35 protein-coding genes and 3 pseudogenes are annotated in these 55,002 nt (G+C 57.1%); 29 read left to right on the plus strand and 9 right to left on the minus strand.

The features are described 5' to 3' along the window. Window positions 1-420 (plus strand): polysaccharide biosynthesis protein (locus GSQ93_RS38425; protein ID WP_254074171.1); only part of this gene is annotated, 420 nt, incomplete at its 5' end. Between the two features lie 80 nt (window positions 421-500). Beyond that, complete coding sequence (locus GSQ93_RS32195; protein WP_158939987.1) at window positions 501-698, plus strand: hypothetical protein; 198 nt, start codon at window positions 501-503, stop codon at window positions 696-698. A gap of 702 nt (window positions 699-1,400) precedes the next feature. Here the strand turns inward: GSQ93_RS32195 and GSQ93_RS32200 are convergent. Continuing rightward, a complete protein-coding gene (locus GSQ93_RS32200) occupies window positions 1,401-1,868 on the minus strand; it encodes a hypothetical protein (protein ID WP_158939988.1) in 468 nt (155 codons plus the stop codon). A gap of 1,877 nt (window positions 1,869-3,745) precedes the next feature. On the opposite strand from GSQ93_RS32200, the gene GSQ93_RS32205 reads away from it, so the two are divergent. Then, complete coding sequence (locus GSQ93_RS32205) at window positions 3,746-3,958, plus strand: hypothetical protein (protein ID WP_158939989.1); 213 nt, start codon at window positions 3,746-3,748, stop codon at window positions 3,956-3,958. 325 nt (window positions 3,959-4,283) lie between these two features. Here the strand turns inward: GSQ93_RS32205 and GSQ93_RS32210 are convergent, their stop codons facing one another. Further along, window positions 4,284-4,538 carry a hypothetical protein gene (locus GSQ93_RS32210; RefSeq protein ID WP_158939990.1) on the minus strand — a complete coding sequence of 85 codons (255 nt, stop codon included), beginning with the start codon at window positions 4,536-4,538 and terminating at the stop codon, window positions 4,284-4,286. A gap of 879 nt (window positions 4,539-5,417) precedes the next feature. Between GSQ93_RS32210 and GSQ93_RS32215 the strand changes: the two genes are divergently transcribed. The 4 genes from GSQ93_RS32215 (at window position 5,418) to GSQ93_RS32230 (ending at window position 12,197) form a co-directional block, all read left to right on the plus strand. Continuing rightward, entirely contained in the window at window positions 5,418-5,672 is a 255-nt protein-coding gene (locus GSQ93_RS32215) for a hypothetical protein (protein ID WP_158939991.1), read from the plus strand. Window positions 5,673-8,204: 2,532 nt separating this feature from the next. Continuing rightward, window positions 8,205-9,158, plus strand: coding sequence for a Fis family transcriptional regulator (locus tag GSQ93_RS32220; protein ID WP_216857711.1), 954 nt, complete (start codon window positions 8,205-8,207; stop codon window positions 9,156-9,158). Window positions 9,159-10,145: 987 nt separating this feature from the next. Then, complete coding sequence (locus GSQ93_RS32225; protein WP_158940016.1) at window positions 10,146-11,339, plus strand: integrase domain-containing protein; 1,194 nt, start codon at window positions 10,146-10,148, stop codon at window positions 11,337-11,339. Between the two features lie 174 nt (window positions 11,340-11,513). Next, a complete protein-coding gene (locus tag GSQ93_RS32230) occupies window positions 11,514-12,197 on the plus strand; it encodes a hypothetical protein (protein WP_158939993.1) in 684 nt (227 codons plus the stop codon). Window positions 12,198-12,391: 194 nt separating this feature from the next. On the opposite strand, the gene GSQ93_RS32235 is transcribed toward GSQ93_RS32230, so the two are convergent. The 3 genes from GSQ93_RS32235 to GSQ93_RS32245 all read right to left on the minus strand — a co-directional run bounded on the left by GSQ93_RS32235 (window position 12,392) and on the right by GSQ93_RS32245 (window position 15,266). Further along, window positions 12,392-12,784 carry a hypothetical protein gene (locus GSQ93_RS32235; RefSeq protein ID WP_158939994.1) on the minus strand — a complete coding sequence of 131 codons (393 nt, stop codon included), beginning with the start codon at window positions 12,782-12,784 and terminating at the stop codon, window positions 12,392-12,394. Between the two features lie 142 nt (window positions 12,785-12,926). Continuing rightward, a complete protein-coding gene (locus GSQ93_RS32240) occupies window positions 12,927-13,109 on the minus strand; it encodes a hypothetical protein (protein ID WP_158939995.1) in 183 nt (60 codons plus the stop codon). A gap of 2,013 nt (window positions 13,110-15,122) precedes the next feature. Next, window positions 15,123-15,266, minus strand: a complete 144-nt coding sequence (locus tag GSQ93_RS32245; RefSeq protein WP_158939996.1) for a hypothetical protein — start codon at window positions 15,264-15,266, stop codon at window positions 15,123-15,125. Window positions 15,267-15,616: 350 nt separating this feature from the next. Here GSQ93_RS32245 and GSQ93_RS32250 point away from each other — a divergent pair, with 350 nt between their 5' ends. From GSQ93_RS32250 to GSQ93_RS32265, 5 genes and pseudogenes are all read left to right on the plus strand, one after another. Next, a complete protein-coding gene (locus tag GSQ93_RS32250; protein ID WP_301952104.1) occupies window positions 15,617-16,618 on the plus strand; it encodes an acyltransferase in 1,002 nt (333 codons plus the stop codon). Next, a complete protein-coding gene (locus GSQ93_RS32255) occupies window positions 16,608-17,660 on the plus strand; it encodes an SGNH hydrolase domain-containing protein (RefSeq protein ID WP_158939998.1) in 1,053 nt (350 codons plus the stop codon). The genes GSQ93_RS32250 and GSQ93_RS32255 overlap by 11 nt, the downstream gene beginning before the upstream one ends. 2,661 nt (window positions 17,661-20,321) lie before the next feature. Beyond that, the gene (locus GSQ93_RS32260; protein WP_158939999.1) at window positions 20,322-20,801 is read left to right on the plus strand and encodes a hypothetical protein; all 480 of its coding nucleotides are present in this window, start codon (window positions 20,322-20,324) and stop codon (window positions 20,799-20,801) included. 1,981 nt (window positions 20,802-22,782) lie between these two features. Beyond that, window positions 22,783-23,191, plus strand: a pseudogene (locus GSQ93_RS38430) (IS21 family transposase); the annotation flags it as partial. Further along, window positions 23,154-23,792: pseudogene (locus GSQ93_RS32265) on the plus strand (polysaccharide biosynthesis protein); the annotation flags it as partial. The pseudogenes GSQ93_RS38430 and GSQ93_RS32265, both read left to right, overlap by 38 nt. A 141-nt stretch (window positions 23,793-23,933) precedes the next feature. Here GSQ93_RS32265 and GSQ93_RS32270 read toward each other — a convergent pair. The 3 genes from GSQ93_RS32270 to GSQ93_RS32280 form a co-directional block, all read right to left on the minus strand. Beyond that, on the minus strand, window positions 23,934-24,713 hold the full coding sequence (locus tag GSQ93_RS32270) for a hypothetical protein (protein WP_158940000.1): 780 nt from the start codon (window positions 24,711-24,713) through the stop codon (window positions 23,934-23,936). Window positions 24,714-25,670: 957 nt separating this feature from the next. Continuing rightward, window positions 25,671-26,888 carry an acyltransferase gene (locus tag GSQ93_RS32275; protein ID WP_254074172.1) on the minus strand — a complete coding sequence of 406 codons (1,218 nt, stop codon included), beginning with the start codon at window positions 26,886-26,888 and terminating at the stop codon, window positions 25,671-25,673. A gap of 168 nt (window positions 26,889-27,056) precedes the next feature. Then, window positions 27,057-27,980 carry a phytanoyl-CoA dioxygenase family protein gene (locus tag GSQ93_RS32280; RefSeq protein ID WP_254074173.1) on the minus strand — a complete coding sequence of 308 codons (924 nt, stop codon included), beginning with the start codon at window positions 27,978-27,980 and terminating at the stop codon, window positions 27,057-27,059. A gap of 558 nt (window positions 27,981-28,538) precedes the next feature. Between GSQ93_RS32280 and GSQ93_RS32285 the strand changes: the two genes are divergently transcribed. The 7 genes from GSQ93_RS32285 (at window position 28,539) to GSQ93_RS32315 (ending at window position 39,432) form a co-directional block, all read left to right on the plus strand. Continuing rightward, complete coding sequence (locus GSQ93_RS32285) at window positions 28,539-29,630, plus strand: glycosyltransferase family 2 protein (RefSeq protein ID WP_254074174.1); 1,092 nt, start codon at window positions 28,539-28,541, stop codon at window positions 29,628-29,630. 25 nt (window positions 29,631-29,655) lie between these two features. Beyond that, window positions 29,656-31,197: a N,N-dimethylformamidase beta subunit family domain-containing protein gene (locus tag GSQ93_RS32290; RefSeq protein WP_158940001.1), complete on the plus strand. Its 1,542-nt coding sequence runs from the start codon at window positions 29,656-29,658 to the stop codon at window positions 31,195-31,197. Window positions 31,198-31,734: 537 nt separating this feature from the next. Next, window positions 31,735-33,060, plus strand: a complete 1,326-nt coding sequence (locus GSQ93_RS32295; protein WP_254074175.1) for a hypothetical protein — start codon at window positions 31,735-31,737, stop codon at window positions 33,058-33,060. 44 nt (window positions 33,061-33,104) lie between these two features. Then, a complete protein-coding gene (locus GSQ93_RS32300; RefSeq protein WP_254074182.1) occupies window positions 33,105-34,370 on the plus strand; it encodes a cellulase family glycosylhydrolase in 1,266 nt (421 codons plus the stop codon). A gap of 108 nt (window positions 34,371-34,478) precedes the next feature. After that, window positions 34,479-36,740 carry a polysaccharide biosynthesis tyrosine autokinase gene (locus GSQ93_RS32305; protein WP_158940003.1) on the plus strand — a complete coding sequence of 754 codons (2,262 nt, stop codon included), beginning with the start codon at window positions 34,479-34,481 and terminating at the stop codon, window positions 36,738-36,740. 401 nt (window positions 36,741-37,141) lie between these two features. Next, on the plus strand, window positions 37,142-38,086 hold the full coding sequence (locus GSQ93_RS32310) for a glycosyltransferase family 9 protein (protein WP_254074176.1): 945 nt from the start codon (window positions 37,142-37,144) through the stop codon (window positions 38,084-38,086). 359 nt (window positions 38,087-38,445) lie between these two features. Continuing rightward, complete coding sequence (locus tag GSQ93_RS32315; protein WP_254074177.1) at window positions 38,446-39,432, plus strand: transposase; 987 nt, start codon at window positions 38,446-38,448, stop codon at window positions 39,430-39,432. A 109-nt stretch (window positions 39,433-39,541) separates the two neighbouring features. Here GSQ93_RS32315 and GSQ93_RS32320 read toward each other — a convergent pair whose 3' ends face one another. Next, the gene (locus tag GSQ93_RS32320; protein ID WP_158940005.1) at window positions 39,542-41,047 is read right to left on the minus strand and encodes a mannose-1-phosphate guanylyltransferase/mannose-6-phosphate isomerase; all 1,506 of its coding nucleotides are present in this window, start codon (window positions 41,045-41,047) and stop codon (window positions 39,542-39,544) included. Window positions 41,048-41,561: 514 nt separating this feature from the next. On the opposite strand from GSQ93_RS32320, the gene GSQ93_RS32325 reads away from it, so the two are divergent. The 10 genes and pseudogenes from GSQ93_RS32325 (at window position 41,562) to GSQ93_RS32370 (ending at window position 54,711) form a co-directional block, all read left to right on the plus strand. Further along, window positions 41,562-42,932 carry an undecaprenyl-phosphate glucose phosphotransferase gene (locus GSQ93_RS32325; RefSeq protein WP_158940006.1) on the plus strand — a complete coding sequence of 457 codons (1,371 nt, stop codon included), beginning with the start codon at window positions 41,562-41,564 and terminating at the stop codon, window positions 42,930-42,932. A 39-nt stretch (window positions 42,933-42,971) separates the two neighbouring features. Continuing rightward, the gene (locus tag GSQ93_RS32330; protein WP_158940007.1) at window positions 42,972-44,363 is read left to right on the plus strand and encodes a UDP-glucose/GDP-mannose dehydrogenase family protein; all 1,392 of its coding nucleotides are present in this window, start codon (window positions 42,972-42,974) and stop codon (window positions 44,361-44,363) included. A 131-nt stretch (window positions 44,364-44,494) separates the two neighbouring features. Then, complete coding sequence (locus tag GSQ93_RS32335; protein ID WP_158940008.1) at window positions 44,495-44,950, plus strand: low molecular weight protein-tyrosine-phosphatase; 456 nt, start codon at window positions 44,495-44,497, stop codon at window positions 44,948-44,950. Next, window positions 44,944-46,119, plus strand: coding sequence for a polysaccharide biosynthesis/export family protein (locus GSQ93_RS32340; protein WP_158940009.1), 1,176 nt, complete (start codon window positions 44,944-44,946; stop codon window positions 46,117-46,119). The genes GSQ93_RS32335 and GSQ93_RS32340 overlap by 7 nt, the downstream gene beginning before the upstream one ends. Window positions 46,120-46,165: 46 nt before the next feature. Then, complete coding sequence (locus tag GSQ93_RS32345; protein ID WP_158940010.1) at window positions 46,166-48,388, plus strand: polysaccharide biosynthesis tyrosine autokinase; 2,223 nt, start codon at window positions 46,166-46,168, stop codon at window positions 48,386-48,388. An 18-nt stretch (window positions 48,389-48,406) separates the two neighbouring features. Further along, window positions 48,407-49,423 carry a glycosyltransferase family 2 protein gene (locus tag GSQ93_RS32350; RefSeq protein ID WP_158940011.1) on the plus strand — a complete coding sequence of 339 codons (1,017 nt, stop codon included), beginning with the start codon at window positions 48,407-48,409 and terminating at the stop codon, window positions 49,421-49,423. Between the two features lie 56 nt (window positions 49,424-49,479). Next, window positions 49,480-50,634: a glycosyltransferase family 4 protein gene (locus tag GSQ93_RS32355; RefSeq protein WP_158940020.1), complete on the plus strand. Its 1,155-nt coding sequence runs from the start codon at window positions 49,480-49,482 to the stop codon at window positions 50,632-50,634. 3 nt (window positions 50,635-50,637) lie between these two features. Next, the gene (locus GSQ93_RS32360) at window positions 50,638-52,176 is read left to right on the plus strand and encodes a glucose-6-phosphate isomerase (protein ID WP_254074178.1); all 1,539 of its coding nucleotides are present in this window, start codon (window positions 50,638-50,640) and stop codon (window positions 52,174-52,176) included. Beyond that, window positions 52,173-53,294 (plus strand): annotated as a pseudogene (locus GSQ93_RS32365) (glycosyltransferase family 4 protein); the annotation flags it as partial. The gene GSQ93_RS32360 and the pseudogene GSQ93_RS32365, both read left to right, overlap by 4 nt. A 250-nt stretch (window positions 53,295-53,544) precedes the next feature. Continuing rightward, on the plus strand, window positions 53,545-54,711 hold the full coding sequence (locus GSQ93_RS32370; protein WP_158940013.1) for a glycosyltransferase family 4 protein: 1,167 nt from the start codon (window positions 53,545-53,547) through the stop codon (window positions 54,709-54,711). Window positions 54,712-55,002: the final 291 nt, after the last annotated feature.

Below are 55,002 nucleotides of genomic sequence, written 5' to 3' on the forward strand. Positions count from 1 at the left end.
CCCGAAGCCGCGCAACTGGTGCTGCAGGCGTCGAGCATGGGGCGTGGTGGCGAGATCTTTATCCTGGATATGGGTGAGCCGGTACGGATCGTGGATCTGGCGCGGGATCTGATCCGGTTGTACGGGTTCACGGAGGAGCAGATCCGGATCGTGTTCACGGGCCTGCGACCGGGCGAAAAGCTGTACGAAGAATTGCTTGCCGACGACGAGACGACCACCCGCACGCCGCATCCGAAACTGCGGATCGCGCAGGCGCGAGAGGTGCCGAATCACTTCCTCGATGAATTGCTGCCGTGGCTGATGCAGCATCGTGTGCTGGCAGATGAAGAAGTGCGGCGTGACCTGCGCCGCTGGGTGCCGGAGTATCAGACGACCATGCCGCCGGTTTTGACGAGCGTTCAATCGATTCGAAACGGTTGAGTTCGCCCCTGAATTGTCTGATGCCGTAACGGACGCATGCGGTAGCAAAGCGAAGAGCAAGCCAGTGTGACGAGAGTGCTATGGGTCAACGTGACGTCCATCTCTTCCTCAAAGCCCCGGGCTTTCTTCACGGACTTCGAACTCAGTGGGTGGAACTACTCATAACCGATACGGCGATCATTGCGGCTGCCTCGCGTCGGGTATCGGTATCGACGATTCCGGTCGTTGGCGAAGCGAAGATTCTTTACTGCCAGACCGAACCGAGTCGCATTTCGTGACGTTCGGCCTTTTCCTCCGTTCCTCTCGGCCTTTGCGATTTTCGCCCTGGTTGCTTTGCCGGTTTGACGTTAAGCCGCGATGGCATGCCATCGCCCCTTTCAATCGTCTCTCACCCATAAGTAACTGATTTTAAATGTTATTGCAGATGATTGTAAATTTATGTTTATGCCGTAAAGGACGTAAATTTTCGTTTTTTTCGTAAATGATAAGCGCTGAAAAATTCTTCACGATCACGGACCTGGAAATCGCGATCAACTATTGGCGATCGATGGGCCTCAGGCCGACCTGTCATGCCTCTTTTTGGGCGATCTCATCAATCTTAGATGCAGCGTTAATTTCATTGCCATTCCACGACTCGCCTGTCTGCGAAACATCCGACCGGGCTGGTGCGGAGGGGGTAGCTTCGCGTATGAGAGCGGGAACTTCGCTTAGCCGGTAGTGGTAATTTTCGTGCTACCGCTATAAGCGACTCAACAAAACGCTGGGAGCTCGTGCGGTTAGCGCATAACAAAAAAGCCGCACCCGTTAAGGTGCGGCCTTGGCGCTTAATGTCGTCAAACACTACGACTTCGGCGAACTATCGTTCGAGCATCACTTCCCATGTCGTTCTCGTTCCGACCTTCGGCCATTGTGAGATGTCCATCCAAAGAAGATCGCAAGAACGACAGCAAGCACGATCGTAAAAATTGAGGCTCCCATGATCAGTCCTCCTTGATGCAATAAAAGCCGACTGCCCATAAAAGCAGTGCTGATATAGTCAGACTGCCTGTCTGCGCGATTGCATGCCCATTCCAGGTCGTCGTGGAAAGCGCGCTGAGCGCGGCACCTATGAACGATGCAGCACTTAGCAGGTGAAGAAGATGGCCATTCTGCTCCCGCTGATCTTTTGATGGGAAGGCCAGCGACCGCAAGCCGCTTCGACGCGTTGCTGTACTCACATCAGGAACCTTGACACGGAATGTCCCGGTTGTGTCGACTGCTACCGCTAACATGCAGCCTTGATATTCGAGACTGAAACTTGACGACGTTTCGCTCTTATCCATTTCCTTCATCACATCTCTTAAGCGGGGTGGAAGCAAAACTTCGCCCGTTTGTACATCTAGCGACACGCGGTCGATGACATTCGTGCCACAGGGGTATTGAATTTTCGCTTTGGCAAGCTTCATCATTTGTCTCCCTGATTTTCATTGTGATCACGAGCGATACGCTCAGGCGTGCGTGGTTCGCGCCCGATGCTACGGTGTATGTCGCAGACCGCTCGATAAAACATTGCCGCGTGACGCACGCGAGCGCCGCCACGAACCGCATATAAGGACTTGATGATTTTCACGATTTGACCTCAAAGAATACGAGGTGGTCCCTTGCGGGAACCACCCGCAAGGAAAGCGTCGTCATGTGGGAACGACGCCATGTATCGGTAGGAGATCGGACAGATCGACCCACCGGGAAATACGCATTGGTGATTGCTGTCACTCGCCGATTTACGACAGATGAAGTTTGGGTGCGCGCTTGGCATGAAACAGCGATGCAAGGCCGCGAAACGGCACATCATCCAGCACAAAAACGCGTCAAATACGCTGGAACGCAAGCGAGCGTGAACATGTTTTGCGACTGCGTAGGAAGCTAAAGGGTAAGACACGTACCGGGAAGCGTCTTGCACAAAAGGACGGGCAAGGCAGGAAGCCACCAGCGAGCTGGTCTGCTTGGATCGATGCGCAATAGCGCGGGAATGGAGACAGTCTATGCCGTGGCGGCGTCGCGCAAGAAGCGAAAAGCTTGCAATTTATATAGCGCTTTTCGCGTGCTGCGTTCAAACGATGGCGGCCAGTTGGATTGATCTACAGTCTTTCCGACTCCTACCAGGTGCTGACGTTTTCTTATTTGACAGCCTCGGTATTCCCCGGCATCTATGATATCAACTGCTATGACGGGATCAGGCTGCGGCCCTATTGCCGGGGGAGGCTCGTCCCAAGCGTCCGTTGTGCGGAGTCACGCAGCAAGTGCCTGATGAGCATGAAACCCAGCGTGTCGTAATAATAATTGGCTTGATCTTATGTTGAGCTCGGCGATTGTTGTCGGCGGTGCAAAACCGGTACCAAATGGCGGCGAGAATGCGCTTTTATGGGGGCGGCTTAGGTCGCCCCCAACACCAGCATATTGTCCCTTCGCGACGTCAAGGAGCCGTGTGCTGGTTTCGAAGATGATTTTGCTAGGATCTTCCTACGCGTACATGCCGGGAGCCGTCGTGAGCGCCGCTGGCGCTGGTTTTTAAAGAGACGCACGGCAACCCCTGTTGAACGGGTAGCTTGAAACAGCCCGCATCTAGTTTTCTCGCTCGAAAGACTGAGAGATTTAAGCGTCTTTGGGAAGCCATGCACAGAATATGTTAGGAGGGGTCAGATTTCGGACAATGGGCTTTATCGTGATATTGCTCACTCCTCAGAAAGCCCACGAATAATGCGAGCTTTCCGTCCCAATGAATCTCCCTTATGTGGCGATGCCTAGTTTCCCCGCGCTTTCCTCGCCTCGAGTGATGAGGGGAATCGGAGCATTTGCGTCCATCACTCATCAGCCCCGGAAATAGGGTAAAACTCTTTGTAATCAAGTGACTACCGGTTTCAATCCACGAAAACGGACGTTATCATGATATGTTCCAATTTGGTGCATAAGATCAAGCTTCACCGCCTCCGTCCCCCGCAACGATCGATGTCTTCATCATTCATAGTGCAAAAGTCGCCGGTTGGCCAAGCTGCCTTGGGCGATTGCCAGGGCGTCATTTGGCGCCTGGATTCTTGAAGCACGCGATTTTCCGCCTGCATCAGTATTCATCGAACCTGCACCACTACTGGAACAGCCGCCATGAGCCGACCAGAATCCCTTCCTGTTTCTCGGCTGCCGAAGCAGACGCTTCACCATAGTGGTCCCCGAAACTGCAATGCGGCAGGGCTGGCTTCCGGAGGTCAGGTGCGGCTAGGTCTTGCCGGAGGCTAACACGCCTGTCGCCATGTACTGTGAGCGCCCTGGCGTCGGATCCGACGATCACGGCTTGAGCGCCGATTTTTGGGTGCGGCGAGAGGGGCGGCCCCAATGGCTGGCGCTCGGCGAGCAAAGCGAGCCGATGCCTGCCGAGGATGCTTCTGCCAATACGTCAAATTTCATCCAAATCACCAGCACGGCCGACCTCGAGGAGTACCGCGTCTGGATCCCAGAACTGGATGTCATTGCTGCCTTATCTGAACGCCGGCAAGCGGTTGATTGATGCCGCACTGGCGAACGCCGTCATCGGTTTTTTTCGAAAGCGAAGCTTCGTTCGTTCGATTTAGGCAGCAATTCGCCCAATCCGATCCTGTCTTGATCCGCATCGCAGCGATTGCGGGCTCGCACTCTAGCTACCTCCTAGGCCGGCGCGAAACGAGCCGCCCAAAACAGAGCCGTCATTGACCGATTAACGTGTCGGCCGGTGCCGTATATCTGAGCGGAAGATTAAACAGTCATGCAAACAACGACTTCGGAAAGCTCTCGATAAGTTTTCCACAGAACTGTCCACCCAATCGGTGGCTAAGTGGGAGTGGTGCAATCTTTCCTTAGTTGGAAATCAGGAACAAGGCGATCGCTTGGCGCATGGGCACACGGCCACGATATTCATCCCAACGACGATTCATTTCAATAAAAATCGCAAAGATTGGTGATCGATACTTCGTCATGCTTGACTTTGTTTTGGAACTGAGAAGGTGGGTTATCACATCTGATCCTTCTTCGACATGTTCCACTCCTTTTGTCTTTGCCGTGTTTTTCGCCCCATTGCCGCCTCTCATAAGCGCCCGGCTAACCCCGCGCATGGGTTAGCCGCCTGTCTCACGAATATCGCGCCCAGCATTGCGTTCGCCTCGGGTCGCAACGACTCGACGAGCCTGACCGGCCTCGCATACGCCAACATCGGTTCTACCGGTCGTTGCAAATGAAGAATCCGACGCAATTAGGAGCGGTGGCAAGGAGGGCGAAAGCGCGTCCGTCCCGTCTTGCAGACGAAGAGCTAGATCATCTCGAAAAAGTCGTGCGGCTTATGATGCACGCAGACCGATACACGCCGATACACGGACTGGATATAGCTTATTGGCGCAGACGGTTTGCTCTGATTGAAAGTTCGTTCGAGTTGCTTCCGGTTCAAAGGTCTCGAATGAGGGCGCTGCTTGCTTCGCTTGGTTGACTCCGCCCGCGTACACCCAGTACACCCATAACTCGTTACCTTCCGCGCCGCGCGAAATGCGCGCTGCAAAGGCCGGATATGATGACGCTTTTGCTGTACGCGTTTCTCTCGGGTCGAGCAGAACGGGATCGATCGTACTCGAAAAATTGGCGGCGTTGATGCCGCCCATGGTTAGTCAACGCACGCCATTGATTAGGTGTCGAACCGCTCGGTGAGCGATATTTTGACGGTCGCCGTACCTACGAAGATCTAGCAGGATTTTGAAAGTTAAAATTTAGGCATACTTGACTTTGAATTAAACCTGCGATGATGGGTTGTGGCTTGGCTGACCGATGACGGAGCAGCGAAGCAAGCCCTCAAAAGGAAAGCGCATGAACCTCTTCAACGCAGCAGCACATCTAGACTGGATTCGCACCGTGAGCTTTTGGCTCTTAATCGGCATCGCGACTACGGCATGGGAATCCGCAATGCCCTTCGGCTGTGCCCTGGCGGCGAGATACGGGAGGAAGCCATGAACACAGCACGTCTGCTCAGCACAGGCTTCATGCAATTGCACCCGAAGGTTCGCCGCTTTATCATCGGCCTGGTCTTTTATCTGCTGTGGTACGTCGACATGAGGTACTTCGCCCATTCAGCGCTTGGCCCATGGATCTCCGGCGTCACGCTGATGGTCTTTTTCTGGGCGTGGGGATTTTGGACCTTGGTCTACATCTTCATGCTGGGACTGCTTTCCTTCGTGCGCTTCTATCTGATCTTCCTGCGATGAAACACGCTGGGATTTCTGGAAGAAAAAAGCCGGCAAGTCGGTTTTTCAACAGGGCAATTTGGAGGGCGGTGGGACGTGGTGTGAGTGCGCTTGATGAACGAAGGAACGCAGCGGGCAAGGTTACCACCGTGCGAACACCCTGTGCGGGACGCACTTTCTGATCACAGGCGGAGGCAATGCAGGAGGCTTAGCGAGCCCTACGGGATAGATAAGACAGTCGCTAAAAATGATTGTGAAGGTGCGGGAAAGAATGGATTAGTCGTCATTTCCCATATCGTCGAGGGCACCATCGACATTGACGTTGGCGGGCACGGTGGGGGACGATACCACGCGATCAGCCGCAGAACGGCGTGCAAGCGGATGGCACGTGGAGTACGAATAAACTGGACGAAACGGGGGTGTCTGTCTTGCCTCTAAGCTTACCGATGGCTTACCGTCGGGTTGAGTCCAGTGACCTTCGAAAATGGCATGCCATCGCGTAAAAGCGGTAAAGCTCACTAAAAACGTATAGCTTAGCGGCGCCATAACCGCTCAAAGATGTGCTAGGTATTCGCTAGAGTATTCGCTATATTGCGGCTTTTCATCTTATCTCTCTATTGCATGGCGTCGGCTGGCGAGTGTTTCAAAGCGACGGCGACCAAAGAAAGCAGTATGGACGGATACGGCAGCGAGATTGTGCTCGTATCTGCTCTTGCAGAAGGCCTTCAAGACCCGGTGCCAACACGCGTTCCCAGTATTCAGGTCTGCTATTGAAACGCTCTAGTGCATGAAGCCGTGAAGCGTTGAACCCGGCTGGACGCCGCAGCGAGCTGCAACGCGCGCGGGCATTTCCTTGATTTGGCCAAGCGTCGGACAACCCGCTTATGCGAAGGCCGTGAGTGGATTGACTATTTGACTATACGATGGCATCGATCAGAGAGCGACACTTGCACCGGTTCAGCCGTACCAGAATAGAATGCTCAGTCGTCGGGAACTAAGCTTACATGATGCTCGACCCGTTGGGTGGGCGACTGACCACGCGATAGACCGAATATGGAGGAACCGGAGCAGGTATCTGCTCCCTTGCAGAATGCGTATTGGTGAGCTTTCTGGGTTACCCCCATCAACAGGTTGCATCTAGCCTTTGCTCCTAACGCCTGGTTTGTTCAAAAAATCACGCGCAGGTAGCGCTCTGAATTGGCTCTCGCCTATCGCTGCCTTTTCAATAGCCAATATCTTCGAGCTGCGGCCCCGTTACCGATACGCGGTGTTCGCAAGGTCTCCTCTCCGCTCGGGTCGTTTTTGCACTGATTGCTCGGCGATTTTTCCCATGTTGGCCTCGCCCCCCAATCAATCGCTCGCGCTAAGAATTCAAGCGATGCCGACGCTCGCAGGGCCATTCGGTCCAACCAACCCACGTTCACATAGCGATCGGCAAATACAGTGAGTGGGTCTGTAAGAGGACTCGCTCCTGTTCGCGAGACACGTGTTGCCACACGGGGCATGTTCGTTTTAAGAACTCTCTGAGCCGCTGCGGCAGTCTTTGAGCGAAAGGCATAGCAAATTTGCGAGCATTCCAAGTTCTTCGGGCTGCGCGTAGCGTTACGATCTTTTCATACCCCGCGCCATCGACGCATCGACCTGAGCCTTATGGCCCCAACTTGCCCAAAGCGCTTTCGAAGAAAGCCATCTCATTTACAGACGTCGCTGACGTCAATTCAATGCTTGACTCGCGTGTGTCCAAGTACCGGACATTTCGCGCACATCTACCTCGCTGGATCGTCGTGCATATGACGCCCTGCGATGATCATGGAACGCGTGACCGGACTCACCGCGTCCCCGACCGTTCACCTCGCCCCTTCAGCCTAGTCGCTGGGCGCGATGCAAGCTGCCCGACACACTGCGGCAACGATGCACCGGCCTGTCAGGGGCGGGAAACCATATGTACGTCTAACGTACGGGTTTCCGAAAATCTATCGATCGGCACGCGCAGCCGAACCCAAAATGCGCAAAAAGAATTGCTCAGTTGTCGCACATCGTGCGTCGGTTGAGTAGCCCAAGTCAGGTTGTGACCTGGGACTATCGGAGTGCAGCCGCTTCCCTGCATCTGGTAGATCAAACAGCAATCTCTAAAGTTCCGGAATGCAAGCGAGCAGTTTCATCCAACCACTCCGTCGTTTCGATCGGCACGACGGCTTACCTTACCCGAGGACCATAAAGGGAAAAATGCTTACAGCCAAGGTCACAATATTCGCGCGAACGGGAAGGGTCACTAGATTGTTTCATGTGAAGAACCGCGCACGGCCGGCTTCAGCGACAGGCGGCGCAGTAACTTCAGTGCACACTCATGATGCTTGTCATTTGTGCTCTCGGCTTCGCCGCAGGCGTGCAGCCTTGCCCGTCGCCGGCTGACCAGCAAACAACGAACACGGCGCCTTGGTAGGCCGACCTTAATTGAAAATTTTTCTTTATTGAAAACCTATGTCCCGAAATCAGAATGTGGGCGGACAGGCGCGCTTACCCGAGCGTCTGGTAGAGGATCTGGTAGCGCTTATGTCGTCAAGCAGGCATGCAAGAGAAAAAACCGCAATACTGCTCGGCAAGGACTCGGACATGACATCCGAATCTGCGCTTGAGGTCCTGATCACCGGATTCAATGAGCTTCGTGCCGGGGGGTATGCATTGAGCTCGCCCTGGTATGTACGCGAAAAGCATATCCGTTATCTGATGCATCTGTGGATTGATAAGAGCGGGCAAGGCCCACCCGTTGTTCTAAGCAAGCTCACGCACTGGCGCAACCTCGCCAAGAAGATGCGCAAGGCTCCACTGCTCGAGATCGTCGACGATTACATCAAAAAACCAAGTGGGTACGGCCGCCCTTATGCGCCGCGAACCGATAACGCTCAAGACAAACCGTACATTCAGGTGGATGATGTCGTGACGCGCTTGGCCGCGCAGGACCGTTGGGTGAGTGTTCAGGTCGAACTGCAATGCGCGTTCAATTTGCGACCCACAAGCAGCATGCTATTTCGGCCGTTGGAGTTTGTGCGGTTGTCAGGACAATTGCATATTCCTGATAGAGCGAGAAACGGCGGGGGCCGCGTAATAACGCTTGGTGAGCGCTGGCAATATGACCTGTTGCTGCGCGCGGCGCGCTTGTCCAGCCCGACGAATGGCGTCATGTATCCCGCGCCCTGGACATTGAAGGCGTGGTATCGCCACTACTACGACGTGTTGCGCTCTCAAGGTCTATCGCGCACGATTTGGGGTGTCACGATTAGTGGTCTGCGCGCGGCCTACGCGGAGCGCATGGCGAACCCGTCTCAGTCACTGGAGCACGCTGGTGATCTGTTTGTAGACCACGTCGAGTTGACGCGCAACAGCGACGTGCGTCGTGCGGCCATGCTACGCCTTGTCGAATCCGTTGGCGTGGGACTTACTGCTGAGTCGACGAAATACTCCTCGACGATTGCGCCAACGAGAGCACGAACGATTCCCAATTCTTAGCGCGACGTGGCACAACGTGTGAACAGCAATGTGCATGAGGCTCAAATAAGGTCTGCGGCCCCGTTGGAAATTTTGTGTCAGGCGTTCGATAAATTTTTCAGAAACTAAACCTTGATAGGTTAGTGGGCGCTTTTTGAGCGCATCAAGTCTCTACCATTTTCGCAGAGGAGAGCTATCTTGGTTGAAAGTGTTCAAGCTATTCATCGTTCTTGTCGCGCTGTAACGATGGTACGGTTGAAATTATTTTCGCTTGAGCCATCGTATTACTGGGCTGTGCTCTATTCATTTACGCGCAGTCTATTTGCATAAACAGTCTGTCGTCCTCTTGCCGCGATTGAAAATCAGCTTGCCAGTATCGGAGCCGAAGGCAGAGTGATTTTCGTGAGTGCTGCATGAGGCTGCGAATTGATGCACAGACGGTCCGCGACTATTGGCAGAGCGACTACGCTTATTGCGCTGGACACGACATTGAACTGAGCGACGCTATTAACATCTCGGTCCACGTATTTTTATTCGTTCCACGGTGCTTCGGACCGCGCTGTGGATCGGGCTGTCCAACTACAGGAATGTGGAAACTGAGTACTCCGGACGACTGGTGGTTAGTTGGTCCGCGGTTGGTTTCGGAAACTACCTTCTACTGAGAGCGTGTCGGAGTGGACACTCGCGTTTAGGTCGACGCGAACCTGATGCATCCGCATGAATACGTGTGAGCGACTGCCTGCAAGTATTCATGCGGTTTTTGAAACCATATCGACCGGCTCGCGCTGCCGAACAAAATCGCGCAGAAAGAATTGCTTGGCCACTGCTTAAACGCAGTGATTGGCTCGCCGCGTCTGTGCGATAAGGGCGAGGACCATCAGGGCACTGTATCCCTAGATCGAGTAGTTTAACAAAGCTATCGCTGAAGTTCAGAAATGCAAACACTGATAGTCATCAACCCGTGGCGTCGTTTTGATACAGACGGTGCCGCTTTTAAATTTGGCCAATATGAAAGTTATTTTGAATTTCTTGCGAGCACTGGACGGCTCAAACCTTCCAAAGCGTTTAAGAGAGGAGCTTCAGAAGCTCTTCGAGAAACATATTTTTCGTGCCCATAGCAAAACGCGCGTGACTGCAAGTGCCATTTCCATAAAGACACAGGAGCGGCGCGTCGTGAGTTTAATCGCTGGTTTCAAAGAACTTCGTGCCGATGGTTTTGCACTTGAAACGCCCTGGAATATTTCTGAGAAACACATCCGTCACCTGGTGAACCTCTGGGTGAACCAAAAGAAGCAAAGTCCAGGGACGGTTGAAAACAAGCTAACCTATTGGCGCACACTCGCTGCATGGATGGGCAAACATCAACTCGTCGGGACGGTGGACGACTACATCGAGCGTCCCGAAGGCTATCGGCGCTATTACGTGGCGCAACAGGATAAGTCGTGGGAAGCGGCGAACGTGAACGTCGACGATGTGATCGCGCGTCTGACTGAGCGAGACCGCTGGGTGGCGATTCAGGTTGAGTTGCAGTCGGCGTTCGGCTTACGCGCGCAGGAGAGCATGCTGTTGCGCCCGCTCCAATGCTTGCGTCTGTCGGGACATTTGCAGATTATTGACGGCACGAAAGGCGGTCGCCCGCGCGTTGTACCAATCGAGGAAGAGTGGCAATACGAGTTGTTGATCCGTGCGGCTCGTTTGTCGAATCCGCGTACGGGTTCGATGATTCCTGAGCCGTGGACGCTCAAGAAATGGTACCGCCATTTCTACGACGTATTGCAGGGCCAAGGCGTCGCTCGAAAGGCGTTGGGCGTGACGGTTCACGGCTTGCGCCACGCGTACCTCCAACGTATGTACGAAAGGGTAACCGGGGTGCCCGCGCCGATCAAGCGCCCCGACCACCGCCCAGATCCCGAGTTGCACCAATTGGCAATGGAACGGATCGTGGCGGCCGCGGGCCACGGGCTAGCGACAAAGGCCAGTGCATACATCTCGTCATTCGCGGCGATCCGCAAAGCCGATGCGCCGGTGGTGAGTTACGCGCAGGTACTCGTGGCGCTCGAACAATCGAGAGGCAATAAATCGAACGCGGCAAAGGCGCTCGGCATTTCCCGCCAGGCGCTTTACCGCGTGCTTGGAAAGTTTGCCGTCGTCGAGGCCGAAGTCGATGGCCCTGCACTGATCACTCGTTCCAACGATGCATAGTTGTTTGGGGGCAGGTGCGAGGCGTCGCGGAACCTCGCGGAACCTCGCACCTGCCTTCCAGTGCTGCAGCGGTGAGCGACCGAAGGCGCTCGATTGGGCCCTGACCGCCCTCATCTGCTGCTGCCTTGACTTTCTCACCTTCTCAGTAGGCTGGTATTAACCTAACTGAACGAGGTGAGCATCTTGATCCAAACAGCTGTAGGCAAAATCGGCGCCCCTGATTGCGCTGAGAACGCACCCGACACCGCAAATCAAAATGCATCTAGCACTCCGACGGGCTTGGGCTCAGCAGCGCCCTTGGTGTCGCATACATTTCGACAAACGCTGGATCGGCTGGGCGTTGAAGATTACATCTTGCAAGAGCGCGTGATCTTGATACACGCACCCGGGACACGCTTTCCGACGACAAAGCTCGACCTCCTGGCAGTAACGCCGTTCGGCGTGTTCGTCGTGATGACAATGCAGCTTCGGGGACTTGTTGCGCCGGGCCCTGACGCAGAGACGCTAGGCGTTATTAACGAAGAGGGCGAGGCGATGCTTCACACCTCGCCGCTCAGAAGACAAGCTGCCGCTGTTCGATGTCTGCGCTCGTTGCTCTTGCCGCACGCATGCCCGGTTGAAAATCTGGCTGTTGCGGCCACTCTCGCTTGCGCGCTACATCCGCTTTTGCCCGAATCGATACTCGAGGCGGATGAGCTCTATCATTACCTCCGGTTGCGCACGATCCGGTTCTTTTCGAACCGGCAGCGACATGTGAGCGTGGCGAGTGTGGTCCATGCCATTAAAAGCCGCCTAGACTTGCGCCCCAACGCGGTAGATGAACATCGTGCGCGAATGATCGACCAGCGACCGCGTTAATCGAACAAGAGCCGATGCGCACCTTGTGTCGCGCCCCATGTTAACCATCAACGATAAAGGGGGGTCAAATGTTGACACTTTCCTCGCCCTGAACGACGAGAAGCAGCGCAGATAGTTGGAAAGAACAAAACAGGGCTGATGCCAAGCGCTCCGAAATGGAGCGCAATTGGCGGATATCGATTTGCGCTTTGCGTTTAGCAAGCCGATATGACGCCCGAGCTCGCGATCTTTGGAAAGTCCGATTGCTTGACGTCGTTCTGGGATATGAGTTCGCGCAGTACGTTAGCCGGTGACAGATCGGGCGAGACGTAGCGGACCGCGTCGTAGCCTTCGATGAGTTCACCAAGCGCACCAACCAGTCCGGCGAGCGGGTGTTCTTCGTTGGATACACCTGCATCCACCGGCGCATTCCACACGAATGGCTGCGACGTATTGCGCGCGCGAAAGTGATTGGACGCAGCGGAGCTTTGGCGGCAACCGGGCCAATGCGCTCGGCAAATCCCCAGATATCGTTCGGCGAAGTAATCAAGGATGCCATTTGTCGCCTCCGCGTGCGTGAAAATGTGACGCACAGACAGCTTTTGCACCTTGGAAATGCGCGGCGACGATCAGCCTGAACGTGATTTCCAATGTCGAATAAGTAGAAAGCTTCGACTCTAGCTCGATTTGCGCAAATTTCGACTAAGCTTAATCCTTCGCGGTGATTGCGGCCAATCAGCCGCAGCTCAATTATTCTCCAACAAAACCTTGTGCCGTGAAGCGATCTTGCTCACGAGGCCAAGGCCATTCGGCCATAGCCCACGCCGGGACCTCGGTAGTCAACATCAGGCCTAGTTCGCTAGGGTCATCGAGCACCCAGCCGCAGGTTTCGAGGATGATTTGCTCCACGTATTTGCGGTCTGCTTTCGTCATGGGCGTCCAGCGCTTGAGTCGTCGGTCCTCTGCAGCGACAACCGTACGCGAGGCTCGATCCAAAACGAAACGATGCTTCATATATGGCTCACACGGCCAGAGCGATTCCCAGTTTCCTACGGCATACCGGTAACCGTCGCTCTCCATCTTTGTCTCTCTCAACATTGACCTTGGGGCAAGCTTAGCGTTCTCCTGTTTGTAGTCAAGGCATCACTTCTTTCAAGACCAATTGATTTCGAACCAGCGGAGGAAATGGAGTTAAAGTTCCATGCCGATGGTTGCCAAAAAGTCCGTATTCGCACGCACACTGCGCACCGATGTGTAGCCTTTGGCTCGCGGTGTGACTTGGACCAGGCATTGACGCTGCCGGGCTGCACGGCCCGGCCGATCGCGAGCCAGTCGAACAAAGTGACGAGTCGACCCCAAGGGTTGTTTGACGGGGAGGCGGCAACGTCGGCGTCTGTAGCTGGACCGAGGCATGCCACATGGGGCGGCTACACCGGCCACGATTCACGTCACGCCAGCCTGAGCACACCAGATCATGAATTCTGCCGCCGCCTGCACGCGCGATTGGCGTGTATTCGGGTTGCAAATGTTGGAAAATGCCTCGAAGCCGGGGATTGCGAGTGCTCTGCGGCGCTGACCACAAGCGCGCGCAACGATGATCGAGGAACCAACGAGGTCTCAGACATGAAGTCGTGGGTTTTTCGAGTCGTTCTGTGACTGCGCTAGTCAAATGCAAAAGGCAGTACAGCTTACTTGGGCTATTGGCCTCGGATTCAGTGTCCCGATGGTTCGGCGCGCTCGGCGGCCCGTCCGCACGTTCACTCAGGTGCTGGACGTCGTCATGAGCGTTGGCGCGCCGACGGGCGCGAACAGGATGAGGGCCCTACCCCTTAACCGCCGGCTCCCTCCGCGCTATCAATGGCGAATTTGATCGTGCCATCGTTGCGACCCTCCGCGCTAGCGAGGTTGTCGAGTTGCCTAAACTACCAATATGGCTCCCGGACTGAAGGACGCGTCGTTGTCCGGTACGCGGACAAGGCTCGGGCGTAGAGCGTCCGTGGTCGGCATGATGTATCGCGATCTGTGGAATCAGGCCAATATCATATGTACAGCGGCTTGAACGACAAACCATACGAACGATCATTTCTTGTCGACGATCTTTGCTCGACGCCGCGACCTGGAATCAGTCACTTCCGAGGACAGGTCTACGAGAAGCGAGATGCGGCATGCAAAATCTGATCCGGTCCAAGTCTCAACTGCCATCGTCGTTGGGGGTGCGCGGTGTTGTCGAGGTGCAAAGCGACGTTTAGGCCGCCGCCGCGCCGGTCCAAAGACGGGCAATACCAATCTCAAGGCCGGCCCGAATCACCAGTTGGTTCCTAACCCTCGGCGGCAGGCAATACGCCACGTGTTCGACGAAAACCAGCGGACGTATTCCGAGCTTCGCGGCTATGATGCAAGCGACCGTGATGTGCTCGCGCGAGCTGATAACCTTGGCAAGTTACGGGTCACACGGACATGGCGAATCGAGCCTTTTTTTGCACCCTAACTCCGTCCTCGCTTCCCTTTCACTTGACCCAGCATGCTGCGTCTCTACTTGGAACGTAGCATTATCAAAAGCGCAGAGGCGGATTGCGCGTCTAAATATTGATCTTTCGCAGCCGAGCGTGGGGTACACGCTAATGACCATTGGTGCGTTGACGGCGACAAAGTAGTTTTGGGCGTTAAGCCCAACAATGATGCCGGTACGACCGTGCAGATGCTGGGCGGTGAACCTGACTGTGCCGACAATGAAGCCTCTTCACGCTGTGTTCTCGACGGCGGCGCAGCTTTAACGTGGAGCCGTGCTCAACGTCGGCTTACGCTGTCCTGAATCACGGCCATTGCCAAGCGCAGACGTTGACGTACCTCGAAAACACGTCTGTGGACATCAAGCATCTCGCGGATACCGCTTGGCGTTTGGGTGCCTGCCGAAGTGAATCGCGAATGCGCGCGATGTGAAAGTTTCTAGCAGACGAAGCGGAACACCTTGGCTGTGCGCGCGTGCAAGCGCTCAATTAATCCTTTGATGTCGTTGTCCAAGAAAATCATGGGCTCTATTTTGCCGCACTCCTTGTGTGCGAAAATATGGCGCGCTTCCTCGCCTTCCATGCGCTATCCAGTGCGTTGTAACCAGCATGCAACTGAGCTCAGCGCAGCCCATAGAAATATTTGTCTAAATGACCCTTTCGCTCCCAAATATTAAAAAACGATACCGCACGTCCGGGGCGCCCAGGTTGCATTCTTCGATTCCGAAATGTACAGCGGGTATTATTCTGGCCGGCACCGAGCGACGAGGGCTGAGCGCTCGGGTACCGTGGCATCGATATCGCCACGGGCGACGGCTGTGCAAGTCCATTCATTTTTACCGCCGATATCCAATTCAATAACTCAGACCCTCCACCTATGATTGCCGCTGGTTCTACTCGCCGTGCGCATCATGCTCAAAGTATCGCCCGGATATAGATGGACTCCGTGCTTTGGCTGTCATCGCCGTCATGTTGTGCCACGCAGGTTTCACGGCGTTTCGCGGCGGGTTCATTGGAGTGGATGTCTTCTTCACGATATCGGGTTTTGTCGTTACCAATTCGATAGTTGATGATCTGAATCGGAACGCGTTCTCGTTCAAGGAGTTTTATGCCCGTCGTGGGAAGCGTTTGATTCCAGCGCTTTATGCAATGCTTGTGGCGACCTTCGTATTCAGCCTGCTATTTTGCGTACCTGCAGACACGTTTCGGTTGGGAAAAAATATTCTCGCCGTCGCGACCATGACGTCCAATATTTGCTTGGCCAAGCAAACGGGATACTTCGCTCCTGAGGCAACCGATCAAGTGCTTCTGCACACATGGTCGCCGTCAGTTGAAGAGCAGTTCTATATCGTGTTGCCGCTACTGCTGGTCGGGCTCTATCGTAAGGCGAGAAGATGGACGATTCCCGTTCTTGCCGCACTGGCAATTGGTTCGTTCGCATTCGCGGTGCTAGAAGCGCATCGTGGATCCACCGGCGCGTATTACTTTGCTCAGTATCGCGGTTTTGAGTTTCTAATCGGATCGCTTCTAGCCATATTCGAGAAAAGGCGTGCAGCAGGGAAAGTGGTCATCTTCGACGCGGTGTTCGTTACGGGAATAGCGTTGATACTGGCCGGCATATTGGGCGTTAGCGCAGCGTCGCAGTTTCCGGGTCTTGGTGCCGTTCTCCCTTGCGCGGGAGCGCTGATAGTTATCTACAGTGGCCGGCGCGCTCGATACGCTCATGCCCTCCTGTCGAATCGCGTTGCCGTTTTCCTTGGCAAGATCTCGTATCCAATCTACCTGTGGCACTGGCCGATGTTTTTTGCCTTCAGGCGATTTTGGTGCGCACAGTGTGGGGGACCTTGCGATCGCAATGGTCGCTTCGTTGGGACTCGCGGCCGCTACCTATTGGATGATCGAGCGTCGGGCGCAACGCGTGTCAATGGGCGCTAATAAGACAATGGTGGCCTTCATCGCCGTTCCGCTGCTTGCGGCTGGCATTGTCGCGGGCATCGGCAAGCTGACAGACGGTTTCTTGTTCGCTTACCCCGCAAGGATTCAGGCAGATGTGCACTGGTCAGGCACTGCGCTTTTTGACATGCCGCGAGCCAAGGATTGTTGGTCAAAGGTGGAGGTGAGCGCCGCAGCCGTCTGCACACTCGGCGATCCGGAAGCCTCCGATAAGGCGATCCTTTGGGGCGACTCGCATGCTTATCATTTGATTTACTTTTTCGACAAATTGGGAAAAGCAAAGCACATCGCAGTCCACGATCTGGCGTTGACGCTTTGCCCGCCAATCGAGAATGAACCGTTGCACGCAGGCTATGCGCCCTACGAGGACATTCATCAGCAATGCGTTGCTCACAACCGAGAGGTTATGAAATATGTAATGTCGAGCGACGATATCAAAACCGTGTTTATGGCGTCCGCATGGCAAAACTATCAAAACTATGCCACCGGGGAAAATGTGCAGCCAAGTGGGCACGGATTCATGCCGGGCCAGTTGGAAAGGGAGTTGGGAAGCACAGTTGGAAAGCTCGTTGCAGCGGGAAAGCGTGTTGTAATAATAGACGACGTCCCGATGATCCCGAATGAGTTGATTAACTGCGCGTTTTACAACGACTTGTTCTTCCCGGTTCAAAAGCGTGCATGCCAATTTGATGCCCGCATTGCCCAAGATCAGCACGCGCCGATCAAAGCCATGCTGGACAGGTTAAAGGGCCGATTTCCGCAGGTCGCCATCATGCATACGTTCGACGTCCCGTGCAGTGACGGGGTATGCAAACTCGACTTTGACGGTCTGCCTATCTATCGCTACGACGACTATCATCATCTAAGCCTTGCCGGTAGCTCGTTGTATTTTGAAAAATATGTTGAAAAACATCCGCTCGAGGTAAATGCGATATTCAGCGATTCCAACGGAAGAATGCAAGCAGGCACTGGCAACGTCGCAGCTACCAAAGTGGGCACCTACAATAGCATGCAGTCGCGCTAAACAAACGTTGCTTGCGAGACGCTATTCGTGACTGCTTTGTACGCAATCGAGGAACTGGCGTGGGCTGGCTTTTGCAGAGCGCCGACCGGTGGCGTCGGCCAATTTCTGCGATTCGACATCCCGGGCCGACCGGTGACATCCATTAGCGGGGCAGGTGTCAAGTGAGCGAACAACACCCTCGACTGCCTGGGCAGCCGATTTCGATTCCACTGACCCGATGCAGTAGCCGATCACACCCGTTACTTCAATTCATGGCTGCGACGGATCGCGCAAAATACCCATTAGGATCAACCGATCGACGTTACAACCTTGCTCATCGCCTTGATGATTTCCTACGCCAAAAGAACTATACGGGCTTCTCCATTGAGTGCAAACTCAATCGAAGTTCGGTGTGGATATATGCTGCAATGCCGCTTCGGCGTGCATGATAATGTGAGGACTGCTGCACTAAGACCGGTCATACTGGGCCGTTGACCCGGACTCCGACGAAGGACGCGCGCAAGGACCTTATTCGTTGGGCGGGACAGAAATCCCGGTCCTCCGACAGGTATGCGTCGCACGGGTCCAACAGCTTCACATCACTGCTGGCAGCGCAAAGTGATCGTCAACTCCTTGTGATTGCTCTAATGCCTCAGGCCGCGCTGCTTTCCTACCAGGCACAGTGTTCGTTCATGCGGTCGCCGGTACGTATTTGACAGCGTCGCCGTACTTGAGAGTCGCCTACACCACGCGCGCATTCTTCGCGGCGAGCGTGAGAGCTGCATCCCCGAGCGGGCTCCACGTGTCAACAAGTTGCGTAGGAAAGCGTCTCCCGTCTTCGTGATGGCGCCATAGGACACGCTGGCCGGCCGGTGCAGTTGAACATCGATAGGTCGAACTCTCGCTGCGTTCGAGTGGTCGCTTGCGGCGAGCGAATATCGCTTAAGCTCGAACCATGAGATGGCACGCCCGAAAAATACGACGCGGCAGCATCGGATTGGATCGCTAGCATAGACGATGGTCCTGAATGGCGAGTTCGAACTACTTACGTTGTGCGTACATGTCGGCGTGGCTTATTAGTGGAGTAGTGCGCTTTGGATGAGCGAAATCGCGGTCGAGTCGTTGCCAGAGCCGCCTCAAGATTTCTCCACCCTGCATACGCGATGGCTCGATCGACAAGGGCGGGAATACTCGGCGTGAGGCTAAGCGCACGACCAAAATCGTCAACAGCATCGGCAGGCCGCTGTGAACGAAAATGGAGAATGCCGAGCGGAAAACACAGACTTGTCCTGGCTTGCCGGTCGAGAAAACGATCATGCAGACCGCGCCCAAGAACCGCGCTATTTGATTTCGTTGAAGGAAAATATCGACGCAGGTTGTTCGGTGTGCGGGAAACGATGGTGTGAACAGAGCGTGAGAAATATACGACCAAGACTAACGAAGTCTGAATGAGCGGCAATTGAGTAGTTTTTATATTGATGACAGTCAGCAGGTATATCGGCAGTTGTCGGAATAGGTGAATTGCGCGGCTGCGCAAGCAGATTAACAACTGGCTGGGGCATTGAGGGACGCACATTCCACGGAAATGGATGTCGACCTCGTTGGAGGACTTCGACGTGCTTAACGCAACTTGGTACAAGACGCTCAAAAAATCAATCCAAACGGCGGCCCGGGATCTAGCTGAGAATGGTCAAGGCTTAGTTGACCAATTCGTGAGCGGCCGCATCGCGAAATAGTGTGTTTCGGCAATAGCTCTATGCCAGCAACTCGCGGGTAGATAGTATTCGGTGTCCTTTGCAGCGGCTCGCCTCTCGCCAAATGCGCCTCCCGCATTGCGGGAGTTTTTTCGCGAAGCTTGGTTGACCGGCTGATACGAGTGGAAACGCGATTTGTCGTGACAGACATAGGGGCTGCTTACCCGGAACATGTGCCGAGTGAGGTCGCCTTAGCTAGTCGCTGCGCCACTTTGGTTCCGTGACCGCGTTGTTCATTCTCGGTGACGAGGGGGCCGCCTATGCCGAGCATTTCCTTGCGAAGACGTTACCGCGTGCCGCGAGCAGGCTGAGTTCTGCAGCATCCTGCGCTAGTGGATTCGATCCCGTGGTCAACCTTGAAAGCATGCCAGTAGCGCGCCCGGATTGCCGGTTCTACGCCGTGGATACCGATTTCGTCCGGGCAGCCCAGGCCAGCACGATCGACGACCCGATCCGCAGCTTCTGGGAATTCGAGTGCAGTGCCGCACTTGGACGAGAAGGGTCGCGACGGCTATCCAATGTTTTTGGCAATGCGCAGGCCCCGCGCCTTTGCTGTCGCAACTGATGGAGGCTAGATGCTGCCTCACCCGGTCATGGTTCACTCGCCAACGCGCTGGACACCCCGAACAGGATTTATAGCGACGGGACTTACCCCGTCGATGGAGATGTTGTATGGTCAGATTCGTCGTCTATCGGGAATGTCATATCCACGGGCAAGGTGAGATGAACAACGGACTGACTAAGGCATAGCTCGGGTTCGCTAAGGGCCTACCGCGCGGAAACGGCCAAAGCATAAAGGCTTTGACTGAAGGACGGTCGCGACAATGCCGCGTAAAAACTGACCCGTCGGAATTCGCGATCTTGCATCAATCCGGATTTGCTTTTCGAGTTACGATTATATTTATCGAATAAGATAAATGGAAAGCATGTGGCTCGTGGCGAGGCGTATTGCGTTGAGGCGGAAGAGAATATTACGCTGCGCGAAGCGCACGATAGATACTTTTCGCAGCCGGAAGGTAAGCGAAAGCGGCTCAGCTTCATGTGCGGTGATCCGAAATGCCGGGTTGTCGCTCGACCCAAGGTCGTTGGCGCAGTATATGATCGACCTGATGCGTTTGATCCCGATGCGTTCCAGAGCGACCGAAATCGGGCGCCTTATTATCGTCGACATATCCGTTTCCCACATATAGACGGATGCACTTGGGACGAACCGGCTGACGAAGAAACCGAGTTTGACGAACCGGTTGATCTAGATCACACGGTGAACATTGGCGAGAACGAACTTATCTGGCTGCCTGAAGCGCCAGGAACGACGTGTAAATTAGCGAAAGGGCCGCACGAAATCGATGCAGCCTTCGAAGATGGAGATGACGAGGAAACCAACCAACCGACGATCCACACGACCTGATTCCACGCGTTTCTTCGTTGAAACTGCAGACCCTTTCGAGCTTGCCTCGTCGAAGCGCGTTCTTTCATCTTGATGTTCATTCATATGACCATTTCGATATCAATTGGTCATGGTGCCGAAAACTGAACTAGCGCGTAGGTGATTCGCTGGCCCGTTTCCCGCGTAATGCTCAAGGAAAGATATCAAAGTCCGGTGATTTTAGATTGGAGCGCGGCGAGAATGCTCCTCTGTTTTCCAGAAAAACCGAAGAGTTTTGAACTAAAAAATAGCGCGGGTGGTTAAATTGATCGAGGTACCTCTCTGTAGGTGTCTTGCATGAAATAAAATGTATGGAAAAGTACCAAGACTGCGACAGACTGTCGGACTCGTTTGCCGCGAATCACTTCGAATATGCCGGGCGAGTATTGATTGATTTTCATCATTAGGTGGGTGATGACTGCAACCGTTACGGATTCGAATCTGTATCGTGGGTCTTCGGAACGTTCTTCGCATTAGGCCCGCGGCGATGGGTCGATGCGGCGAACTATTAATTTCGAATGCTAGCGACGTGATGAGACGCGCAAAGTCATATTGCTGTTCGAAAATTCCGAAATAAGTCGATTCCTGAATCGAAATGTCGCAATAAAATTAAAATAATCTATTTTCAGTCGCATTTTTTATTGAATCGCAAGGATCTTCCAACAGTCTTTGGGTTTTTAGGGTTTATAAGAAGCGAGCGGTAACCATTTAGCTGGCGAAAAATGCGGCGATGTACGATCTAACTGTTCTCATTGCGGCAGAGCAATGAAAAAATAGTGGGAAGAAGTTCGAGCATAGTGCGCAACGCCACTCAGTTTCCGCAAGATTGTGATTTGTCGCCGTACGATTCCATGATAGTGAAACGTCTAGCTAGGTCGGTGCAAGTCTTATATTCGGTATTGAGGTTAAAAAATTTCGGTGCGATTTTTATAAAACATCCGATTGCAGGATCCGCTATTCTTCATAGAAGTTTAATTTTTTGTAACGTGAACTGAATCTCATTGACGTCCGCACGCTGTAAGATGTTGATCGGTGCTGCAGCAATCGGTTGAAAGTTGCATAAAGGATTCGATTCGATTTACATAATTGCTGTTAGGTGCGGCTCACGGTCTGTATAGATATCGTGATTTCGTAGGTTGAAGCAAGAGGCGGTCCTCGTTGCGATTGATGATGCTGATCGGAGGTAGGAAAGAGTAGTCGAGAGTTAAATAGATTTATTGCTGAGAATTCCGCTGGTAGAGGGGGCGAACTATAGTCTCTTTTTATATTGGACGCGTTTGCTTGCAGCTATCTTTATAGTTGCAAATATTTTGTACGTTGAATTTTGAAGTTTTTCTTCCTGTAGTCCACTGTCAGCTGTCCCCAAGCAATGCTAAGCATAGTATAAGTTAGTGGCCGTGCCTAATCTCGGAATCGGGTGCCGGAGCGTTTTTTGTGCTTATCCAATTGCAGAAGATCTAAAACGCGTCGATTGTACTAACGTTCAACGGGGACGCTCTGTTTTTGCTTGCTCTGGCCATAGTAATTAAAAATGGTTCCGAGCATAATGTGCCGTTCTTCAGCTTCTCAGCTGTCTCTGGCGGCGAGTTCGCATGCACCGGACATAACCTCGGCATCGCTTAAGCTCTATGCCCGCGGGCATTTTGCGATTGCGAAATGTATCTTGTTTTTTGGGTACATCAAAGGTTCACGCGAATGTTTGGTTTGAAATTTCGTAGTTTGTCAGTCAGCGCATTGGTCGATGTCCGTGGGCAGCAGCTTATGCCGTCGGTTGCAATGGAGCCGTGCCGATGACTTCGCGCTAGTTCACTTTCGACGCTGTGTGCGCGTTGGCCATTTACACCGTAGTGATTCGCGTGACCATGCTATGTTGGAGCATGATTATTGGCGCCGATGTAAAAATGACCCGCCGCGGAAATAAACCTGACGCACCTGTGGGAGAAGATGACAGCTTTTGCCGCCGTTGCTAACTCAGGAGCAACCTGTGGAAATCAGGGTATCGGCCCGACGCGGAACAGCGGTGCGTTAGATAGCGAGGCAAACGGTTAATCGCGCGACACGGTGCGTCGCTAACTGAGCGACGAACAGGCGAGCCGTCACAGCCAGCGCGAGCCGCGAGCAACGAAGCTCCGTCCGCTCTAGGACTATCTGCTGGAGCTCGTCGTCGCCGCGCGGCCGCGCTGGATTTCGACACCTGTTCTGTTAAGTGAACTGCAGGAAGTGGGATACGAAGGCGACATCAGTCAGCCCAAGGCATTCCCGACTCCTCCAAACGTCTCGCGGCCGAGCCGGTGGTGGGTTCGAGACTGCGCCCTGGCAAGCAGATGCACGCTGATTTCACCATCATCCCGACAGGATGCGAGCAAGCGCCCGGCCGGGATGGCGTGTCAGGCGTTGCAGCAGACCGCGCCGCGCACGCAGTTCGAGACGGTGAGATTTGGCAACGTGCTGGGCAGCGCGGGCAGTGTGATCCCGAAGTTCCAGCAACAGATCGCGAAGGGTGGCCCGGTGACGGTGACGCATCCGGAGATCACCCGGTTCTTCATGACGATTTCCGAAGCCGCGCAACTGGTGCTGCAGGCGTCGAGCATGGGCCGTGGCGGCGAGATCTTTATCCTGGATATGGGTGAGCCGGTACGGATCGTGGATCTGGCGCGCGATCTGATCCGGTTGTACGGATTCACGGAGGAGCAGATTCGGATTGTGTTCACGGGCCTGCGGCCGGGCGAAAAGCTATACGAAGAATTGCTTGCCGACGACGAGACGACCACCCGCACGCCCCATCCGAAGCTGCGGATTGCACAGGCGCGAGAAGTGCCGAATCATTTCCTCGATGAATTGCTGCCGTGGCTGATGCAGCATCGCGTGCTGGCAGATGAAGAAGTGCGGCGCGACCTGCGCCGCTGGGTGCCGGAGTATCAGACGACCATGCCGCCGAAGTTGGAGAGCGTTCCGTCGGTTCGAAATGGTTGAAGGTACTTACCGCTGATGCGCTGCTTCCGCTAGTTATGGATGTAGCCAGTTCAAGGGGGCAGCGGGGTGCGCTTCATCGAGCGGTATGAGTCGCTGGAGTTCACCTTTCGCTCGTCCCTCTTCCACGCTTCTTGCGAAGGCCTAGTCTCGCTCCATGCGCTGCAGTCTCTTTACGTGCAATCGCTGCGAGATACCTTTAAACACATTGCCCTCGTGCGGATCACCGAAATGGAGCAGTGCGGTACAGCGGACGCTGGACGGCAAACAGGCCTGATTCGCGTGAAGAGAACGCATGCCCCAGAAGAAATAGAGATTGCCCGGCGTCAGCGGCACGATTTTCGCCGACAGCAGTTTTTGCACGCGCGGCGAACGCCACGTGCGCTTCAGCAGTTTTTCTACCAGTATTTTTTCGACGATGTTGACTATCGCAAAGCGTCTCGCTTCGCGCAAATTCGGGAACATGACCAGGTGACCTGGCGGTTCATCCGCGCCGTTGGGGATCAGAATTGGCAGCAGCACGGTGACGACATACGAGTCGTAGTGAAAGTTGAGCGCGTGCCGCAGCCCGTGCGTGCCGGTCAGCCCGCGCAGGACGGGAAATATCCGGTCGCTGGGCGGCGATGCACGCATCTTCCGCTCATAAAGACTTCGCATTAGCGCGCGAAAGCCTGGATCCTCAAATAGCGGATTGAGACAGGTATCGACGATCCATGCCGCACCTTCAAGGCCGAAATATTGGCCGTTATGCTGCTCGATCTGATGGGCGACGAAACTGCGCATCTGCGTGAGGGTTGCCTCGGGCACAATATCGTGCAGTATCCCTACGCCGGAATCGTCCATTGATTCGGCCAGTGCCTGCGCGCTCTCCGCGCTCACCGGTAAGAATCCGCTAAGCGGCAACCCGTCGTTCAATGCGGTCATCTCAGTCCTCTTGGCCTGGCTTCGACAGCGAAATGCCAATTCATATTCGCCTTAAGAACCTTGACGGAAAATTGCGTAGTCTTCCGTACGAATTCGCACAGATGACCCAATTCGCGCAGCACGGGCATACGCTTTGTTCACTTTCCCGAGCAGCGCAGTCCGATACCTAAAGATAGGCATATGTTTCGCACTGCCTATCGGGAAATCAAAAGCGGTCGCCTGAGTTCGCTGCAGTCAGCCACTGTGTTCGGTTACCCACTCTAAGTAATAGGCAATAACGGGGCGGGGGCGCGCGTAGTGATCCAGATGATGTGCATCCGCAGCAAAGTTTTCTTAGTCGCTGATACCGAGGCTTTGCGACAACATAGGCGGCCATGCAAGATAGGGTTGCGCTTCTCGGTCCTCACTGTTGTCGAGGCGCATGAGTTTAAGGCAAACGTTTGCATTTGGAACGGACTGCGAAATAGTCCATCGATGGAACCAGAGCCGCATCCTGCCAAATCAGGATGCAGATCGTCAGGAGCGATTCGGCCTGCGCTTTCGCAGTCGCGCCGAGCTTCGTCGTCGTGTCGGATGTCAGTCAGATCGTCGGCTTGGAAGGCGAGCGCTCGCGCTGGATGAGTTGTGATGGCGATGGTCGAGTCGTCGTCAATTGCGAAGTCAAATAGCTGGCAGTGGCTCAGCTCTCGCCCAATGCGCCTCTGGCCTTGTAGGAATTTTGCGCGTACGTTACTCGACCGGTTGCTACGAGTCTGAAACGCAACCGTTTGCGACAGACAAAGGCGGGCGATCAAGGATATTCGCGCGGTGCCATTGAATGGCCACACAAGCTACTCGACACGACACTAACATGCACGCTAACTCGAAAGCTTTCCAGCTAACAAGTTGAGCGCAGCCACCTCGACGTCCCCAAGCCCGTTCCCCGCATATTAACTATTTGGATAAGAGCACGTTATCCTAAATCCCGGACATAGGCGGTGTGTCGCCTGAACCAGGCTCAGAATGGGGCAACAAGTTTTCCAGGCGGGTCGCGGCCGCCTGGGGCCATTTTTCTTGTGCTGGTTCGCCGGCATAGACGGCGTCGGTCGCTTTCGCTCGCCGAGTCGACGTCAGCGCATGCGCAAGCCAGATGCACGGAGCTTCAACTGCGATGAAGCTCAACCACGACAGGCCGACCGCTAACACTGCCGACGGAATCATATAGAGAGCGAGCGGGCCGCCTGTCCAGCCTTCCCGGCTGCACAACCAAAAGATCACGTACACCGGTACGCTATGCAGCAGGTACATCGAATAGCTGATTCTGCCGAGCCACGCAAAAAACCGCAGATGGATTTTCCAGACGGTCGCCAATACGCTGAAGATCGCCAATGCGGCCAAGTAGCTGAACGACTCGATCACGTGCGAAACATCATGCTGTTTGAACCCGGCCGCGCCGATCAATAGCGAAACGAAGACAACGATCCCGGTCACGCTCAGGAACGCTCTTTTGTAGGAGCAGTCTGCGCGCAGCGCCCGCACACCTTTGAACCCAAGCACCACGCGTCCTTCCGGGTGGTCGTATGCTTTGCGGAAGCACGCCCCCCAAAACATGATCGATAGATGAAAGAGCATGCCTTTGTACTGACCCAAGGCATTCGCGGGAATGATATGAAGCGCGGACGTAACGACGAACGCTGCACTTAATGCGGCGCAAACGATGCACAGCACGCGCATCTGCTGGATTCCACCTAGCCAGAATAATCCGAGGCACAGCGCATAAAATGCCAGTTCGGTTTCCAGCGTCCAGTAGTGCGGCATCATTGGGGTTTGACCTAACGCGTCCGGAAGCATGGTCGCATTGGCTAGCCATCCCGCAGTGTTCACATGCATACCGAAAAGCATCCAGTATGCAAAGAAGCCAATGGGTATTGATAACCAGTAGGTCGGATATAGACGGAGGAACCGTCGAATGAGAAATTGGCGCGTGCCCGAACCAATAGGGCCGTTCAAGCTATTCGGTATGAGCAATCCGCTCAACGCGAAAAATACGACGACGCCAATCCGGCCGAAGTTGCCGTAGTACTGCGTCGCATTTATCCATTGCTCGGACCCGGCAATTGGCGCCAACTTAACAGCAAAATGCGTCCACATTACAAACAGAACGGCCACGGCACGAATAGCATCGATATGAGACATTCGATGCGGCATGACTCCAGCTGTCGTCTTCAACGAAGTTCCCCTTGGAATAAAAGGGTGTTCATCCAGATCGGTTTATTCACCGCTTATTAACAGCCGTCGTCATTCGAAAGCGACCGGTCGAGCGAGCCTGCACTCAGGCCCGCAGTCGATCAGGTCCGCAATCGATTAGTCCACCCGATGCTGTCGTTTTGCCACGAGCTTGGCAAAACGACGCGCAGCGAGGCGCCACTCATACGCGCTCGTAGGGTCGAACTCACGCATTTTTCGATACAGGTAGGGCAGGAAGCCGCCGCGGGAGCGAGACTCAGTCACGCGCTTGCCGCGCGACAGCTCGCGGTTGCTGTGCCAAGGGAACGACCGCACGCTGGTCGCCGCGCGTCGCGGCAGGCCGAACACCATTGCGTACGCGTAACGTGGCGCGTCCGAATTGTTAGGGCCCGCGTGATGCAACGTGCGCCCCGCGTGAATCGTGCAGCCGCCGATCGCGAGCGGACAGACGACCGCAGTGGCGGGATCGAAGCCGTCGATACATTCAAGGCCGTGCGTGCTCGGGTCTCCCCCAATTGGCTGGTGTGGTAGCACGGGTCCGAGATGCGAGCCTTGAATAAACTGAAGGCAGCCGTTCGCAAGCGATACATCCTGCAACGGAAACCAAAGGTTTATCTCGCGGTATTCAATGGTCGGGTCGGTGAACGCTTCGTCTTGGTGCCACGGCGTCACCGCGTCGGCATGAGCCGGCTTGTAGAAGAAGCTGTCGCTGACGAAGCGCGCCTTCTCGCCGAGCAATTGCACGGCGATCTGGTGGGCGGAGCGGCGCAGTTCCGTCTCCGCGATGCTGCGTTCCAACATTGACGGATGGTGCAGCTGGGCGAGCTTAGGCTCGTCGAACTCGGTGTGCTCAGGATAAAAGTCGAAAAGCAAGCCTTCCCGAAAGCCCGCTTTGCTCTGCAGCAACCGACTACCCACCCGTCGGAGCTCGGCGAGCTCGTCCAGGTTCGCTACTTGCTCTAGCCGCATAAACCCGTCTTGCCAAAAGCGTTCTTTTTGGCTTGGTGACAAGGCTGCGGCGACGGTTATGTCGCGCTTCAAAATAGGACCCCGGGTCTAGTTGGATTTGCCCTCACTAGACCATGTTACAAATCAGCACTCCGTGCGATTCAGCGCATAAAACGTTATTTCGATGTTCCGCGTGCCGGGTCGAACTCGCGCCGGACATAAGACGCTGGCGGCGGTCCTTTCCGTAGCCGTGTATACCCGTATCTACCTGTGCCTGGGCGTGTCTATCTGTCGGAAGATGGATCGTTATATGCATGCGTTCCAGGAATAGTGTGCGCATACGAGAAACGTGAAAAATCTTCTGCTTCTATTCCGCTTCCTCCGCTTCTCGCTTTTTCGCTTTTATATAGGCTGCACACGAAATTAGCGCGAGTCGATTTAACGTTGAACATCGCACATCGCGATTTAACGTTGGGCGCCGCACATCCCCGCGCAGAAGGGGCCGATACTCTGCTTACTAAGTGTAAGAATCTGTGTAAGAATCTAAGCGATTGCCACAGGGCGCATTTATGCCAGGGTTATGAGAAGCATTCCTGACGTCGCGCTAAAACGAACAAAGGCTGTTAGATAGACTGCGGCCAAGGGGACACCATGCAAAAAGCGTTGTTGTCGATTGTAATTCCCGCATACAACGTCGAGCATTTTATCGGCGCATCGCTAACATCGGCGTTGCAACAATCGCGCGCGCAGGAAATCGAGCTTATTGTCGTGGACGACGGTTCAACGGATCACACGCTCGAAAGAATCCGCGCAGTGCAAGCAACCGAAGCCGGCCGTCATATCAAGGTGATCCATCAGGAAAACCGCGGCGTGAGCGCGGCGCGCAATGCGGGCATCGCGTGCGCAACATGTCCGTATATCGGCTTTCTCGATGCGGACGATGTCTGGGACGCGCGTTTCTCTGAAATAATCCTGCCGCTGCTTAGCGACGACTCCTCCGACTCTGCCGATATCATTGAATTCAATCTCGGTATCGTCAATACGGACGGCATGCAGATCGACCGCATGCAGCTTGTTGACCCCGCAACGCTCGGCAAGCGCACGTGCGATCTTCCGGCACTAATGGAGTTTGCCAAGGTGTGCCAAGCATTTCCCGTCGTGCGCGTTTACCGGCGCGAACTATGGGACGGTATCGACTTCCCCGTTGGCCGGGTGTACGAGGACTTCGCTACAATTCCGTTCGTCTATACGCGTGCCCGCACGCTGTATCGCCTCGCCGACGAACTCTATTATTATCGGCGCCGCGCCGGCAGCATCACGCAGAGCGCCTCGCTGCATTCGGTGGAGGGCATTGCGCTCTGTGCCGAAGAAGCGCTTGAACGTTGCGAAGGAGATTCCATAGGACCCCTTGACGCCTACTGGCTTGCGGTCTTCCACAAGGCGTTTCGCTATGCATGCGTAGAGGCGTCACGCGTACCCATGAATGCGATGCGTGAATCGATGAAGATGATCGACGGCATAGCCGCTCGATACCGCCGCTTGGCGGGAACGCGAGCCGCCGGGACGCTTCCTGCGCTGCATTATCGGTCCCGGATCTTTATCGATCGGCGGATCTTTCAGGCCAAGAAACTGGTCAAGCACACGTTCGGGCTTCAGCTCAGGCCGTCTCGCCAAGCGCCGCGGATAATCCAGCCCGAGCCACTGGCGGGTCTTTCGACGCGTGCGACCGTCAGCGGCCGTTGAGCGGGTTCGTCTCTTGGGAACGATCATGCAGATTTACCCCATTCACACGAGTTTCACGGCCGGTGAATCCTTTGAACTTGCAGTGCAACCGAAGCGCCGCTTCGGGGTGGCGATTTATCAGCAGGCCGGCGACGAACTGCTGCTGTTCTGCAGCAGCGTGGCGGTTGAGGGACAGAAGAATGTAAAAGCGTCGCTGGTGGACGGGCATTACATTTTCGAATCGGCTGGAGCCAATGAAGCTGCGCAGTTCGACCGTGACTGGAACTGGCCCACCATCCGCATCCGGCCGGATGTTCCCGCTCACGAGACGCTTTCAAGCGGTGCCTACGTGGCCATCGCCTATGAAGTCTCGGCGGCGGGAAAGCCGCGTGACGAGACCGGGCGTCGTTGCCTCAGCCGCAAGCCGGTGTCAGGCGCGCCGCCTGCCAGCGACAGCATGGCGCTTGTCGTTGCGCGCCCGCGAATTCCATCGGCGCCGATCGCCTACATCGTGCCGGTCGCAACCTACCACGCGTACAACTCCATTGGCGGCGGCTGCTATTACAACGACCCGATCCACCGCCGTCCGCCCGCCACGCAAGTGAGCTTGCGTCGTCCGGGCGGTGGCTTCGGTGCGCAGCTCGGCGAGCCTGTCGATCCATACGATCCCGCCTCTCCACGCCAGCAGTTCTTGCATTGGGACGCCAAGTTCATTCGCTGGCTGCGGGCGGAAGGCATCGCTTGCGATTTCTACACCGACCTTGATCTTCATGAGGGAAGCGCGCTCGATCTCACGAAATATCGCTGCATGCTGAGCGTCGGCCACCATGAGTACTGGAGCCACGAAATGCGCGAACACGTGGCGCGCTTCGTCGAACAGGGCGGCAATCTCGCGGTGTTCAGCGGCAACACGTGCTACCGGCCTGTGAAGTTCACCTGTGACGCCCTAGGCGACCCTGTCGGCATGAGCAAGCTGGCAGGCGACTGGGACTTGCTGACGGAAAAGCCGAACGACGATCCACGGGCATGCGGAAATGAACGCCACCTGATCGGCCTGAGCTACACCTACGGAGGCGGCCATTACGGCAGGTGGAAACGCTGGCGCGGCGGCTGGATAAACCGCAAGCGCGAGGCAGTCGGCTTTACGGTCACGCAACCTGAACACTGGGTCTTCACCGGCACTGGATTGAAAAAAGGCGAGACCTTCGGCGCCGACGACCGCTTGGTCGGTTACGAAGTCGACGGCTTGCCAACAAACGATCCGCACAATGGCTTCGAGACGCTCGCCAACACCCGGCAGCTCACCGGTTGGGAGATGGGCGGTGTCGGCTCTTTCGGCATGTTCCGCCCGAAGAATCCGTCGGGCACGCTGAGCGAAGGTCAGGTATTCAACTGCGGAACGACGGACTGGGCGAGGGTGTTGCTCGACCCCCAGGCCAAAAGCAATCTTGTCGTGCAGCGGATTACGCGCAATGTGGTGCGCCGGTTCATCGACCCCTCGTTCGATGGTGCGTCGCAGCAGAGCAATAGAAGTGCCCCGCGCGAGGCGACCGACACCCCTGCGGTCGACGACACCGCCGCGATCTGATCTCCACGGTACACACGACACCCGCTCGGAACGGCATTGTCCGGGCTCTCGCGTTTCTTCCTTGTGTTGTGAAATTGCACGCTATCCACGACCGGTCGGCGGGTCGCCTCTTACGCGCTGGCTAGAGGGTTCACCTCAATGGCGGCGCGCTTCCGGCCAGCGCCGCGCCCCGCCTTCCGGCTCGAATTGGCCCTTTATTCGCCGCTCACATGGCGGAATAACAGGTGTGTTTTAGGCGTAATTATCCTAGCGTGCGTCGCCGTACATTCGGCGATTTCTCACACCTATACGATTCTTCACAAGGCGAAGGGCATCGTCGGCGCGCTCATTAGCGCTGAATGCCCCGCGCATGCCGAACGCAGCGGGTTTAACGCATTGCTGTTGACCGGCGCCAGCTAACTCGAACGGTCTCTGGTTCGGGCCCGTGCGATATCGGGCGTGTAAGGAATTATAAAAGTCCGTCATTTCTTGAAGCATCTCAGACGGTTAAGCATCCCCGGGCGATCGCGCGATGGTGAAAAAATGAATGGATCTCCAGTGATAAACAGACTTTGGGCTTTCACCTTCTTTATCGCGGTTGCCAGCGATGTAATGGCAGGAGCGTTCCGCTACTACGCGTCGGTCGTCGGAGCGACGCCGATTTTCTACGCGCCGAAGGTGTTGATGCTGATTTGCATCGTGGTGCTCCTCGTGCAACAGCCGCCCAGGATCGGCCACCTCCTGGCCGGCTTGTACATCGCGGTACAGGCATGCGTGTCGCTGGCCAACGGCGTCCAGCTGACGGCTATATTTTTCTGGCTGTGGCTGGTTTCGCCGATGCTGTTCGCCATGCTGGCGCCCCCGGGAGCCCTCGCCGTACTGAACGGGCGCACTGCGCGGATCGCATTTGTGATTCTCGCGGTGATATGCATGGTCGGCGTCTATGTGAACTATTTCATGCCCTTGCCGTGGGTGGGGACAAAAGCGGATGTAGGCGGGGTTGATATCGGCAACGCCCAGCAGTCGTACACCGGCTTCGTCAAGCGGTTGCCAGGGTTCGGGCGCAGCAGTGCTGCAACAGGACTGCTGATCGGACTGATGATGACGTGGCTGCTGTCCCGAGTCCGCTCGCGGATCCTCCTGCTCGTGTTGCTGGTCGCGTCGGCAGTCGCCATTTGGGAAACAACCAACAAGACGACGGTCGTCGCACTGGCACTCGTGGTCGCGCTATACAGCTTTGCACGCGCGCCGACACTGAGAAAGGCTTGCATCTGGGTGGCGGCACTGATGATCTTCATTCCGTTCGCATCTTATATTGCCACCTCTGCCGTGAACGATCTCGTGGTCGGTTCCGGCGCGCTCTCTTCGTTCCAGGACCGGATCGTGGAAACCTGGCCTAACATCCTGGCAGGCATGCTTCGGGAAAAGCTCATCTGGTTGGGGATCGGTCCTGGTGGATTCGGCGCTGCTGCCGGTTATTACAAGGGCAGTTTTGGTTTCAACGTTGGCTACGCGGACAACCTGGCTCTTTATGCAGTCGCTAACTTCGGGCTGTTCGGCGGGATTCTTCTCGCGTTCTTGCTGACGAAGTTCGTACTGTTGCGTACGTCGGAGGACAAGGGTCTTTGGGTGATGCTGTTTTTCTTGTTGCTCAGCGGCATCACGACTGATGTTGTCGAGTCCCTTGGCTGTCTTTTATTTTTGGGCGTCACCATCCGTTCTTTGTTGGGCACGCAAGCATCGCAGGTCCTGCCTGCACGCTCGTTTAATCGTGCGCGATACTCGGAAAATTGGCGCAACCGCGGCACGTTTCCAGCAGATCGAGCCGCACGCCGTGCGTGGAGTCCGACCGTCGCGCAAACAAAAACGGACGCCTCGGAATGAAGAATCGAAAAGACGCCCTGTTTCGCCGAGCGATCATGGTCTTCATGGGTTACTTCGCTATCCTCGCTATTCCAGCGTTAGCGACACCGATGATCGCCCCGGACGGCGCGCGAAACTCTTCCGAAAGAACGTATATTCCGCTGCCCTTGTTTCCGGCTTCCCGTGCCGACACCGGCGTGGCGGTCCACGAACTGAATGATCCGAAGTTGCTGGATGCGGTCAAGGATGTTGGATTCTCGTTCGTGCGTTCCGACCTTTTTTGGGGAACCGTGCAGACCGCCAACGGTTGGAATTTTGCGCCGTATGACACGCTGGTTTCCAATCTGGCGGAGAGGGGGTTAGGTGCGCTCTTTATCCTTGGCTATGACCATGATGTGTATAGCCCGAGGCAAGCACCGACGACTCCCGCCCAGCTTGCAGCGTTTCATGCCTATGTCTATCAATCGGCACTTCACTACAAAAAGGCGGCCGTTCGTTTCGAGGTGTGGAACGAGCAAGATTCCAAGCAATTCTGGTTGGCCGAGCCGTCACCCTCGGCCTATCGGAATCTGCTGAAGACCGCAGTAGCCGCGGCCAAGGCGGCCAATCCGAAAGCGATTATTGCCACGGGTGGCGTGACGGAGGCCAACCGCAGTTTTATTCGTTCCGTTGGCGACATCAGCGCGACTCAAGTAGGACCCGACGCGGTGAGCGTGCATCCGTACCGGCAGCAATACCCCGAGACGGTACTAGCCGATTACCGCACGTTGGATCAGGATCTGTCGGCTTATAAGAAGGTTCCGGAACTTTGGGCGACTGAGTTGGGATACCCCAGCTACGGTTACGCCTATGTATCGGATATTGAAGACGGGCACTCGCCGAAAGCGCGCGCACGCCAGGCCAAGTACGCGGTACGTCTGTTTCTCGCCAACTGGATCGCGCAGATCGGGCTCACGGCGTACTACGACATGCGCGACGACGGTCCCAATCCCCACGATCGGGAACACAACTTTGGCTTGCTGGACGCGAACAACATCAAATTGCCGGTCTACAACGCAACAAAGTATTTATTTTCGTTCACGGCAAACGTCAGCGATGCCAGGTATTTCATTAACGATTACGACAAGTACATCGTTCTGAAACTGATCACCGCGAGCGCAACCAAATATGTGATTTGGTGCTATGGCGACGGCAGCACGATTGACCTGGACACGTCTCGTTTGCCCGGGAACGCAAGCGTGACCGATATGTACGGCACCCCGCGGGCATCCACGGGTATCCAGGCAGTCCCTGAGACGTTGGGTCCGGTATTTATTAGTGTTCCTTCATAAATTAGTCGTTAAGCGGTAAGCATTGCTGGTGCACAGGTTATTTCAATAGCCGGAAGCTTTTGTGACGCACGGGGCTCGGCCTTTATCTTTTATTGCAGGGGTTTTGACATGAGTTCATACATCGGGCATTCGTCGTTTAGTGCGGCGCCGAAGAAGAGCGACGGGCTGATTGACTTGTGGCGCAGCGTGGTTCGCCACCGGCGGTTATTCACCGCGATCACGTGCACGTTCTGTGTCGCGGGCACGCTGTACGTGTTGCTCGCGACGCCGCAATACCGCGCCGAGGCGATGCTGCGTGTCGAAACCAAACCCGGGTCGTCGATCAGCGCACTGTCGGATGTAGCGGGCACGATGAGCGCAACCGTATCGGCAAGCGACGAAAGCGCGGTTCTGACATCGCGCAGCATCGTGAGTGACGCGATTGCTCAAACCGGTGCTCAAACGAGCGTGCAAACGGGAAGCCACTTTCCATTGATTGGCCAGTTCATGGCCTCGCGGCATGTCAACGCCCAGCAACTGGTGCCGCCGTTTCTGGGGTTGAGCGGATACGCGTGGGGAGGCGAGCTGCTCAAGCCGGGCGTCTTTACGGTGCCGGAAGCGGCCCTGGGAGACAAGTTTCGCGTGGTGACAGGCGAGGCGGGGCAATGGACGCTGTATGACAAGGACGGTACGCAGCTTGCGCAGGGTCGTGTCGGGCAGTTGGTTCCTTTTAGTGTGACCACGCCCGAGGGGAATGCGCCTGGGGAGTTACGTATTGACACGCTGCGGGCGCGCCCGGGCGTGGAATTCACGCTGCGCCGGGAGTCCGCGCAGGCGGTGTTTGAGAACGTGAACAAGCAACTGAAGTCGACGGTGGCGAGCCAGGGTTCGACGCTCCGGGACCCCTCGATCATGAGCCTGAGTTACCAGTCCGATTCGCCCTTGATCGCGCAAATGCTGGTCAACACGATCGTGAAGACGTATTTGAAGCGTGACGAGGAATACCGTGCCGAGCAGGCCCAGCTGAGCCTGAACTTCCTGCGCGGGCGTCTGCCCGGCCTGAAGGCGGACCTGGAGAGCGCGGAGAACCGCCTCAACGATTACCGCACGAAGACGAGCATGGTCGACATGGGTCAGCAAGGCACGGCGCTGATCACGCGCTTAAGTACCCTCGCCGATACTCAGACGCGCTTGCAACTGCTGCTCGACGAGCAGAAGCAAAAGTTCCGCCCCGATAGCCCGACTTACCAGGCGGCGGCTTCGCAGCTTGATCAGGTGAATCGGCAGATACAGGCGCTCAGCGACACAGCGACGCGGCTGCCGAGCATTCAACGCGAATATGTCAGGCTTGCGCGCGATGTTGCCGTGAGTACGCAGTTGTACACGAGCGTGCTGACCAACGCACAGCAACTGGAAGTGGCCGCCGCGAGCACGGCGCCCGGGGTGAGCGTGGTTGACTGGGCGATTACGCCGGAGAAGCAGTCGTGGCCGCGCAATGTGATTGTGTTGCTGGGTTCACTGCTTGGCGGATTGTTCGTGAGCGCGGCGGCAGTGCATCTCCTCTCGCTGAATCGAAAAGAACTTCGTACACCGGAAGAGATTGATTACATTTCGCATGTGCCGCGTCTGGCGGTGGTCGCACAATCGCAGGCGCAACTGCAGCACAGCAGCGACATGCGCCGTCGCCTGGGCACGCCGGCCAAGCTGCTGGCGGCCAATAGCCCGACGGACCCTGGTATTGAAGCATTACGCTCGTTGCGCAGCAGCATGAGGGCGTTGCTCGAGACGGGCGACTTGAGCGCGGGCAAGGTGATCCTGTTCACTGGGCCGACGCAGGGAGTGGGCAAGAGCTTTGTGTCATCTAATTTTGCGTATCTGCTGGCGGAGACGAACGCGTCGGTAGTGCTCATTGATGCGGACATGCGTCAGGGCCGGTTGAGGCATTTGCTGAAAGAGCGCAGCGGCGCAGGTCTGGCGGAAGTGCTGGAGGGAACGGCACGGGTGGAAGATGCGATCGTGAAGCTTGATGAGAGCAACCTCTCGGTGTTGAATGCGGGGCTGGCTGTGCCGTCGAACCCGTCGGAGCTTCTGGGGCGTCCTGCGTTCCAGCAGATGCTGGCGACGTTACGGGATACTTACGATTATGTAGTGATCGATTCGCCGCCCGTGCTTCCGGTGAGCGATGCGTTGTCGATCGCCTCGCAGGACTGTGATCTGGTCCTGCTGGTGTCCCGTGCCGATCATACCGGTGCACGCCAGCTGGAAGAAACGATCCGGCGGCTGGAGAACGTCGGGGCGAGGGTGGGAGGCCATATCTTCAATGGCTTCTTGCCGGGTCGGTACGGTGAACGCGATGAGTACGGCCTCTACCTTGCTCGCAAGCTGCATTAGACAGAATGGTATGTGGGTTTGAGAGGGCGTCGGGCGGCTTTGGGGAAGTCCGCCCGGACCGTAAGCACGATGAGGTGCCGCGCGAAACCGCGGTATCCTAACGCTGGCGGAAATTTCTGCCCACCCTCAGGGAGGGAGCGCTTGCGGGTGAGAGAATTGGCGTGCCCATATCACCGGGTCGCCGATCCCCGTTGGAATCGGCTTAGACCTGTTTCCCGGCCAACGTCGAGGTCCACACGGATGAGTCCATATCAAGTGTCAAGGTTAACGGCTGGAGCGCTCGCATCCCGGGCGACGCGCCAGGAGCGCCGCGGATGGTGCTAGACGAAGTATCAGCGCTGACGAACGCGGGTTCACTACTTTCGCCGGGCGGCGAGATCGTGGCGTCGTACGATCTGGAAGTGACCAATACACCCGCTCTCGGATATCGCGCGCTCGGTCAGTCCAATAACATCAACAACGCCGCATTGAGCCCATTCAATCCTGACTATGCCGCGGTATCGCGCGTACACGTGATTAATGGCATGGGTGTGACACTGGGCGATTCCGTTATCGGCGTGACCGCTCTTATTGCCATCAAGACGCGATTCCCGCACATTTCCTTCACGATTTATCGACCCGCTCACGCGCCGGGCTATGTAAAGCGTCTTTACGAGCTGGCCGAACCGCTATTGGGTACGGTCATCGACTTACCGGTGAATCTTGACACACTCCCTTACACAGAGTTACGCATCGATTTAGGCAATCATTTATTCTGGCCCAAGTTTGCTTCGCTGCCGATGATCGATTTCTTTCTCGACGCAATGGGGATAAAGGCTGACGACGTCCAGTCCATAGACAAGCGCAATCACTGGCTGCAGCAATTGGCGCTGCCGCGGCCTGAAGGACTCAAGGGCGACTACGTATTACTGTGCCCGGCTGCAAGTACGCCCGTGCGAAGTATCCCGGCGTCTGTGCATGAAGACCTTGTCGAAGCGGTATGGCAGCGCTACAGGCGGCCCGTCGTGGGTTTTGGCGTGATCGATCATGGGCTTTACACTGATGTCACCTCGCGAGCGCCCGATACGGCAGATTTTCTCGCATGGATAAAGCACGCTTCGTATGTAGTGACGCCCGATACAGCTGCCGTTCATATAGCTGCGGGTTTTGGTATTCCGACAACGGCGTTCTTCACCACCATCGCGCCAGATTTGCGGGTGCGCGACTATCCACGATGCAAGCCCGTTTCCTTGCCGGTTCCTGAATTGGAAGGCATACAAGCGAGTAACCGGGCATCAGAAGTGGATCAGGTCGAACGCGCTTATCGAACACTAAAGATAGATGCTGATTTTTCTGGATTTACTTAATAAGCATTTTGAATACTTTCAATCCGTAAATCGGAATAAATTACTTGAATGTGTAAGAATTATTCCTGATAACGGTCGCTGAAAATCTACTGCTTTGTCATATTCGGGCAAACCATTAGGGTGGTATGCTTCCTGCAATAATCTTCATACGCAAGTGAAAAAGATCGGTTGTGCTCCGCTTTGGAACCTGTTTTGCACCAGGTAGCGGATTTGATGCAGATTACATGCACCATCTTGTCGTTTTCAGCAAACGTTTGCGAACACCCTGAATTTCTTGATTCATCCGTTTTGCGGGTAAAAAACGCCTGCTACGCTTGGTTCAACATTCGCGGCGCGGTCCGGCTGCATGGAGCAACGCAATGTTTTTCGACGAACTCAGTAATGAAGAATGGGCACTAGTTGCCGCGCTCGTGACCGAAGGCGAAGTCCGTGAACACCGTCGCGGCCGTCCGCGTGCGCACCCGCGCACGATCGTGAATGCCGTGCTGTGGATTCTCACTACCGGCGAAACCTGGTCGAAGCTGCCCAGTCATTACCCGACCGTGCCCACCTGCCGCCGTCGTTTCAACGACTGGCAAATGAATGGCACGCTGATCGAAATGGTGACGCGGCTCGCATCGCGCGGACGGTCGTTCGCCATCGTCCCGTCCACGCCAACCGAAGCGCCACCGCGCCAGACGCAGGCTACTTACGAATGCGACCGCCTGCGCGGCGTGTTCTGGCAGAACCCGGAGTCGTGGGGGGGGTCTGACGGAAACAGCGCGAACTCGGTGGACGCGCTGTTCGCCGGCGTCCCGCGCCGGATTGCCGAAGCGCATGACGTTGCTCGCGCCAATGCGCCAACGCCGTTGTCGGCGGGCAGGGCGGCCATGGTCAGTACAGCTTCGCGTTCGCTGCAGCGTGAAGCGTCGAGCATGGGCGCAGGGACCCATTCCGTTGACCCCTTGCCAATGGCCTTCGAGCCCGACTGCGCGCCCGTGCATGACGGCCACGGTTACGCAATCTATGCCATCCCGCGGCCGGTCGCGGGCAGCATGTTCCGCGGCTGGGCTGAGATCGTGAAGGACGGGCGTCGGGTGGAGCGCTCGGGCCTGATCGGTCCGCGCTACGAGAACCCGCAGGAAGCGGCGGAATACGCGCTCGAATGGTCCCGCAGATGGATCGCGGCGCAATCTACACGCGTGACGCATCCCGTGCAAACCACCGCTGATATGCCGCATCGTGCGACGCCAGTGGCCAATGCGGACCACGCAGCTAGTCACGTGCAGAACGATCCGAAGCATGAACGAAGCGCTGCTACGCCGGAGCGCGTTGAGATTCGCCGCTATGCGGACGTGCAAGGCTAACGCTGGATAGGGCACAGGACCACGTCTCTTCCGGTCTGTCTGGTTTGGCTCAAAATGGTTTCGACTTGAAACGCCGAGGGGCGCGTGAATCACGCGCCCCTCGGCATTTTTATTGCCTGCCGTACTTGTCGTCGAAGCGGACAATATCGTCTTCACCCAGATACGTGCCCGACTGCACCTCGATCATTTCAAGCGGCATCTTGCCCGGATTCTCAAGTCGATGCTGGACCCCGATCGGGATGTAGGTGGATTCGTTTTCCGCAAGGATAAACGTCTCGCTGCCGCGCGTGACAAGCGCCGTTCCGCGCACCACGACCCAGTGTTCGGCGCGGTGATGATGCATCTGCAATGACAGCCGTGCGCCCGGTTTCACCACGATCCGCTTGACCTGGAAACGCTCGCCGTTGTCGATGGAGTCGTAATGACCCCACGGCCGATGCACCTTGCGATGGTCCGCGGCCTCCTTGCCTTGCTCTGCCTTGATGCGCCCGACGATCGCCTTCACGTCCTGCACGCACTCCTTGTCCGCCACAAGAATGGCATCCGCCGTTTCCACGATCACCAGGTTATGCGTTCCCACGCACGCGATCAGCCGGCCTTCGGAATGCGCATACGTGGATGTTGCCCCCTGGAACATCACGCGGCCACGCGCGACGTTTTCTTCGCCGTCCTTCGGCAGGATCTTCCAGATTGCATCCCACGATCCCACGTCGGACCACCCTGCGTTCAACGGCACGACGGCACCCGAGCAGACGCTCTGGTCATTGGCCAATTGTTCCATGACGGCATAGTCGATGGAGTCCGACGGCGATTCCGCGAACGCCTCTTTGTCGAGCCGGAAGAACTCACCGTCGTGCGTGCCGGCGTCGCAAGCGGCGCGGCAGGCGGCGTAGATGGCTGGCTGGAAGTGGTCGATGGCCTTGAGCCATACCGACGCACGCACAATAAAAATCCCTGCGTTCCACCAGTATTCGCCGGAGCTGACGTACTGGCGCGCGAGTTCGAGATGCGGTTTCTCCACAAACTTTTCGAGTTGCCATGCCCCTGAGCTAAGCATCTGCTGGCCAACCTTGATGTAACCGTAGCCTGTTTCTGCATGCGTCGGCACGATACACATGGTGACGATCGCACCGTCCTGCGCGCACTTGGCGCCCGCACCAATCGCTTTGTGAAATGCTTCGGTATCCGTAACAACATGATCTGCGGGCATCACCACGAGGATAGCGTCTTCGCCTGCCGCCATCGCGTGCATGGCAGCAACGGTCAGCGCGGGTGCCGTATTGCGAGCAAGCGGCTCGAGGACGAGATGCGCGCGCCTGCCGCCGCTTCGCAATTGATCGGCTGTCGTAAAGCGATGATCTTCGCCGCACACGATGATTGCGTCGTCAATACGCGCCGTGCCGTAGGTCAATCCGTCCAGACGCTGGGCGGTGGATTGCAGCAGCGACTGGTCACCGATCAAACCAATCAGCTGCTTGGGGAAGTGCTCACGCGACATGGGCCACAGGCGTGTGCCCGCGCCACCGGCCAGGATGACCGGCTGGATCCTGAGCTTCGTTTCATTTGCGGCAGGGGTGAGTGGACTGGTGTTAAGAGTCGTGTCGAGAGCGGTCATGACGAGGGAGCTCCTTGAGCTTGATCGGGTATTACAATTTTTAGCACGTACTAAATAGCTGATAAATCAAAAAACCGAAAAATAATCACTCGACATACTCAAATCGGTAACTTGGGCATTAAACGTAACGAAAATCGGAGACTGAATTTTTTTCTTACTTTTTCGGAATTTTTTCTCGAAAATTAAATACCTGAAATTCGGCCCGGCAGCCTTTATCTATAAGCTTCTCGGCGCCCAGTAACAATCTGAAAAAAATTCATCAATGCATCGCCGGTAAACTAGTTCCACGCCTTTCAAATCCTTTCGTGACGAAAATAAATACGCGAAAAAACGTGAATTAACACGCGCATTATTTTGCGGTTGCAGCATGAATTTAATTCCAGCCTCATACGGGTATGTACCAAGGCGCCGGGCGCTCTCGTTTCTCCGCCTTTGCTGGCCTGTCTTGCGAAGCAAATGAGTGAAGCTGAAGCGGGACCCAAGCAGACCGTGTCTTCCCACCGAGGTGTCTTACATGTTGAGCGTGCTTTCGAGAATGATCGACATTGCAATGGTAGCGCTGGGCGCGCTGCTGGCCGCGTCGCTGCACGCGGGAAATGCCGTCTGGCTCGACGACATGCAAAGCACGCTGCTCGCGTTCAATTGCGTGCTGGTGATCATGACGTTCCCGTCGTTCGGGATATACCAATCGTGGCGCGGCAAGCCCGTGTACGACCTGCTGTGGCGCGTGACGCTGGCGTGGCTGATGGTGGAAGGCGCGGGCGTGCTGCTGACCTTCAGCGTGCATCGCGCAGATTTGTTGTCACGTATGTGGCTGCTGTATTGGGGCGCGGCGACAGCGGCGTTCCTGATGCTCTCGAAGGCGGTTGTGCACGCCACGCTCAAGTTGCTTCGTCGCGAAGGGTTTAACCAGAAGGCGGTTGCTATTGTGGGTGCGGCGCCTTACGGGCAGTTCCTGATCGAGCAGATGCGCAGCCGGCCCGAGGCAGGTTTCAGCCCGGTCTATGTGTTCGATGAAACCTTCCCGGAGCTCACGCTGGCCGGTGTGCCGGTGAGCCGCGATCTGGACGACCTCACGCAACTGGTGCGCGGCCGTGCGATTCGCGAATTGTGGCTGGCACTGCCGATTTCGCAGGAGCGGACCATCCACAAGCTCGTCACGGAGTTCCGCGACGACTTCGTGAATATCCGCTTCATACCGGACGTGCGCAGCCTGTCGTTCTTTAACCACGCGGTGGTGGATCTGCTTGGTGTGCCGGCGATCAACCTGGCCGCTTCGCCGATCACGGACCTCAAGGTGCTGCCGAAGCGGGTGTTCGACCGTTTGTTTGCCGCAGGCGTGCTGCTGTGTCTCGCGCCGTTGCTGATTGTGCTGGCGGTGGCCGTGAAGATCTCCTCGCCGGGGCCCGTGTTCTTCAAGCAAAAGCGCAAGGGTATCGACGGTTACGAGTTCGAGATCTACAAGTTTCGCTCCATGAGGGTGCACAAGGAAACGGCCGGTCACGTCACGCAAGCGAAGAAGGGCGACAAGCGTGTGACGCGCGTAGGGGCGTTTCTGCGCAGAACCAGCCTGGACGAGTTGCCGCAGTTCATCAATGTGCTCAGAGGCGAGATGTCGGTGGTCGGGCCGCGTCCGCATGCGCTTGAACACGACGACATCTACAAGGATCTCGTGAAGGGCTACATGTACCGGTATCGCATCAAACCCGGCATCACCGGCTGGGCGCAAGTGAATGGCTTTCGCGGTGAGACCGACCGCATCGAAAAGATGATGGGGCGCGTGAAACTCGACCTGTACTACATGCAGCACTGGACCTTCGGACTCGACATGAAAATTGTTGCAATGACGTTGTGGAAGGGTTTTGCTGGTGCGAATGCTTACTAAAAATCCTTTGAATAATTTGCCAACCCTGGAGCGCGTGCTATGAAACTCACCATCATCGGTAGCGGCTATGTAGGCCTCGTGACGGGCGCGTGTCTGGCCGACATCGGTAACGACGTGCTGTGCCTCGATCTCGACGAACGCAAGATCGCGATCCTGAACGGCGGCGGCGTGCCGATCCACGAACCGGGCCTGCAGGACGTGATTGCACGCAATCGTGCGGCAGGACGCCTCAGCTTTTCCACCGATGTCCAGGCTGCGGTCGAACACGGCGAAGTGCTGTTCATTGCGGTGGGCACGCCCTCCGACGAAGACGGTTCCGCCGACCTGAAATACGTGCTCGCGGCGGCGCGCGATATCGGCCGCTACATGAACAACTTCAAGGTGATCGTCGACAAGTCGACGGTGCCGGTCGGCACGGCGCGTCGCGTGAAGGCGGCGATCGATCAGGAACTCGCCACGCGTGGTGTGCAGCACATGTTCTCGGTTGTATCGAACCCTGAATTCCTGAAGGAAGGTGCGGCGATTGACGACTTCACGCGGCCCGACCGGATCGTGCTGGGCTGCGACGACGACGTACCCGGCGAACGGGCCCGCGAACGCATGAAGCGCCTGTACTCGCCCTTCAACCGCAATCACGAACGCACGCTTTACATGGACGTGCGCTCGGCGGAATTCACGAAGTACGCGGCCAACGCCATGCTTGCCACGCGTATCTCGTTCATGAACGAACTCGCGAATTTCGCGGACCGCGTGGGCGCGGATATTGAGGCGGTGCGTCGCGGTATTGGCTCCGATCCGCGCATTGGCTACGACTTCCTGTATGCGGGTTGCGGTTATGGCGGGTCGTGCTTTCCGAAGGACGTGCGTTCGTTGATCCAGACGGCGGGCGAGTACGACGAGCAGATGGAAATCCTGAAGGCGGTGACGTCGGTGAACGAGGCGCAGAAACAAACCCTCGCCAACAAGATCGTGGCGCGCCTGGGTGAGGATCTGCGCGGCAAGAAATTCGCGCTATGGGGCTTGGCGTTCAAGCCGAATACCGACGACATGCGCGATGCCCCGAGTCGCGTATTGATCGCGGCACTGCTGGAACGCGGCGCGTCGATCAGCGCTTACGATCCGGTCGCAACCGACGAAGCACGCCGCGTGATTGCGCTCGATTTGCGCGACACGCCCGCGCTGCTCGCTCGCCTGACTTACGCGAACGATCACACCGAAGCCCTTGATAACGCCGACGCGCTGATCATCGTGACGGAGTGGAAGGTGTTCAAGAGTCCGGACTTCGATGGCATGAAACGCCGCCTGAAGACGCCACTGATCTTCGACGGCCGCAATCTCTACGAGCCGGAAACCATGAACGAGATCGGTGTGGAGTATCACGCGATTGGACGTGGCGTACGGCAATCGGTGAAGGCACCCGTCACGGCCTGACCGGCTTTGCAAGGCAAGGCCAGCACCATTAGCTGGCCAATAACAACGATATCGACACACCAGGCGCTGCGAGCGCGGCTTCGGTCGAGGGACCCGATGCCGCGACTGTGCCGTTTTAACGGATACAACCTATGTTTCGAAGCGTCTTGATTGTCTGTCATGCGAATGTCTGCCGAAGCCCTGTCGCGGAAATGCTGTTCCGCGCGCATGCCGGCAAGCTAGCGGGCAAGCACGAAAGACGTCCGATCGAATTCCGCTCTGCCGGCCTCTTTGCAGTGGATGGCCGCAACATCGATCCAACGATGCACCGCTTGCTGGTGGAGCGCGATCTTGATCCATCGGGACACGCCGCGCGCCGGCTCGACGAGTCCATGGCACGCGCAGCCGAGTTGATCCTCGTGCCCGAAAGGCAGCAGATTGCCGCAATTGAACAGATGGCGCCGCACACCCGCGGCAAGGTGCATCTGCTTGGCAAGTGGGAAGACTCTGAAGTGGCCGATCCGCACGGCGGTCACGAAGTTGCCTATCGCGAGAGCTTCGGGCTAATTGAACGTCTGGTCCAGGGATGGCTGAATAAAATATGGTGAACCGGTCTCTAGTCTTATCTGTCTCCGTGGTTTTTTCGCTGACGACCTTTTTGTCGGCGTGTGGCGCCTTGCCAGGTTACAACCTGAACACGTCGCGCCTGAACGATTCGGACCCCACGCCGACCGCGACCTATCCCGTGCACCTGATCACGGCGGACGTGATCATGCAGCAGAACCGGCCGGGTCCGGCAGCGGTCCTGCCGCCCGCGCGTTTTGCCGATCCGGCGCAATACGTGTATCGCCTGGCTCCGCAAGACGTGATCGGCATCACGATCTGGGATCACCCGGAGCTCACCACGCAGCAGGGGCAGACCATGTCGGCGGGTGGCAACACCACGCAAACGGTCGCTGGCGCGCTCGCGCAGCCGTACACCACTGCGTTGCCCGGACAGGCCGATCCGTTCGGGCAGACAGTCTCTCCTGACGGCACGATCTACTTTCCGTTCGTCGGCAAGATGCACGTTGCGGGCAAAACGGCTGGCGAGATTCGCGATCAGCTCGCAGCGGGTTTGTCGCCGTACCTGAAGAAACCGCAAGTCGACGTTCGCGTGCTTGCTTATCGCAGCCAGAAGGTTTCTGTGACCGGCGAGGTGAAGTCGCCCGGACCGCTCGCGATGAGCGATGTGCCGCTTACCCTGGTCGATGCACTCACGCGTTCGGGCGGCACGAACGCCGACGCCGACCTGCAACGCGTGCGGCTCACGCGCAACGGCAAACTCTACGTGCTTGATGCCGACGGCGTACTTGATCGCGGCGAGATTTCGCAGAACGTGATGCTGCAGTCGGGCGACATCGTGAACGTGCCGGATCGTACCGATAGCCGCGTGTTCGTAATGGGCGAAGTCAAGACACCGCTGCCTGTTTCGATGATGAAAGGCCGCCTGACGATCGCCGATGCGCTGACGCAAGCAGGCGGCATTCTGGACACGGACGCGAACGCACGGCAAATCTACGTGGTGCGCGGTGCGCGCGACAAGCCGTCAACGCCTGACATCTATCGGCTGGATCTGACGCAACCGGATTCGTTGCTCCTGTCCTCGCAATTCCAGCTTCACCCGCTCGACGTGGTGTATGTGGGCACGTCTGGAGCCGTCCAGTTCAACCGTCTGGTCAACCAGGTCCTGCCGAGCTTGCAGACACTCTTCTACCTGAAGGAATTGACGCGATGAGCGCTATCTATAACGTCGAATGCCTCCAACCAACCGGGGTTGAATCGTGAGCACGCCAGCGAATTCCTATCAGGGCAAGACCGAAGAAGAGGACGTCGTCCTTGGGCAGTTGCTGCAGGTGGTCCTCGACGACATCTGGTGGCTGATCGGCACCGCGGCGTTCATCATTCTCGCCGCGGCCGCGTACTGCTACGTCGCGAAGCCCGTCTATTCCGCCGACGCGCACGTTCGCGTGGAGCAGTCCGACAACACGTCGCAAGCGCTCACGCAGACGCAGACGGGCGCCGCGATCGGCAATTCGTCGGGCGCGCTGCCAACCGACGCCGAGATCGAGATCATCAAGAGCCGTGGTGTGGTGGCGCCAGTCGTCACGCAGCAGAAGCTCAACTTCTCGGTGAGCCCGATGACCATACCGGTGCTTGGCAGCATTGCTGCACGGATCGCGACGCCCGGCAAACCGGCGAAGCCCTGGCTCGGCATGACGTCTTATGCGTGGGGCGGTGAACAAGCCACGGTCGATTCAATTGAAGTGGTCCAGCCGCTGGAAGGCGTGAAGTTGACCATGACCGCGCTTGGTAACGATCGCTATTCGCTGGCAACGCCGGAAGGTATGCCGCTGCTCGAAGGCCGTGTGGGTGAAATGGCGAAGGGTAATGGCGTATCCATCGATGTCACGAAACTGGTGGCGCGTCCGGGTACACGATTCGTGGTGTTGCGAGCCAATGACCTCGATGCCATCGCCGCCTTTCAGTCGGGCATTACGGTTGTCGAGCAGGGCAAGTCGACGGGCGTGATCCAGATCTCGCTCGATAACGGCGACCCGGCACGCGCGGCTGAAATTGCGAATGCGCTGGCCGATTCGTATCTGCTCCAGCACATTGAAAGCAAGCAAGCCGATGCGGAAAAAATGCTCGCGTTCCTGAAGAGCGAGCAACCGCGGCTGAAGGGTGATCTCGAGCACGCCGAAGCCGCGCTGACGGAATATCAAAGCAAGTCCGGGTCGATCAACGCAAGCGACGAAGCCAAGGTTTATCTCGAAGGCAGCATCACTTACGAAGCGCAGATTTCTGCATTGAAGCTGCAGATTGCCACGTTGGACCAGCGCTTCGAAAGCAGCCATCCGGCGCTTATCGTCGCGCAGCAGCAGCTTGGCCAACTCGAAGCTGAACGTGCGCGCTTCAGCGAGCGCTTCAAGAATCTCCCAGCATCGGAAGTCAAAGCGGTGTCGCTGCAACGCGATGCGAAGGTGGCCGAAGACATCTACGTGCTGTTGCTGAATCGCGTGCAGGAGCTGTCGGTGCAGAAGGCCGGCACAGGCGGCAACGTGCATATTGTCGATGCCGCGCTGCGCCCGGGTGCGCCGATCAAGCCGAAGAAATTCCTGATCATGTCGGCGGCCGTGATTCTTGGCCTGATCCTTGGAACTGGCCTGGTGTTCCTGCGCCGCGCCATGTTTGCGGGCATCGTGGACCCGGACAAGGTCGAGCGCCTGGCAGGTTTGCCGCTGATTGGTCTCATTCCCATGAGCACCGAGCAGGTGAAGCTCGACGCAGAAGCGAAGCGTACGGAGCGAGATCGCGACCGTGTCTTGCCCATTCTTGCGACCATGCGTCCGAACGATGTCTGCGTGGAAATCATGCGCAGCCTGCGTACGTCGCTGCAATTCACGCTGATGGAAGCGCGCAATCATACGGTGATGCTGACAGGCCCGGCGTCGGGTGTCGGCAAGAGCTTCCTGGCGGTGAACCTCGCCGTGCTGCTCGCGGCGTCGGGCAAGAAAGTCCTGCTGATCGACGCCGACATGCGGCGCGGCAAGCTGGAACGTTCCTTTGGTCTGGAGCGAGCGAATGGCCTGGCTGAATTGCTTGCCGGCACGATCGGACTCGAGCAGGCCATCCGGACCACGCGCACGCCGTTCCTGAGTTTCATGCCTTCAGGCAAGCGTCCGGACAATCCTTCGGAGCTGCTGATGTCACCGCGCTTGCAGCAATATCTCGATGGCCTGGGGCGCGTGTACGACGTGGTTTTCATCGATACCCCGCCGGTGCTTGCTGTCACGGATGCATCGATTATCGGCAAGCTTGCGGGAACGAACTTCTTCGTGATGCGCTCGGGCGCGCACAACGAAATGGAAATCTCCGATGCCATCCGGCGCTTGCGCTCAGCGGGCATTCCGCTGCATGGCGCGATCATGAACGGCATGCCGGTACGTTCGCGTGGTTATAACCGCGGACACTATGCAGCGGTTGAAGACTACTTGAATGTTTGAACGCGAGCGGAGCGCTGCATGACATCGACCTCGACCCCGGCTTCGACCCTGACCATCTCCGTGATGGTGCCGACGTATCGTCGTCCCGCCGACCTGAAGCGTTGCCTCGACGCGTTGCGTGCGCAGGCACGTCCGGCCGATGAAGTGCTGGTCGTCGCGCGTCCCGAAGACGATGCGACGCATCGCGCTCTCGAAACAGAGCTAGCCGCGAACAATCCGTTCCTGCTGCGCGTGATCGAGACGGGTCTGGGCGGGCAGGTCGCCGCGCTGAACCGCGGGCTTGATGCGGCGCGTGGCGACATCATCGCGATCACTGATGACGACGCCGCGCCGCGCGTCGACTGGCTGTTGCGTATTGACGAGGCCTTCAGCAACGATCAATCACTGGGTGCGCTCGGCGGTCGTGACTGGGTGTTCGAACGCGGCGCGCTGCTCGATGGTGAGCGCACGGAAGTCGGCGTGATCCGCCGCACCGGCAAGGTCTGCGGCAACCATCATCTGGGTGTGGGCGAGCCGCGTACGGTCTCGATGCTGAAGGGCGCGAACATGATTTATCGACGCTCGGCGGTGGGCGGATTGCGCTTCGATACGCGTCTGCGTGGCAAGGGTGCGCAGCACGGCAACGACTTGTCGTTCAGCTTGAGCGTGCGGCGCACGGGCTGGAAGATGGTCTACGATCCGCGCGTGGCGGTCGATCATTTTCCCGCCGAACGTTTCGACGACAACGGCCGCGATGCGCAGACCCTTGGCGCACTCGCCGACACCGCATACAACGTGCATCTGGTACTGCGCGAGCATCTGGGTCCGGTGGCGCGGCATGTGGCGTGGTACTGGTATGCCGCCATTGGCACCCGTGCAATGCCCGGCTTAGCGCATGCGTTGCTCGCGCTTTCGCACACCCGCGATACAGCCTGCTGGACGCGTTATCGGGCGATGCGCAAGGGCGCTCAAGACGCGCGCCGCGACGCGCAACATGAACCTGCGGCCTATGCGCTCGCCATGCGCAACCGTACCGACGGCGCGACAGCCGCATGAGCCGCCTGTCGCGGGTCCGGAACTCGCAGGATCACATCGATGTGGAGGTTTCCCGTATGCAGGCGACCAAGGTTCACGTGCATTTGTTTTACGGCGCAGACCCCCGGTTTTATCGCAAAGGGGAGAACATCGGCTGCCTGTACGGTTATCACCATGCGGAGTCTCCTGAACTGACGCTGACGTATTCGCGCGACAAACCCGAGAACAAATTCGTGCGGCTCGCACGGCGTGGATTAAAGGAGGCGCTGGGCTTCGACTTCATTCATACGTGGCGCAATCGTGAAGAGATTCTCAACGCCGATGTGGTGTGGACGCATACGGAGGCCGAGCATTTATCGGCAGCGTTGCTGCTGCTTTTGAAAGGCCGCGCGCGTGGCAATCCGATGTTGCTCGCGCAAAGCGTGTGGCTGGTCGACAAGTGGGCCGGCTTCGGTGCGCTCAGGAAGTGGGCCTATAAAAAGCTGCTCTCCCGTGCCGATGTCCTGACTACACACGCAAGCGAGAACGCGCAAATGGCGCGCGATTATTTCAAGCGCGATGTAGAGCAGGTGTTCTACGGTATCAATCCGATCGACTTCCCGTTGCAGGAGCCGACCGCCTGGCAACCGCACACGCCGGTCCGAATCGGCGCGATTGGCAACGATCGCGATCGCGACTGGGAGTCGCTTGCTCAGGCGTTCCGGCAGAACCCGGAGCGTGAAGTACGGATCGCGACGCGTCGACGGGTATCGAAAACGCTGCATGCAAGCAACGTGAAGATCGCGCCGGCAATCGGCATGAAAGCGGCGCGTGAACTGTATGACTGGGCTGACGTGATCGTGGTGCCGCTGCGGCCGAACTCACATGTGTCGGGCATAACCGTCGTGCTCGAAGCGGTGGCGCTCGGCAAGCCGGTGATCGTCTCCGATGTCGGTTCGTTACGCGATTACTTCGGCCCCGAGCATGTGTTTTATGTGCCGCCGCACGACGTGCCCGCGTTGCAGCACGTGCTCGACACGATAGTCGCCAATCCCGCACTCGCGCTGGAACGCGCGCAAGCGGCAAGCCGCCACTTCGCTGCACGCGATTACACGACTCGGCAGTTCGCGCTGCAGCATGTCCGTCTTACGCAGGAGTTCATGAGGGCGCGGCATATGGACATCCCCACGGACGTACCCACGCGTCCCTCGGAAACCGCGCTGCATGTCGCGCCTCAACGCCGGGTGAACTGATCCATGAGCACACCGGCCGCTGCGCGTACGCCCAAGTATCTGGCCGATCTGATCGAGAACGGCGGCCGGCCCCTGCGCGCCGGTTTTCTCGGCCTGTTCCGCGATGACCCCAAGCATTGGGTGCCGCAAAGCGGGTTCTGGACGTTCACGCTGCTGCTTATCCTTGCGCACCAGGGAACGGCGCTGACGTATGGGTTCCCGGCCATGGCGACAGCGGTTGGCTTATGGCTGTATTTCAAAAGTCCCGCGCGGTATATCGGCTTTGTCTGGTGGCAGTGGTTCCTCAGTCCCGAAGTGCGCCGGCTTGCGGACTTCGCGAAGGGCGGCTTCACGGCCACCAGCGTGATCCAGGTCGCGCCGGTAGTCGTGACCATGATCTGCGCGTTGACCGTGGTCCGGCATTATCGTGTGCTGGCTGAGCGGCGTGGCCTGCCGTTCCTCCTGATCTTCATGGGCTTGGCCTACGCGTACCTGATCGGTGTGATGTCCAACGGCCCGATGGCGGCCACCTATGATCTCGCGGCGTGGCTGTATCCGGTGCTGATCGGTTTTCACATCATGGTCCATGCCCGCGACTATCCGAAGTATCGCCAGGCGATCCTCGACACGTTTATCTGGGGCATGCTGTTCATGGGCGGCTACGGTCTTGTGCAGTTCTTCCTCATGCCGGCCTGGGACGCCATGTGGATGATCGGCTCGCAGATGGCTTCGCAAGGCGACCCGGTCCGGCTCGGCGTGCGGGTGTTCAGCACCATGAATTCATCGGGCCCGTTCGCGCTCGCCATGATGGCCGCGCTCACCTTCACCATGGCCGGCACGCAAAGCGTGCGCTGGGTCGCGGGCGGTCTCGGGTTCATCTCGTTTGGCCTGTGCATGGTCCGCTCGACGTGGGGCGGCTGGGTCATCGCGATGGTGTTGCAAATCATCAAGGCGAGCAACAAGGTGCGCGTGCGGATCCTGGTGGGCGCGGTGGTGCTGGCGGGACTTTCGGTACCGCTGCTCACCTTCGGGCCGATCGCCGACAAGATGGCGACGCGCTTGCAGTCCATCACCAATCTCAGCGATGACAACAGCTATGCCGCGCGCAACGAGTTCTACGCGTCGTTCGCGAAAACCGCCTTTTCCGACGTCTCCGGCGAAGGTTTCGGCGCCACAGGTTCATCGACGAAGCTCTCTACCTCCAACGGCGATCTCGGTAAATATGGCAGCTTCGATAGCGGCGTGATGAACGTGCCGTTCGTGCTTGGCTGGCCCGGTTCGCTGATGTACCTTGCCGGGCTGGGCTTGCTGCTCGCCCGTGCGTTCCGTGCTTCGTTCTCGCTGCGCGACGACAAATACGCGCAGGCTTCCCTGAGCGTTGCGTTTGCGATCGTCGGCATGCTGGTGTTCACGAACACGTTCACGTCGATTGGCGGAATGATCCTTTACATGGGTCTCTGCTCGGTCCTCGCCGCGCGCCATCACCAGCGGCTCGGCCGCCGCCGGGAGCAAGCGCTCTTTGCACACTCCGCACACTCCCTCCCTGAAAAGGCACTCCGATGAGAATCGCCATCGTCACTCATGTCGTGCGTCACAACGATGGGCAAGGCCGCGTGAACTACGAAATCGCGCGCGCTGCATTGGCGGAAGGCCATCAGGTCACGCTGCTGGCATCGCACGTTGCACCGGAGCTTGCTTCCGAGGCGCGCTTGCGATGGGTCGCGATCAATGTCGGGCGTTTCTGGCCGACCAAGCTGTTCAAGCAGCAGATCTTCGCGTTGAAAACGGGGTTGTGGCTCAAGACGCACAAGAAGGAATATGACGTCCTTCATGTCAACGGTTTTATATCGTGGGCCAAAGCCGACGTAAATACCGCGCATTTCGTGCATGGCGGTTGGCTGCGCAGTCCGTACTATCCGTTCAAGCTCACCGGTGGTTTGTGGTCCGCTTATCAGGTGGTGTATAGCCGCGTGAATGCGCGGCTTGAACACTGGGCGTATCAGCGTTCGAAGATCATTGCCGCTGTGTCCGAGAAAGTCGCTATCGAGATTCGCGCGAACGGTGTGGCCGGCGAGCGGATCGAAGTGGTCTATAACGGCGTGGATACGAGCGCGTTCAGTGCGGCCCGAGTGAACGGTGCTGACAGAAAATCATTCGGACTACGAGACGATGCCTGCCTGTTGCTGTTTGTTGGCGACCTGCGCACGCCGCGCAAGAATCTGGACACGGTGCTGAAGGCGCTGGTGCAGCTTCCCGCCCACGTGCAACTGGTGGTGGCGGGTTATCTCCCGGGCAGTCCTTATCCCGATGAAGCCAAGGCGCTGGGCATTGCGGATCGCGTGCATTTCCTGGGGCTGGTGAAGAACATGCCCACGCTGATGCATTCCGTCGATGCGTTCGTCTTCCCATCGCGTTACGAAGCGATGAGCCTCTCGTTGCTGGAAGCGCTCGCGGCGGGGCTGCCGATCATTACGGCGAAGACGGCGGGTGGGGCGGAGATTATCGGCACGGATTGCGGCATTGTGCTCGACGATCCCGATGACGCCACCGCGCTCGCGGGCGCGATCACCAAGCTTGCTGATGCACCCGAGCTGCGCCGTGACATGGGTCACGCAGCGCGGTTGCTGGCGGACCAATTTGGCTGGGCGCGTATGGCGCGGCGGTATCTGGATCTGTACCGTGATTTTGCTAATCAGGCCGGCGCGGCCGCGTCGGGTGAAGTGCAGGCAGACGGCGGGGCGCCTAAAGCGGTGGCGCTGATGAAGAGCGGGATGGTGGGCACAACGGCAGGCACAACGGCGGTTGTGGTCCATCCCATGCTGCCGGGTATGTCGAATGAATCACACGCATCGCACGAATCGCACGCATCGCCGGTATGAGCAATTTGACGGTTGTCGTTATCCATCAACAATTTCGATCAGGGTCGTGGACATGAGCACGCAAGCCATCAAGTCGCTGCAAATTGGAATGCACTGGTTCCCCGAGCGTGCGGGCGGTTTGGACCGGATGTATCACACGTTGGTCGGTGCATTGCCGGGTGCGGGTGTCACGGTGCGTGGGGTGGTCGCGGGGTCGCCACGCGTGGCGGCGGACACAGAAGGGGCCATTCACGGCTTCGGTCCGGCGGCGCAGTCGTTGCCGCGTCGCTTGATGGCGGCACGCCGGGCGTTGCGGGCGTCGTTGAGCCGTGAACGGCCTGATGTGGTCTCGTCGCACTTCGCGCTTTATACCTTCCCGGGTCTCGATGTCACGCGCGGCATTCCGCAGGTCTCGCATTTCCAGGGACCGTGGGCGGACGAGAGTCATGTTGAGGGTGCCGATTCAATTGGTCAGCGGACCAAGCGGATGCTGGAGCAGCGGGTGTATGCGCGTTCGTCGCGGCTGATCGTTTTGTCCGAGGCGTTTGGGGAGATATTGCAGTCACGTTATGCCATTCCTGCTGAACGGATTCGAGTGGTGCCGGGGTGTGTCGATGTCTCGCAGTTCAATGTACCGCTGAGCCGTCCCGATGCTCGTCGCAGGCTTCAGTTGCCGCAAGACCGGCCGATTGTGCTTGCGGTGCGGCGGCTGGTCAGGCGGATGGGGCTGGAGGATTTGATCGAAGCGATGAAGCGTGTGAAGGCCAAGCAACCGGATGTGTTGCTGTTGATCGCGGGGAAGGGGCGTCTTGCGGAGGAGTTGCAGGCGCGCATTACGGAAGCGGGTCTTGACGACAATGTGCGGCTGCTTGGATTCGTGCCTGACCGGCATTTGGCGGCGCTGTATCGTGCAGCCGATGTGAGCATTGTGCCGACGGTCGCGCTGGAGGGATTTGGCTTGATTACGGTGGAGTCGCTTGCCTCGGGGACGCCGGTGCTGGTGACGCCGGTGGGCGGTTTGCCGGAGGCGGTGGCGGGTTTATCGGCGAATCTTGTTTTGTCGTCGACGGGGGTGGATGCTATTGCCGATGGCTTGATTGGCGCGTTGAGTGGTTCGCTGAAATTGCCGACGGAGCAGGAGTGCCGGATCTATGCACGCGAAAATTTCGATACGCCGGTGATCGCCAAGCGGGTGGCTGCGGTTTATAGCGAGGCGATTGATGCGGGTGTAGTGCATTGATTTTCGTTCGCACTTGGGGTTGGGTTGGGGTTTGGGGTTGGGCCTGGTGGTCGGGGTTGATGCCGGGTCGCCAGGTTTTTAGCGTTAGCGGGCGGGTTCATTGCCGGGTTGCTGCTTTCGGCCTTAGCGGCCTGCGTGACTCGGATATTCTCTTCATCACTGTTAGCCACTGTGCGTGGCGGCACGTCATTTCTTTGTCCAAAGCGGTGTGTGTCAAGGTAGTTGTCGCGTGCACCGCTACGCAGCTTCTGTGTATCGAGTACCTGATTCCTCGGTTCTTTCGGGATTTAA

The sequence above is a fragment of the Burkholderia sp. S171 genome, from assembly GCF_009766085.1.
In the GTDB taxonomy this organism is placed as follows: domain Bacteria; phylum Pseudomonadota; class Gammaproteobacteria; order Burkholderiales; family Burkholderiaceae; genus Caballeronia.

What these genes read in the sequence shown, in the direction of transcription:
- GSQ93_RS32195 (WP_158939987.1), top strand. Translation starts at nt 501, where the DNA reads ATGGGTCAACGTGACGTCCATCTCTTCCTCAAAGCCCCGGGCTTTCTT.
- GSQ93_RS32200 (WP_158939988.1), bottom strand. Translation starts at nt 1,868, where the DNA reads ATGATGAAGCTTGCCAAAGCGAAAATTCAATACCCCTGTGGCACGAAT.
- GSQ93_RS32210 (WP_158939990.1), bottom strand. Translation starts at nt 4,538, where the DNA reads ATGCGCGGGGTTAGCCGGGCGCTTATGAGAGGCGGCAATGGGGCGAAA.
- GSQ93_RS32215 (WP_158939991.1), top strand. Translation starts at nt 5,418, where the DNA reads ATGAACACAGCACGTCTGCTCAGCACAGGCTTCATGCAATTGCACCCG.
- GSQ93_RS32220 (WP_216857711.1), top strand. Translation starts at nt 8,205, where the DNA reads ATGTCGTCAAGCAGGCATGCAAGAGAAAAAACCGCAATACTGCTCGGC.
- GSQ93_RS32225 (WP_158940016.1), top strand. Translation starts at nt 10,146, where the DNA reads ATGAAAGTTATTTTGAATTTCTTGCGAGCACTGGACGGCTCAAACCTT.
- GSQ93_RS32240 (WP_158939995.1), bottom strand. Translation starts at nt 13,109, where the DNA reads ATGACGAAAGCAGACCGCAAATACGTGGAGCAAATCATCCTCGAAACC.
- GSQ93_RS32245 (WP_158939996.1), bottom strand. Translation starts at nt 15,266, where the DNA reads ATGGAAGGCGAGGAAGCGCGCCATATTTTCGCACACAAGGAGTGCGGC.
- GSQ93_RS32255 (WP_158939998.1), top strand. Translation starts at nt 16,608, where the DNA reads ATGGGCGCTAATAAGACAATGGTGGCCTTCATCGCCGTTCCGCTGCTT.
- GSQ93_RS32270 (WP_158940000.1), bottom strand. Translation starts at nt 24,713, where the DNA reads ATGACCGCATTGAACGACGGGTTGCCGCTTAGCGGATTCTTACCGGTG.
- GSQ93_RS32275 (WP_254074172.1), bottom strand. Translation starts at nt 26,888, where the DNA reads ATGTCTCATATCGATGCTATTCGTGCCGTGGCCGTTCTGTTTGTAATG.
- GSQ93_RS32285 (WP_254074174.1), top strand. Translation starts at nt 28,539, where the DNA reads ATGCAAAAAGCGTTGTTGTCGATTGTAATTCCCGCATACAACGTCGAG.
- GSQ93_RS32290 (WP_158940001.1), top strand. Translation starts at nt 29,656, where the DNA reads ATGCAGATTTACCCCATTCACACGAGTTTCACGGCCGGTGAATCCTTT.
- GSQ93_RS32300 (WP_254074182.1), top strand. Translation starts at nt 33,105, where the DNA reads ATGGGTTACTTCGCTATCCTCGCTATTCCAGCGTTAGCGACACCGATG.
- GSQ93_RS32305 (WP_158940003.1), top strand. Translation starts at nt 34,479, where the DNA reads ATGAGTTCATACATCGGGCATTCGTCGTTTAGTGCGGCGCCGAAGAAG.
- GSQ93_RS32315 (WP_254074177.1), top strand. Translation starts at nt 38,446, where the DNA reads ATGTTTTTCGACGAACTCAGTAATGAAGAATGGGCACTAGTTGCCGCG.
- GSQ93_RS32320 (WP_158940005.1), bottom strand. Translation starts at nt 41,047, where the DNA reads ATGACCGCTCTCGACACGACTCTTAACACCAGTCCACTCACCCCTGCC.
- GSQ93_RS32325 (WP_158940006.1), top strand. Translation starts at nt 41,562, where the DNA reads ATGTTGAGCGTGCTTTCGAGAATGATCGACATTGCAATGGTAGCGCTG.
- GSQ93_RS32330 (WP_158940007.1), top strand. Translation starts at nt 42,972, where the DNA reads ATGAAACTCACCATCATCGGTAGCGGCTATGTAGGCCTCGTGACGGGC.
- GSQ93_RS32335 (WP_158940008.1), top strand. Translation starts at nt 44,495, where the DNA reads ATGTTTCGAAGCGTCTTGATTGTCTGTCATGCGAATGTCTGCCGAAGC.
- GSQ93_RS32340 (WP_158940009.1), top strand. Translation starts at nt 44,944, where the DNA reads ATGGTGAACCGGTCTCTAGTCTTATCTGTCTCCGTGGTTTTTTCGCTG.
- GSQ93_RS32350 (WP_158940011.1), top strand. Translation starts at nt 48,407, where the DNA reads ATGACATCGACCTCGACCCCGGCTTCGACCCTGACCATCTCCGTGATG.
- GSQ93_RS32355 (WP_158940020.1), top strand. Translation starts at nt 49,480, where the DNA reads ATGCAGGCGACCAAGGTTCACGTGCATTTGTTTTACGGCGCAGACCCC.
- GSQ93_RS32360 (WP_254074178.1), top strand. Translation starts at nt 50,638, where the DNA reads ATGAGCACACCGGCCGCTGCGCGTACGCCCAAGTATCTGGCCGATCTG.
- GSQ93_RS32370 (WP_158940013.1), top strand. Translation starts at nt 53,545, where the DNA reads ATGAGCACGCAAGCCATCAAGTCGCTGCAAATTGGAATGCACTGGTTC.